Here is a 57,671-nt window from a genome sequence, read left to right on the forward strand (position 1 = left end):
AGCACTCTTGCCTGACTCATTCTCTTTCAGAGCCTTAATAATTTGTGTTTCTGTAAACTTACTTCTTTTCATAATAATTCAAATTTAGTTAATTTTAGATTTGTATTATTTTTTGGTAAGGCTACAATATCACAAAAAGGAGTATAAAAACGGATTTCAAACCCAAAGAAAGACCAGGTAGACATAAGGAGCATAAAAGTCAACTCTTCAAGGTGATCACTGAAGAAAGAGCAAGTTGATTAGAAGGTAGTTTTGGAACAGATAAAGAGTACTATCTTCTGAGTAAAATCAAAGCTCGAAATAAGGAGACAGAAATCTTGTGGATTTTTATAGTCATCCACACATCCAATGCGTTAAATGCTGGTTTTCGAATGGCGAAAGCAACTAAAATTGCAGACCAATCTAAGTTATTAAACTATATCATTTACTCTACAATCCGCCTTGAAAGGAAGGCGTTAAGAAATTGATTCCCGTGCGTAAGCAAAAAGAGCAAATAACTGTCTGACGACCGAAGTGAGGAGTTTTATTTGCCGCGGGAGGCAGAAGCAATTTTAGACTTTCTTTCACAGCGGTGATCTTTTGTTTCTTTTGCATGGCAGGGAAAAGAAAAGCTCATATGCGCGCTACTCCTGAATATCTCTAGATAGTAAAAAGAATTTTAGTTTAATTCTTCGTTAAAACCTTCGTTCTCTGTCTTTTTCTTGTTTCGGTACCAAATTATACCCAAAGATAAAACCAACAAATATGGAAGGCTTAGAATGTATAGTATTCCTCTATTAAGTCCTTTACCCATCGTTCCACCATGCTCTAGATTAGATTCTGCGGACATACGACACATAGGACATTGTGCCATCATATCTGGCAATCCAACAAAAAGAAAAATTAGAACGGTCAATACGAGTAATGCTGTTATTTTCTTCATAAGACAAAGATAATTAATTCCTATTTGCCTAACGAAGAAGTCTTCGTGTTTTGATTCAAATTAGGTTAAAAAAAGATCGCCCCACCTTTGTGGAGCGATAGGGCATAACTTCTATATTTTGCCCAAACCCAAAGAAAAACCTCTAAATTTTTCAGTTATTATAACTACTATTAAGACGCTTATTAGTATAAAAGGTTAAGTTAAGACTAGTTAAATCTTTGTTATCGTAGGTAGTTTATGTATTCAACCTGACAATACAAAGGAAAAGTCAACCGCTAGTGAGGGAGGTTTGATTCTCATGCATCTTATATCTGTTACCTTAATAGTTTTTTCACACCATGATCATAAATATTTAAGGGTTTTCGTAAAGATTGATAAATGAGGTTTGGATTTCTATTTTTGTTGGTATTTCTATGTGCTATAAGTAATGCTCAGGTAATAAGCCCTGATGAAATGTTTTCTAAGTATGATTTGCAAAGTATTAACACTGATCACTTTTATGAACAGTCTAGTATGCGAAGCAATGAAAAAATTTATATAAGCATTGATAAGTGGAATTTAGAACTGGAACATTCAGGTATTCTTTCTGATGATTATAGATTCATTGACGAAAAAGGAAATGAAATAACTTCTAAAGCAGATCGCCCTATTCCCATGCAAGGTTATACAACTAACGGTGGTCGTGTTTCTATTACTGTTGCTAAAGGTTTTCTCTATGGTACTATCGAGGATGGAAAAGAACTTTTCTACATTGAACCATCCAGATATTATTCCAAAACTTCTAATGAAGATGAGGTTATTATTTACAACACTAAAGATGTTAAATCTACTGCTCCTATAAAATGTGGTGTAGAAGTAGCAGCTGAGAAAGGTATTAACCCGAATGAGAAAGATACAGGAAGCAGAGCAGGTTTATGTTATGATGTAGAATATGCGATTGTTAATGATTGGTCCATGTACGATGAATATGGAGCAGGTGGCCTTGAAGCAAGAAATATTGGAATTACCAATGATGTTATTACTAATTACGATGATGAATTTGCTGATGGTATCAACTTTGTTATAACCGGCCAATACAATTCTACTTGTTCTACATGTAACCCTTTCACCGTTACGACAGATTTAGGAAATACTTTAGATAATTTCGTTAGCTGGGGAAATTCACAACTCAGCAATCAAAATAATAGTTTTTATATCAGATACGATGTAGCTTCTTTCTGGTCGGATGTGTTCGCAAATTCTGGGACAGTTGGCTTAGCATACGTAGGACAAATTTGTACCAACTACAGATATAACGTTTTATCTGACTTAACATCACCTAATTCTACAGATGAACAAAACGCTACTAAACTGCGAGTTTTAACAGCACACGAATTGGGTCATAACTTTGGTGCTGGACATGACGGATCTGGCTCAGGTTTTATTATGGCTCCTTCGGTAAATGCAACAGACACGTGGTCTTCAGCTAGTATTTCTGCAATAAATAGTCACATCAGCTCCAGAAATTGCTTAGAAACATGTGCTAATTCTCCAGCTACCGTTTTTTTTAGTGGAAGTGGAGGTACCGTTCTGGAAGGTGATGGTTCAGGAATAGGAGGAAGTTGCCTAGAAGACTACATTGATTATTCGATTCCTGTCTCGATTTCTAAGTATCCCTCCAGCAATGTGGTTGTAAGTGTAAATTCAAATGGTTCTACCGCTACGAATACTTATGATTTTCAACTTTTGACGACTTCATTAACTTTTACGCCCACTGGTGCACTAAGCCAGAATGTAATCGTTAGGGTGTATGATGATGCCATCGTTGAATCCCCAGAAGAAATTCAATTAAATTTATTTCTGATCTCAGGTCCTGCTGAGATTTCTACTACTAATACACAGAGTATTACCATTAACTCAGAGGACTTTATAGAGTCTGCAGGCGGTGAAGGAGGATATTTTCTATACGGACCTTCATTTACCAACATTACAAATGATGGATTTTTCTCTGGGAATAGAACTGATTCTAGGTCTAGATTTATTCTTACGGCTTCTTATCTACAGAGTATAGGTATGTTTGCGGGTGAAATAGATATGTTAGGACTTTATGTCTATATCAAAGGTAGTAATGGTGTTTATAATGACTTTAGAATTGGTATGAAGTCTACATTGAATAGTGACTTGAGTAATGTTTCTTGGGGAGGAACTCAACAAGTATTTATTGGTGATGTGACAACGCTTGAAGGTGAGTTTACGAACATGGAATTCACTACAGCTTATGATTGGGATGGAACGAGTAATATCTACGTTGAAACCTGTTTTAACAATTCCACAATCATTGGATTAGATCAAGTTGCTCTATTCTCTACTGGGGAAAGTAGTGGAGCTCAGAATATGTCTTGGTCTACGAATACTCTAGATAACTGTGGTTTCGTTAGTAGTTGGACTTACTCTTTAGATCTTCAGCCTAATGTTCTTTTGAGAAGAAGGGGATCTACAGAGGCAGAAACGGTTGCATCTTCTGATGCTAATGGACGAATTAGGGCTGGTGAAACAGCTAATATGTTTTCTGATAATGGAAGGATTATAGCAAGTATTAAAAATACGGGCTCAACTAGTCTCCAATGTATCGATGCTTCAATCTCGACTGCAGGTCTTGGTAAGCAAATTCTCCCTTCAGGAGGTGAGTATTCTGATAAAACTTTTCAAATAGAAACTGGAAATAGTGGAACTTACGAGTTAACATTATACTATACGGAGGAGGAATTAGCAACTTGGGGAAGTGAAAATCTTACCCTTGATTTTATAAAATCATCGGTTCCTATTGCAAATTCTAATGCTGGAAATGCTGAAACATTGACGACGAGCACAGTGAATACAGATGTAGGAGCAGATAATATCATTGCATATACCACGACAACCTCAGGGCCTGGATATTTTGCATTGTCTAATGCTACGGTGGAAGCTCAAGTATTCGCCAATGTGACCAGTACATTTGACGCAGGAGATGTAGTGATAGAAGAACTAGGAAAAGGAGTTCTCATTAAGAATGCTGAGGGCACGCAGTACCTTGTTAAGGTAAACAGTTCAGGCGTAATTACCGTTACGGAGAATAATTCTTTAGTGGCTAATTCTTATTTGCCTGCAGGAGATCTTTGTATTATCTCTCCGTCAAAAGCATTGATGATAAAGCGTTCGGCATCATCATATACTAGGATTAATGTCGATAATAATGGAGCCATTGCGGTTTCAAATACTGCCTCTCTTCCAAGTCAAAGAATTACTCAAACGCAAGGGCATTTTGGATTGATGGAAAATGGAGCAGGTATTATCTTTCAGAATAGTGAAAATGAGTGTTATAAGCTATATATTAATGTCAATGGAGAAGTTAGGGTAGGGCAGGTATCATGTCCTAATTGATTGGATCGTTGAGCCCGAAAACTAGTATTTGTGGCAATTTTAAGAATAAAAATGAAGAGATTCTTTTAGGTCAATTTTAGAGTAATTCTTTGAAGGGATCGCCGAGCCGAAATCGGACTCAACTCCGCAATCTTCGCCATCCCACATTTTACATCTTGGATTATAGATATAAATTTCAAAACAGCAAACATTCAGAGGCTCACTAGAGGTGAGTATCTGAAGATTGCCTTCGGCTCTTCAATCGACGCTAACTCACATTGCTTTTTTCGGCTTACAGATCTAAAAAAGCAGAAAATCCTTATCAGATAAATTGAACTCCGATATTCATACTTGGTATGTGATAACTATAACCTTTAGGATAGTCTACACGGTGATTAATAGACTTCATCGATTGCAGTCGTAAAGTTAAATACACAAACTTATAAACCCGAAATTCTATTCCTCCTCCACCTGCGATATAAGAAGTGTACTTTGCTATTACAGGATAAAGGTTAATGTCTTGACCGTAATCTCCTTTGTAAAATGAAGTTTCTATATAAGCTCTAAATTGGTTTATAAATCTATATCAAAATTGAATAAAAATACCTCCCTGCTGAAACTTGAATTTTTCGAAATCTGTAAGAACATGATATTTACTATAGCGTAAGCCCAGTCGAATATTATTGTCGAACATTCCCATTGCTATATTTACATTTGTGTTTTACTGGTCTACATTGTTTTCTAAATCTAAAATACCATAATTAGCACCTCCTGAAATAGAAAACAACTTTTGGGCTGAAAGGGTAAAACTAGAGATGTGTATGGAAAGACCAGAGAGAAGTGCTATGAAAATATTCTTCATTGGTATTGTTCTAAACACTAAGTTATTAAAAGATAGGAAATAAGGTTGTCTATAAAACAAAAAAGTCCCAACCTATGGAAGGTTGAGACTTTATATTTAGTTCTTTTTATCTCTTACTGAAGAAATTTCAAGTAAACCCAGTACCAGAAGCTGATCACTGCTGCTAACCAAATCAAGTATGAAATATACCAAATGAAAGGAATGAAATATCCTAATACCGATATTACGATCGCTGCAAGGAATCCTAAAATTGCATACCACAACCATTTTTGAACTGGATCTTGTAAGTCAATTCCTAATTTCTGAATAAATTTGTTAGCTTTTACAGCTTTTTTAACTACCCATTTTCCAACTTTAGTCTGAGAAAATTTAGCTAATCTTTTAGCCATTTTATTAGCTTTCTTTTCAACTTTTAATGTTTTTTCAAAGTCGATTGCTTCAGGACTAATAGGGTTAGTCGCATAGCTATTGAGCGCAAATCCGACCATTAATAGTAACATTGTAAAAAATCTTAATTTCATTGTTTAAAGTTTTTGTTAATTATCAATTGATTAAACCACTTAAATATATAACTATTTTATAATATTAAGCGAATTTGTAAATTTCTTTATACTTTTTACGAGCATATTCCATGAAGTATTTGAAGTTTAATTGCTCGCCTGTAACGCGTTCGCAAAGTTCCGCAGCTTCATATAATCTTCCGTGCTGATGAATATGTGTTCTTAACCAAGACAACAATTCAGTGCTATCTCCCTTACTCAACTTAGTCATTAAATTTGGAATTTGGTTAACAGCTTCGGCAAAAAACTGCGCTGCATAAAAGCTTCCAAGGGAATAAGTAGGGAAATATCCGAAGCTTCCATGACCCCAGTGAACGTCCTGAAGGATGCCCTGAAGATCATCTGGAATATCAACATTAAGATATTCTTTGTACTTAGCATTCCACGTTTCTTTTAAATCTTTCACCTCTAAGTCCCCACTAATTAGCAGTTTCTCTAGTTCATACCTGACCATTACATGAAAGTGGTAATGTAACTCATCAGCTTCCGTTCTAATAAAGTTCGGTTCAACTCTATTAATACCTTTGTAGAATTCATCGAGGCTTACTGCTGATAAATTTTCAGGAAATAGTTCTTGAAGTTTAGGGTAGTGGAATTCCCAGTATTCTTTCGACCGACCTACATGATTCTCCCATAGTCGCGATTGAGATTCATGAATACCAAGACTTATCGCACTTCCTGTAGGTAGACCATAATCTTCTGCAGATACACCTTGTTCGTAAAGTGCATGTCCACCTTCATGAATACATGACCAGCACATGTTTGCGAAATCATTTTCATCTATTCTGGTCGTAACTCTTACATCTTGTGCAGAAAAAGTGATGGTGAAAGGGTGGGGGGCAATGTCTTGACGACCACTATCGAAATCGTAGCCCATATTCTTCAGAAGATCTATTCCGAAGTCCCACTGTTTATCTTTATTGTAATACAAATGAAGAAAGTCATTCTGCACTTGATTCTTTTTACTTATTTCTCTTATAAATGGTACTAGTTGCTCCCTGACATCTTTGAAAAGTACATCTAAATCTTTCACTTTAAGACCTGGTTCATACAAATCGAGCAGTGCATCGTATGGATGATCTTCATATCCTAAAATTTCAGCTTCCTCGCGCTTTATTGCAACAAGATTACTTAATGCTTCTTCGTAACTCGCAAAGTCATTGTCTTCTCTTGCTTTTAACCAAGCGTGATATGCAGCAGAAACAAGATTAGATTTTCTGATAACAAATTCCTCATCAAACCTTGTAGACTGTTTGTAATCCTTTAGCGTAACTTTTATATTTTTGGCAGCTTTCTGATCTAAAGTTGGATCACTTGAAAGTTCATTTAATAACTTACCGAATGATTCATCTGTAAAAAGTTCATGTGAGATTCCTGAAAGCGTCGCGATTTGTTGGCCTCTATAAGCTGCACCTTTCTTTGGTAAATTGACTTCTTTATCCCAACTTAAAACGGCAATGCTATGGCCGATGTCAGCCAGCTTTTTCATTTTTTTCTCGTACTCCTCGTATTTACTCATTTTCGCTTAATTATGTAATTCCATGCTAATAACAACCAGGAGACTGTAAAAAATAATCCTCCTATCGGTGTTATAGGCCCTAGTATCTTTGTGCTTTCGATTCCAAATAACTCTCTACAGGATAGCAAATAAAGGGATCCCGAGAAAAATAATATTCCTATTATACAAGCCCAAGCTGCATTCTTCAAAAGCTTAGAAGGTCCAAATTTGTATAATATTCCAATAACAATCAAGAGGAGGCTGTGATAAAATTGATAAGTATTCCCTGTTTTGTAACTAGAAAGTTGAGTTTCAGTCAATACTTCTTTGAGTGCATGTGCACCGAAAGCACCCATGATTACTGCTATCATTCCAGAAATAGCTGCTATTCCAATGATGTTTTTGTACGTCATTTTTTAATAATTTGAAGACAATATATAAGTTAGTAATTAGTTTTATATCAAAAACTATTTTCAAGTTTAAAATTTAAAAACGAAAACTTTAGGAGGCAAACAAACATCAATATTATCATCGGAATTCTTTTGGATCTGTGGAATTTGTTAGATCGGTAAGCCGAGATGATGATGTGGAGAAAAGCAAGGATTGCCGAGCTGTACATTGAATGTTGATCATTAGGATCTACAGGAACATGGGTTTTTTAACCAGCGAAGAAAAAATCTCACACTATACTACGAGGTCCTTTGATATTCCAACTTTCAAGTTTTCTTTTCGGAAGAGATATTAGAAGCTTAAAGCCATAGGAGCTCGGGTTTTAACCCGAGAAAAAGTTTCACAATCTCTATACTTAGATCGGTAAGCCGATCGATGGGATAGGGAGGGTAAGGATTGCCGAGTTGTACATTGAATGTTGATCATTAGGATCTACAGGAACTTGGGTTTAAATCAGAGAAGAAAAATTTCGCACTATACTACGAGGTCCAGTAATATTCTAACTTTTCCTAACGATCATTTATCCTAAACTCCAATCGATAGGTGTCTTTCCCAAAGTCTCCAAAATCTCATTGGCCTTAGAAAAATGACCACAGCCCTGAAAAGCATTTCCAGCTAGTGGTGATGGATGAGCGGATTCTAATACAAAATGCTTGTCGGTATTAATGAGCACTTTCTTTCCCTTAGCAAAATTTCCCCAAAGCATAAAAACAACACCTTCCCTTTCGTCTGATATTTTCTTGATCACAGCATCCGTAAAGAGATGCCATCCCGCTTTTTTATGTGATGCTGGTAAACCCGCTTCCACCGTTAAGATCGCGTTCAACATGAAAACACCTTGCTTCGCCCAAGAACTTAAGTTGCCATGATCTGGAATGGCGAAATTGATATCTCTATTCAGTTCTTTATAAATTCGCTTTAAGGATGCCGGAACCTTTATTCCATCATTCACCGAAAAGGAAAGTCCCATCGCTTGATCTGGACCGTGATAAGGATCTTGCCCTAAGACCACGACTTTTACATCAGGGAAAGGAGTTTTATCAAAAGCATTAAATATTAAAGGCCCCGGAGGATAGATAACCTTCCCATTTATAATCTCAGATTTAATAAAATTCCGAAGCTCATTAAAGTAAGATTTACTAAACTCGTCTTCCAATACCGCCTTCCAAGAGGCTTCTATTTTTATTTCTTTTTCGCCCAAAAGTTTAATTTATTTCCGGTGCTTTCCACTTCAGATCACTTACTGGTAAAGACTTTGCTTTGCCTATCGCCTTCCCTGATCTCTTATTATTATGAATCATTGCCCAAGTCATAATTAAACTCGTTCCAATAATAATGAAAAGCAGAATTCCTTCTGAAAAAGATTCACTCTTAATCTCGTCAGGAATTGCATAATATAATAATACGGTAATCAGTCCTCTAGGAGCAACATAAAGTTGAGGTAATATATCCTTTCCTATGATTGATCTTAATAGTACAAATCGAATGATGAAAATGACTGCAAGACACAGCGCTGAAATTCCGATTACTTTCCAGTCAGCTAGGGTAGAGAACACAATCGTAATCCCAAAAATGACAAAAAAGAAAGTTCTTACCACAAATGCAGTTTCTAGTGTCACTAAGTGAAGACCATGATATACTTCCTTGGCTTTATTCTTATCCAGCCATTTCTTAAACGGTCCTCGGAAGAATAAATCCATATTGGCAATCACCAGACCGAAAACCAAAATGATAAATAGTGGTGATAAATGTAGCAACTTTCCAATGCTATAAAGTAAAAGCAAAACTGAAATCAATAAAAATAACTTCGCACTGCTCTTGATTTTTTGAAATACAAATACAATGATGTAACTAAAGATCAGTGATAAAATAACCGTTAAGATCGTCGTTAAGGCAAAGTTCAGTAAACTTCCTCCTCCGCTATCTGCCGCTAATTCAGAATCAACCGCTGGTATCTTACTCAATAAGAAATAGAATACCATAATCCCTAAAATGTCAGAAAAGGTACTTTCATAGATATGAAACTCTTTTTTATCAGTTCGCAAATGCGTTACACTTGGTATAATGATGGCACTAGAAAGAATGGATAACGGTGTAGCATATATCCAAGCTTGGAGACTTGAAATATCTGGGAGGAAATATTGTAGAATTAATGCAGTAACCCAAGTGGATAGGAGAAGGCCTATTAAGGCAATTGCTAGAGCAATTGTTATCGGGATAACTTTATCCTTATCTAATTTCAATTCCAGCGCGGCTTCTAATACGATCATAATCAGACCTACAATCCCCAGAATCTCAAGGATAGGAAAGAAATCAATCTTGGTCTCGCTGAATGCATTTAATCCCAAATTGACCAAAACCCCTAGAATGATGAGCATCAAAACTGACGGAACACTGGTTTTTTTCGAAATTTCACCAAAAAAGAAGGATAAAATCAAAATTACAGAGGCTCCGATTAGCAGCATATATGGAGATGATAAATCCATTGATAAGTAGGTAATCATTGTTGAGTTTTTATTTTTTGTACACTAAAACCAGCATTAGAAATATACTTGATCAAACTGGCAGTATATTTTTCAGAAGTGATGTTAAGAGAAACGATGAAATTATCCTCTTCTTGAAGCACTAAAGTTTCATTATCTGTTACAAGCGGAAAACTAAATAAACATCTATCTATAGCCTTTTTTTGATCTAAAGCAGAAGAATCAGAAGTTGGTTTACAGACTAACTTAATCATATGTTTTTTAGGTGAAAGAAAATTTATTCTTTCTTTCTTTCCTCCTAAGTCCATTAGATTCTTATTCAGGAAATTCTTGTTGACCAAAATGTAGTACAAGATGGCAAATATTCCGAAAGTTAAAAGATGAAAAAGTGGGTTGACTAAAATTAATGCAGTAATCAAAATAACCAATAGAATTCTAGACCACTGGTCTATGCTCCAGGGAGTTTCACGTTCTACTAATAATCTTCCTATTCGAGTTCGATTGCTTATTAACCATACCAGCCCTAATATGAGCCCGATGATTAAAAAAGACATCCACGACATTGTCTTAATTTCTATCATTTTAATCGATTCAAAGCATTTTCTACAAATACGGTTAAAAAAGGATTAATGGAGATGAAGCCCTCGAGCGGTCTCACTAATAATTTTAATTGCACTAAACTTTTAATGCTTTCTTTTATTTTATTTGAGTCAATTTCATTGAACATTTTCCGAATCTCTGGTTCTCTCACCGCCCCATGAATAGTGAGCAATCGAAGTAATTCTTCATGTTGCTCTACCGTTTTCCTAAATTGCACTTGATTTATTTCATCAGTAAAATCTTCGTTCTGATGCATACACCATAATTGCATTCCTTTTCCAACGTTTCCGCTAGCTTTTTTTGCAACTTTACGAGATAAATTCGATAATCGATCAGATTCACTCAGCGCATCTTCACTATTGCTCACAGCATGAGCCCTAGTTAATATGGCAGACTCTATTTGATCCACAGACATGTAGTCTGTATTAACCATTTCAGAGTAAAAATTATTCATATCGAAAAAGTAACAAGCTTTTTCATATAGAAAACTGTGCATAACCGTCGCGAAGTAGATTTTCTTCGAATATTTAGAGATGATCTGATTCAAATTATCGATCAGATTAAAAGTGTCTTCTGGATGATTCGAATAATAATCCAGGTCATCTATGGTCACCATACATGGTTGAGCCCCCTTATATTTAATGATGAAATTCAAGGTCTCTATCAGATCATTACCCATTAGTTTCTTATGACCTTTCACATCTATTTTTTGCCCTGGAACCACATGATAACTAGCAATATCAGGATATTGGATGGGTAACATTTCTAAAATGGTAGATCTACCAGAAAGGTGTCCTCCTGTGATCAATAATCCACCACCATATCCATTCCGCCATAGTTGAAAGTGATTTTCTATCCTACTGATTATTTCTGGTCTTTCCACCGTAAACGAACTACCTAAAAATCCATTTTTCAAAAACAATGCATTCGCATCACTTTCTGAATCAAATGAGATGACATTCTTTATAAAACCTGATGCCGTTACGAGCTCCTTTTTTGAATAGCTATTGAAAATTCTATTTAGAAAGTCAGCTATAATTGTTCTTATTCGATCGGGACTATACCTTCTTTGTAAGTCTGATTTTTCTGCAAATCCTGTTAGTTGCCCGATAGCAGATGATGGAAGAAAGTTATATTCTTCATTGAATAGTTGGCTGATTCGGAGATACTTAGACAGTAATTTCTTTAACTCGTCTAGTTTCTGTAGGCCATTTCGTTCTAGGTCTTCTCTGTATTCACTGATTAAGCGCTGGACTGGAGCAGTTAAGTCGCTTTTAGGAATTTCTATTTCATCATTATTGGAACTTTCGATCCTTGCTTTAATACGATTAGATATTTGAATAAGATTTACGATAACCTTCTCTTTATACCCATTTATTTTAGCATCGATTGTCTTTAAAGGTGAAGCAAGATTAAAAGACGTCCATCCCGAAACTTCGGAAAGGATATCGACTGATTTATAAACTACTTGACCACCGGTGGTTTTCACGGCCAATTTTAATTTATCTACATCTTCTAAAACGATGAATTGATAAGGTGAAAAAATGATCCCATTTTCTAACTCTTGTAATAAATTACCTATTTGCAAATCTAATTTAACGAGTTGGCTTTTGCCTATTTTCTCGTCTTCTTCGTCAATTTTTTCTTTAAGGTTAACCAGTTTGCGCTCGAGCATCGACATACTTTCGATACGTTGGTCCATATGCTCCAAGTAACTTGATCGATAGTCAGAAAATTTTTCAGTTAGTTTATCGAGCTTAAGCTGACTTCGTTGAGTGGATTTAATCTGATTAATTATTTTATTTACCTGCTCAATGATTACCGGCGAAGGGTTAGTCTGATGCTGCCACTCTTTATTTAGGTCATCGTTTCTATCGTAGCAATTCCCATAAGTATCTAATACTTCATTTGTGGCTACGTGAATAACATTATATAGCTCTATCTGGTATTGCTCTAGTTCTTTATCGGTCTTTAAGTTATCCTTGTGTAGTTGTTCAAGTCTTAATAATCTAATTACAGAATCTCGAAATAGTATAGCAATATCTTTTACTTGGAATGACCAAATAAATGAAATCCTAGACGAGAAGTTATCAGTTTTGCCACTCATGTCTTCTTCTAAGAGATCGATCATGCCTTCTAAGTAAGATATGGCCTTGAAGGAAAGTGGTTGGACCAGCAGGTCCGTAAGCTTAAAATGGGAATTTACTTTTGTTTTTACATCTTCCATTAGAGAAGCAATATATTAAATCAATTTCGTAAAGATTGTTTAGTCCCTCTTTTTCTTGTAACGGCACCTATATTTCCGTTCCTAGAGAGCATGATAGCTATAGGTCTGGTATTATCAAATTGTGCAAATATTTTAATTAATATTACAGTGATAGGTACGCATAATAGCATCCCTACAACTCCCCATAACATTCCCCACATAACTAAAGAAAGCACTATGACAAATGGACTGATATTAAGAGAATCACCATAAAACTTAGGTTCTAAGATACCTCCGATAATAATCTGGATGACTCCGACACCTATCAGCACAATAAAGAATGGAGTCAAGGTTTCGAATTGGATCAATGCAAAAATAGTCGGAAAACTAGTGGCTACTATCGATCCGATCGTCGGAATAAAATTGAACAGAAAAATTATGAAAGCCCAAAATAATGCAAACTCAAGTCCAACTGCTTTAATGACGATATAACTGAAAATACCAGTCGCAATAGAAGCAATAAATTTGACTCCAATATAAGTTCTCACACCATTATTAATTCCATCTAGCAATCCATATAGTTTATCTCTTGGTTCTTTATCCATTCGTAATGCTATAATTTTCTTTAGAAAAGTAGATTGCTCTAGCAAAAGAAATAGCGTGTATAATAAGATTAGAAGGAATTGCGAGGCAACCTTACTCGTTGAGTTTAACAAGCCTCTTAAGAAATTATCTATATCAAATTCAGTTGTCAATGTTTTAATGTCGGTAGCCTGAGAATACCCAATGGCTTCGGCAATTTTTCCGATCTGCCGCTCAAAATTCAATCTGTAACTCGGCGCATTAATGATCATCTCATTAATGTTCTGAGTAATTAGAGACCCAATGGAAAACAGGATGAGTAGAACGAAAACCGCTGATAATGAAATAGTAACACCTTTGTGAATATAGTTTTTCACAAAAGGTGCCGCACGCAGCAAAGAGTTTAATGCATTAATAATGTACCATAACACGATAGACAATATCAATGGTACTAAAAAATTCTTCGCATATATGGTAAACAGCGCCGAAATTGCAACGATAATAAATGCAGCCGCTGTTTTCTGTCTTTTCATTGTATTAGTAGATTTCTCATTATAGATACGACGCTATGCTATTTATGTTCGATAGCTTTTTACCTTCAATTTGATTTAGAGTAACATCTCATTAATTAAAATGGTTCGAAACTAGGAATTATTATAAAAGCGATCAAATTAATACTTAATAAGTTGACTACTTTTCATTGATCAAGTTTACGATTTTTAAAGTGGAATATCGCTTTAGCTTTGTTAAACTTTACACTTTATGATCTAAAAAAATAGATTCTAACTTCTCATAGCCATATTTGTCTACCTAAACAAGGATTTATTACCATATTGAGCAGCTTATTACTCTGAAAATCGAAGCGTCTTTTCATCGTAAAGTAGCAATTCTCCTATTACCTCTAATGAACTGCCATCTTGCGCCCAAACATATCTAGCATGAGCCGTCGTTCCTTCCGGAATAGTTACCGTGCTGCCTGCTGGAATAATAACCATGTCGCATTGCTTGGGAATGCTATTTAGATCCCACATTTCAGAATCACCCCAGTTTCCGACTCCTCCATTCCAGGTGTATACTGTTCTTACACAACATGCATTCGGTCCAGAACAATCATCTGTCCAGGCGATATCGAAGTTGGTTAGAATTAAGGATTCTGAAGGTGCCAATGTGTACGTGTCAGCGGTAGAATTGACAGTATAAGAAGTACCATCTACATTCTGATCACCATTATATTTATACCATGTTCCTGTGACATCATATCCAGGACTAAGAGTCGTACTATTCTCTGGATCAAGGTTGGCAATGGAAATGACATAGTGTCCTGATCCATCATTTAATTCCATTCTCCTGCCTACATTGACACCGTCAGAAGACCCTATGTTTCCATAGTCAGGAGCCATAGTATATAAGGGATAGGTATTCCTTAGATGAAATATCATCGCCATTAATCGCCATAATTCCTGTCGATCTTGATCATAGAAATATTCCCAGTGAACCGGCTTTTCTCCTGTTCGCCCATTAAAATCTATGCTGATATCATATCCTAACTCTTCGAATTGCCAAAGCATTCGAGGTCCTGGGAAAAGTAAGTTGAAAACGGCTCCGATCTTTAATCGATCGATAACATCTCCTGTTGTATAATTTTCATTGCCCTTGCCATACGTTTTAACCTCGTATGCCTGTCTTTCTTCATCATGACTTTCCATGTAACTCATCAGATTCGCATAGGTGAAACCTTTCGCATTAAAAATTCCACTATCGTAAATGTTCTGCCCATTGTAGCCAAGCATAAATTCTTTCATATCGCTATGGTGTCCGGCACCACTCCACATTAAGATTCCAGCGTCTGCAAGGACAGCATCTTCACTTGCATTAGCTAAATGTTCAAAAATGGCCACAGATCCTGGATTCCGAGTTTGCATTTCATTTACCATCCGTAGCAAAAGATCTATTCGGTCTTGGTCGTAACTGCTGGCCCATGGATCTCCGCCATCTTGCGCAGTCTGCCCGAATCCTTTCGTGAAATCAAATCTGAAACCATCAAACTGAAATTCCTGAATCCAAAAATCAAGAATACTGTCGACCATTTTCTGTGTGTGTTCGCTCTCATGGTTCCAGTCTACTCCCCACCAGCCTGCAGGCTCTGCAATCATTTTGTGATCAGGGTTAAACCATGGATTGTCATTGGCTGGTTTATTTTCATCCTCGTTCCAATACATCCTCGCCATTACATTAGAATAGAAAGCGTGATTAAGCACAATGTCATTAAAGACTTGAATTTCTCTTTTGTGACACTCGTCTATGAATTGCTTCAGATCTTGTGGCGGCCCGTAATACTTGTCAGAAGCAAAGTAGAAATTTGGATTGTATCCCCAGCTTGAGTTGCCTTCGAACTCCGAAACTGGCATAACATGAATCGCATTAATGCCCATGGCCTCGAGATAATCTAAGCGTTCTATAGCAGCTGCATAAGTACCTTCTTCCGTAAAATCTCTAAAATGTAGTTCATATATATTCAAGTTATTAATAGAAGGTTTGCTGAAAACGGAGGCTTCGAAAGCATACTCGTCTTGATCTGTCTGCAGGATTGATGCTCTGCCATCTGCCTGAGAAGGATAGGGCACAATTTCATCATTCCTTTCACTACTGATGTATACATCATCGAAATCAGAAACTTGCAGTGTATAAGGATCAGCAACTTGAAGGGTACCATCGATCAAATACTGAAAAACGTAGGCTTGCCCAGGAACAAGGTTTTCTAATTCTATCCACCAATAATCTCCTCTGTCTCCATCTGCATCTTGGTCAATTTCATTGACACTGTCCCATCCATCTCTATCTCGAAACATTTTAGAGGACTCATCTGCTGTCCAGTTGTTGAAATCTCCAATAACATGGACAACCTTTTTCTCTGTGCTTCCATATTGCCCTTTTTGAGTCGCAACACCGCTAGGATGTTTGTAATATCTCGTAAATGTAGGAGCATGTAAAACCAAGATAGCTTTCGTAGGATCGTTTTCGTTATAATTTATGCCAATGTTAGCGCCACTAGGTCTAGATGCTTCTACGACCGGATCGTAATATTGAAGTTGGAAAGTTTTGTACTTTGTCCCAGAACCAAAATTTGCTGTGATCTTATAGTGCTTTATGCCGGGTGTACTATTGATGTCTTGTGTGTTAAAAGTGGCTATATTTCCCCCATTGTCAATGTTAGATAAAGTCATTCCCATGGCATCTATTTCATCTAGTACCCAAGAATTAGGTGCTGCATTAGCTTCGAATTGAAGAGGAATATTTGTATTGGTCAATGCGAAATATGGTAGGTCATCAGGAGTCGTAATGGTAAAGTGATCGCCTGGATCGACATCGTTATGGTAGTTGCTTCCGACGTTATCTTCCTTTAAGCTGCCATCGGCGCTTCTAAATAAAAAGTTTAGCCCGAATACATCATCTGTAATATCTACATTAAAGTAAGTTCTCAAGGTGGCCAGATTTATTTCCCACATGTCACTGCCAGTATTCGTCATCTCTCCAATGCCATCATCTTGTCCCCAATTTCCAACTACATTATTAAAGGCATTCGGATCTGAAGCGGATGTAGCCACTCCTACGTGAAGATAAACTTTGCTCTGTCCAGCAAGCGCTGTACTGCTCGCATCAAAGGTTATGGTGACAGGTTCGTTGTCACTAGGCAGGGTAGGAGAGACGGTGACGATCGAAGTACCACCGAGAGAAATATCATTAACATAATTACCTAATGTGGTGCTGGTTTGCCATAATTCTGCAACTTCATCATCTGGACATGCATCGAAAGTGGCATGGTCAGAGCTAACATTTCCAGAAATATATACCTGAAAATCACCTACACTTGGCTGGCCAAGAACCGATTTAGCCAATCTTACTTCTACAAAACCACTTTCTTCAGCAACGAAGTCGGAAGTACTTAGACCATTATCCGCTCCGCTGTTATCTACTCTGCCCCAACTGCCATTTTCCCATTTTCGAACTTCGGCATAAGGTGTACCACCATTACCAAAATGTCCCTTTACTACAAAATCTGGCAATTCTGAATGTCCGTATATAATGGGATATCCCCAGACATCGCTATCACCACCCGCTCCATCTATGGTATTGATGGTAATTCCGAAAGAATGCCAATCGGCAGCGCTATTGATCGAGAAACCTACATAAACGTATGTGGCGTCAGTGGTAACGTAAAGAGAATTGATATTTGCAATGTCCCATCCATTTGCACCATCAGCAATGGCGACTGGACTTCCCCAAGTTGGTTCACCATCGAAAGTGCCATCTATCGTAGGCTGAGCTTGGATCAAGTTAAAAAATATCAAAGTAAGTAGAGTAGTGAAAAATAGATTTAGTTTCATCTTGAACATTAACAGTTATTTAAAAGCAAAAATGATTCTTTGGGTCTTTTGAGCTTTCCAAAACATGATGCTACACTACTGAAAAACTAGAGCTAGCATGCTATTTTGTTGAATTTATGCTAAATATAAGAATTACTTCGTGTAATATTGACACTTTGTTGAAAAAATAAACTGATGACTCCCTGAGATATAGGTTTTTAAGTAATACCTTTGTCCGCTGATGACATGGAATTGCAGGTGTAGTATTTCGTGAACTGTGGAAGAGTTAATGGTTGACTTAAAGACAGAACGAATCTTTATAAACTAAAAATATAGCTCATGTGATGACATCGAAATGCATGGGTGTAATAATTGAAAACGTCAGGACCTAAAAAGAAGAGTTAATATCTGCCCCTATAATTTTAATTCATACCAGTCCGAATCATAAAGTTCCAAGTTTTTACGGCGGCCAGTTTCTTCTGGAGGATAGTACTTTGCTAAATAGTCAAGAATTACGGGTTCAGCCTGTCCTAAATCGGTCAGGTTTTGTGTTTCTTGCATCCATCGAATCATGCCTTCCCACCCAGATCTCGTCGCTCGATTTTGAGTGATTAACTGTGCTGAATGACAAGTCGTGCAAGCTCCTATAACTGTCTGGATATTCGGATCATCTTTAAGGCCAGTCCTCACATGTATACCATCGACTACCTTATTCCAGTCGTCAGTTGGTGCAGGCTCATTATTACATTGAATAAAAAACATTGACAATAAAAAAAAGATAAATAAGTTTTTCATTATACTACTTTTATGGCGATTCTGTGACAGGCGTTGTTTAAGTAACCCTTTGGATTCCATCCCGGTAGGATAATGGGCTGCCTTTCACCATCTGCATCTTCAGCTCGTGCCCATACTTCGTAGTATCCTTTTTCTGGGAATTTGATAGATGCATTGAATGTCTGCCATGCAAACTTATTAGATCCATCTTCGAGTGTACATGATTGCCAATTTTCACCGAAATCGATCGAATATTCTACTTTTTGAATACGGTCAGCAGAGGTCCAGGCTTTTCCGCTGATAGGAAGTTGATCGCTTAACTGGATGGTAGCTCCAGATTTCGGATAAGTGATTAGCGATTTTACAGGCATTTTTTCAATAATGCACATGTCTTTATCTTCCACTTTTGCTCCAGGAGCAACTGGTTTGCAAGGAACTCTATACGACTGTCCGCCCATTTTTGGGCCATCGTGGACTTGATCGCGAACAACGATTTTAGTTAGCCACTTTCCAGAACAAGATGCTGGAACACCGCCGAAAACTAGCCTAACCGGAAAACCATTCATTAACGGAAGTGCTTCTCCATTCATTTGCCATGCAATTAGACTTTCTGATTCCATTGCTTTATCGATTGGTACACCTCTCGAAATTGGAATTTTATTCGCATCTCCAGAAAGGTGTTTGTCATTCCCATAGTAACCGATGTAGACCGCATTAGACTTAACGCCTACATCTTTTAATACATCGGCAAGACGCACACCAGTCCATGCCGCACATCCGACAGCACCAGTCGACCATTGATTTCCTTTAGCAGGTGGGTTAAATTCACTTCTGCCATTCCCACCACATTCAAGTGTTAGGTTGTAGGTATGATGTTCAAATTTTGTCTGTAATTCTTTTAAAGTGTAAGTTTTGCTTGCTTCAGCAGACTCACCTGCAATGGTAATTGTCCATTCTTCTATGTCAATGTTTTCTGGCGGAATCCCGTTATTTCTAACAAAAAACAATTCGTTAGGCGTAAGTGCGTCATTGAGCAAATGTGCAGGCGTTTCAGCGTTAACAGGTCGATCATTAAGAACAGTAAGAAACGGACTTTTGCCGATAATGTCTGCAGGAATGGAACCATCTATGAGGCCTACTGGAGTTAATCTATCTGGAAAATTAGAGGCATATATAATTGGTAATCCTACTGCTGATGCTAAAGACACCATCATGGATGATTTTAAAAAATCTCGTCTATTCGTTTTTAATTTCATCGTGTTTCTTCTTTTTTGGTTTTAATCCAATTAAGTTTTGATTGATAAAGTGGTGTGGGAACTTTTCTATTCCTGGAAAGCCCAATTTAATATCTCTTCCCTTGAATGGAATATGAGCAGTTCCGAAAATGTAATCCCATAAAGATAAAGTTATTCCAAAATTCACACCATATCTCTTGTCTTCTGGTAAATCATAGCTATGATGCCAAATATGCATTTCAGGACTATTAAAAATGTACTTCATAACAGGCCCTAAAAGTATCGCCCCGATTGCTGTAGAACCTGCAATAACCATTACTGAACCAAGCAATCCATCTTGAACTAAAATATTGACATCTAATAACCCTTGCGAAACAACGATCCCGATTAACAATCCTACAATTCCGCCTGTAACTTGACCTTTCACTGAGATATTAGAATGATTATAATGACCCCAAGCTAATGTAAAAATGTGAATAATAAAAAAGTCATAAAGCCCAATTCCTAAGAGGGCGAGTGGAATATACTCTAAAGTTCTATAGACCACATTTTCCATCCAGTGATATCTTAAGTGAGCTGCGAAACCCATTTCTTCTACGGAATGGTGAACTTGGTGGAAATTCCATAGCCAATTCGATTTGTGCAATAGCCGATGAATCCACCATTGAACGAAGTCTCTTACGAAAAAGCCAATGATTAAAATAGACCAAAGCGGGAAGGAATTCAATGGATTATTCGCCTGTAGATTAAAACCAGTTAATGATTTTATACCATCATTAAATAAATTCACGAAAACATCCGAAGCTGCATTATAGATGATCAAAGAAAAAAGGAAGAAATTGAAAAACATGTAGAATGCATCTAACCAGAAGTCCTTCCTGAAAATAGCTTGATTTTTACGCCATGGAATAATAACCTCTAAGATGAAAAAGAAAAGAGATACGGCGATTAGCCAGTAAAAGTAATTTTTCCAATTCGGATTAGTGATTTCGTTAAAGAGGTAAGAGGCGTATCCGCGATAACCTTCGATAAAAATATTAAAGTATTTATCCATGACTCATCATTTCATATTGTCTACATTGATAAACAAAAAGTAGACTAAATGTTTAGTAAAAATAAAACTTTATATGAAGGAATCATCATATAATTGCATTGCTTTTCAAATGATGTGCTAAAATGATAAATGATATGCCCGGCTATCAATGGAGATCGCTTTTCAAAGCGATATATTTATAATGCAATCTTAATAATTACCAGCCCCAGCCCTAAGCCCTTAAGCATTTCAGCAAATACTTTTCTGAACTGCTTAATTTATCCGGATCATTATCATGCTTAGGTTTTTTCCAAGTAATCGACTGGTTAGAAATCAACTCTAGAATATTAGGGTGGATGTAGTATGACTTGCAGACTGTCGGTGTATTTCCTAATTCATCAGCAACCAGCCTAAGCAGAATATTTGTAAACTTCTTCCTGGGCGCCTCCTTTTTAATCCTTACCGCGTCAGGATACAATTCAATCGCGAGCCGAGAAGCTGCCCAAGTTCGAAAGTCTTTACTGGAAAAATCGTCTCCCATATGTTCTCTAATCCATGCGTTGATATCTTCACTATCAATAGTCTGCCATTTCCCATCTGCGTCTTGATATCTGAACAATTCATAACCAGGTAACTCGCTGGATTTCTTGATGAGTTTGATTAAAAAAGGGTCATCAATCTCTACATGTCGTTCTTGATTACTCTTTCCTTTGTAGTTAAAGGTGACCGATTTTTTTACCTCTACTGATCATAGATTTCATTTAAGTATAGATGATTATCGTCCAGCAATTTTTTATTAACCCCAGCTAAATGTAGCTTCGTATAATGTAGAGTTTACCATAATTGTGAATATCCTTTAATAATGTTTGAAATTTTGGAAAACGTGGATCGATTTATCAATATAGAAACAGACTAGTACTGTCTAACGATTGAGTGAAACGTCAGAAAATACCATTTGATTTTCAAACAAATCGACCTCAAGAACAACCTAAAAATGAATTTTGAATAAATGGTGCAAAGAAATTTATTATTTGTCAGAAGAGGATTTGTTTATAGAAATATTGAATTAAAAGAATACTATGAAAATTTAGAATGGTTTATTCCTAATAAGAATTACTTACCAACTATTGAAACCCTTTTGAAGAAAAAAAAAGATTTGAAAGTTATAAATTTAAGTTTTTTTTATTCATGTGCATAGAGCAAAACAGCCTTCAGGTTGCTATAACATGAATTAATTCACCGTTTAGTAATAAGATATGAAAAAGAAGAAAAAAATATTTTTTTTAATAAGTTTATCAGGCATTCTTGCTCTTTTTTACCTATTCAACTTAAAAAGTAATATTCATTTTGTATTTGATAATAATGGACAGGCATATAATTACAAAATTGAAAATCAGAAAGTTTTATTGAATTCATCAGATGTATTAATAAGAGAAATAAATTTAAGAAGACGAAATTCCAGTATCACTAAACGTATTGTCAATAAAATATCAAGACCAAAGTTGTATTATATAGAGTTTAAAGAAAATAAAAACAACTTTAGTGTAGCCTATTATAAGAATGGTAGCACAGCTAAATCTAACGTAAGGGACGAAGCCATGTTCTCAATAAACAGCTCTTTCTACGACTTAAATTTTGACCCAAACGGATTGATAACAGTAAAGGGTGAAGAATATGGAATACCTTCAAAATCTTCCGGTCATTTTAAAGTAATAAACGGCAGAGCCAAAGCAGGCCCAACAAGTATCTTTGACCAAAGTAAGTCAGTTGATTATAGTTGTCAAAGCCACCCATCTGTAATGAAGAATGGTGTGGTGTGGGATTACATTCTAAATGAATCAAAAAACGAAACCTATTGGAAATCTAAAACTTACCGCAGTTTGGTTGGTCAACATTCAAATGGAAATTTGTGTTTCCTGATTTCTGGTAATGGTGGCCTTTTAAGTATTAAAGAGATAACTTTAATAGGAAAAAGTAACAATATTTTAACAGCGACTTGTTTAGATGCAGGTGCTGCGCTTCAATATGCCTTTAGAAATAATGACTATGGGCTTTCATTTTCAAGCCTGAATAACAAGCTTTCTCTTGGAATTAATATTGATAAATTATTTAGTAGGCTATTTGGAAAACGATTTTATAATGAATCTCCAGCATTTATAAATTACAAAAGAAATTCTATCGCAAATAATTGATGATGATGATAATGATGATTACCTGAGCTAGATTGTAAAATTTGGAGAGCATATTCTGGTAAAACCGACTCACACTCATCTGCATAACTAATTGGTTACTCATGGCAATATATGCCCCAGATAGCTGCAAAACAATCCAGATCATTCTGCATGCGGCATATTGAAAGTTAAAGTCTTTCTATAGTTCACTGTTTAGACTTAATTTTTTACTTTTATATGAAGGCGTTTGAGCTTATTACATTGCTTTCATGAATACAAAAAAACACAGATGAAATACATAAGAAGACCAATAATAATTATCCCAATAATAACTTTACTTCTTCTAGGTGGGATAATATTCATGCTTTTCGAAAATGAGTCAGTGGGTTTTATTTTATTAGCGGTATCAATAGGCTTAATGGTGATTTCATTCATAGAGGCACTCATTTCAAAAAAATGGTTGAAGGGGGTTTTATATTTTATTTGCTACTCATTTCTACTGGTACTCACTTGGCTGATTTTTTTTGCTGTTGCAATGTTTATAGGTACAACTACTCCATCAAATGCTACAGTTGAATTTTATAATAAAAAACTAAACTATCATATTGCTTCGGATCAACCCATTCAACTTGATGCACCTTGTAAACAAGAGCAATATTATGAATCTTTTACAGGAGATCTGGATGCTACTTGCATATTTGAATTAAGTAATGCCGACTATGCATTATTGACTTCTCGAATTAAGGCAAATAAATCATTCAAAAAATTGAACCTCAAGAATTTTGAGCATCAAATTGGCTTAAATAAACTTGAATGTTCTAAGAGAATTACATTTAAAAACAGTGGATACCAATCAAATAACGATGGAAATTATGCTAGTATCATATTCGCTTCTGACAATAAATATTGCCTATTTAACATTAGTTACTTCTGACAAAACCTGACAATGATTTCAATATTTATTTCATCATATAGATCAGAGAAGTTAAATTAGCTAGAATGGTACAAAATTTCAAATACTTATGCATTCTTTTAGCACCATTTATATTGATGGTTATAATAAATGAAACATCTAGGCTTTTCATTAAAGATAAACCATTTAAATATCAAAGAATCATTGCCATGAATTCTGGAAATTATGATAGCGAAATTTGTACATGGGCTTGTCATAATTCAACAACTAACCATTGCATCCCAAAACATACAAGAATTATAAAAGAAGGTTTCCCTTTCTATGATCAGATAAATGATTTTTATTGGGGAATTATAAACTTTAATTCAAAAAAAGTAAAAGGTAAAAAAGTATCAAACCCAAGATATTATGCTGCAATGAATATTGTTTTCTTAGTAGTATTATGGCCTCTGGCAATGTTCTTTTTACTTGTGAATTATTTGAAACTAAGGGCGAAATTTAAAACACTAAGTTCATGAAATACATCGAATACATTGCTGGGAATATTTATGCGTATTGCACTGATTTTGTAATTAATTTAGCAAATCTTGTACAGCTATCTTACTATGAAATTAATGCTTTGATATTTTGTATGATTTGGCCGATATTATCACTATTGCTAATCACACTTAATATTTATCAATTCATTCTGAATTTTAAAGCGCGGAAAACATCATGAATTTGCAGATATCTTAATATTGGCTTAAGAAATAATATAAGAAAAGAGATTAACTAGTAAATGCCCGTGAGCAATATAGACGGTCGGGATTCTCATTGTAAAACACCAAAGATAAATACTCCTGAGGTGACTTGCAGGGTGAAAACCATCGAAAGTTCACTTTCAGCTTTTGATAGCTATGTCTATCTTCACCATTTACAGTATACCATTTCTTCCAGTAAAAATATGTGTCTGATAAAACACCATACTTGGCCAAAGTCGTTTTACTCTCATTGACTTAGCTTTATTAATAATATTCAGCTTTACTACTTTGCTGAACTTTTTCGTGCCTTTCTTAGTGATTTTCATTTGCATGTTTACAAATAATATTTCAATTACTATATGGCTTTATTGGGGCTGTTTCACGGAAATTTAAAAGCTGTGATCGTTAAGGTTTCGCAGGAACAACACGAAATAATTGACGCCCAGCAATCTGAAATTTTGCGATTAACAAAATTATTGAATGCAAAGGTTGAGTCTCAAATTGATATGAAATCGGAAGTCGCCGAAAATTAAAGAGTTTCTGAAAAAGGGAAATTTACAGCCGGATATTTAGGATTTTAAGCACTTTAATAAATACTTTTCTGATGAGGATAATTTCATAGGATCATCATTATTGTTGGAATTCGTCCAGGTAATCGATTTGGATGAAATTAAATCAAGAATGCTTGGATGAATGTAGTAGGATCTGCAGACAGTTGGAGTATTTCCTAATTCGTCAGCAACAAGTCTAAGTAGGATATTGGTAAATTTTTTCCTCGGAGCTTCCTTTTTTACACGCATTGCATCTGGGTATAGTTCGATGGCTAGTCGAGAAGCTACCCAAGTTCTAAAATCTTTGCTGGAAAAATCCTCTCCCATATGTTCTCTTATCCATTGATTGATCTCGTCACTATCTACAGATTGCCATTTGTCATTTTTATCCTGGTATCTAAACAATTCATAACCAGGTAATTCACTAGATTTTTTAATAAGTTTGATTAAAAATGGATCGTCAATTTCGACATGACGCTCTTGCTTGCTTTTTCCTTTATAGTCGAATGAAACCGATCTCTTTTCAATATTAATGTGTTTTCTGCGTAAGGTAGTCAGTCCATAGGTGCCGTTCCGATCTGCATATTGTTTGTTCCCAATTCGGACACCAGTTTCATCGAGAATCATAACCACCAATGCAGTTATTTTTTCTCTGCTCCATTCTTTGGATTGGATATGTTTAGCATTTGCTTTTCTGATCTTTGGTAATTCTTTCCCAAAAGACAGCATCTTCTTGAATTTTTCTTCTTGACGGTATTGCTCGTACTTAGAATGGTAGATGTATTGTTTTCTTCCCTTTGCATCTCTACCAGTTGCCTGAATGTGTCCATCTGGCCATTTGCAAATAGAAACATCAGACCACATCGGAGGAATGATCAGTTTCTTAAACCTTCGTAGCAGTTTTTTATCAGTGATTTGCTTTTCTTCCTCATCGAAATAACGATAGCTTTTTCTATATTTCTTTTTGCTAATGCAGAGGCTGTCATCGTCGACTTTTTTGATGTCAATGTTCATGAGCGGAGAGTTTGTTAACTCCATAACATCGAAATTAATAATATTGATCGATGCAGAAATAAAATAGATTTTATTAAAGTATTATATATAAAAACCTCTTAGAACTTAACTAATAGAAAATTACCGATACTAGGAATAATTATATAGTAATAGCCAATATTATTGTTAGAAAGATCTAGCGTAAGGTTTCCAGTGGAATCTGTACTGAAAGTATTAGATCCATTTAGTGAAATCATGTGTCCATATACATCTAAAACCATTATGTTTTTTACACTCAATGGAAGTTTAATATTAACAAGATCCATTGTAGGATTAGGACTTATCTGAATACCTATTAATTCAGTTTCAATCATTCCATCAATTTCGATTTTCGAAGTATCACTAGCTAAGCATCCCGTATCTGTATTTTCACCTGTTAAGTAATAGATACCTGGGCGATCAATTTCAAGTTTATGTAAATCAGACCCATCTGACCAAGTATATTTCACTCCTGCTTCTGATCCATCCAAATTTCCTATTTCTATACTTGTTCCTGGTGTTAAAACGATAAATGAATCTAATGTTACTTTGGGTAGAGGGTAAACTGTGCTAACATTTGTTATTGAACTGTAGCACCCATTAATATTAGTATATGTATTAAGAATTTTGTAAATACCAGGCATTTCAGGATTGAATGTGTAGTTCAGCGTATTTTCCTCATGAAAGAATAAACCATCTTTTGCAATCTCAAATGTTGAATTTTCTTCTATTGTTTGGGTTTGGGAAGTGTCACTGAGCATTAGATCCGTAGGTGGATCTTTTTCACAATATTCTGCGACAAAATTTTCTAGGTGAAGTTTTGGTTTTGAGTGAACAAAATCTACAATCTGAGTTTCGGTATCAGAGCAACCTAATACATTCATAAGAGTATAAGAAATCGGAACACTGGATGCTTTATTAGTAGGTGTAAATAAAGCCGTTCCATCTCCATTGTCAGCAATAAACATTCCTTGATAATGACCTCCGCTATAATTGGCGATAAGTTCTGAAACATCTTGGTCCTCGCAATATTCTTTTTCAAGATTAGAAAAAGAAACGTAAGTAACACTATCTATTTCTAATTGCCATTCTAAACTGTCCGAACAGCCATTCATATTATCTGCAATACCTAATGCTGTATAATAATTATTAGCTAAAGTGTCGGATAAAAAGAAATTGCTTGACTTATCGAAAGTATAAAATTTACTATTTATAAGAAAGCGAAAATTCACATTGTCCGAAGTGTTTTTAGAATTATTTTCAATGGATAAAAATTCATTTTCACAAGTCCTATCTGAAGTGACAAAGTTAGCGTCTGGTTTAAGTTTGTTCTTTACCTGAATAGTATCAATTGTGGCACATAAACCTTGTGAAATTTCAATAAAAACATTTCTTTGATCTCCATTTTCTGGAAGATAGATTGCGTAACTATCCTTTGCCTCGTTAAACGTGGTTAAACCTTCAATTTCTAAAAAAAAGGAGGAATTGCTAGGATCAAATTCAGAATTATTAATAATAATTGTACTGTCACCAAAGCAAACCAGAGAAGGATTAAAACTAGAAATAGGGCTGAAAATTGTTCGTAATGTAATAGTTGTATCTTGTTTAAAATTACATCCAATGACCTCATAACTTGCAAGTATATTTAGACTGTCCCCATTATCTACAAATACTTTTATCAGAGAATCAATGCTTGTCAAGGGCGAGTCGCCTTGCCTATAAGTAACATTCGTGTAATTTCCATAAATCGTTGAAAGGTCTTTAATAATCGTTTCTCCCTCATGAAAGCAACTCAAAGGCGGTATAGCAAATTTAATTTCTGGTTTGAACCTTAAAGAAAAGTATATCGTGTCAATCAAAAGATTTCCGTTTTCACTAATAGGCATGTTGACTAACAAAAGTGAGTCGATGCCATTAATTAAAATGCTATCATCGGCAGAAATGGGAATATCTTCATTGAAAAGAAACCATTCAGAATTATATAGTAAAGAATCATGTATGTTGTTGAAATAAAATGTTTCCGTATAATTGCTACATATTATGGTATCAATCCTATTGAAAGTGGTATCCTGAGCTGAACTTATAGTGCTCAAACTAATACCAATGAGCGCCAATAAAAAGGTTAATAGTTTCATATACAGTTTTCTGAATATTCGTTTATAAAAGTTGCCCCCTCTTCATCGATTCTTGTAAGATGCAAATAATACTTACCATCTCTTTCCACAATTGCAGAGACAAGAACACCTTTGCCTGGCATTTCGATAATATCCAGAACTTTCTCATAGTATTCATCTATATATCTATGGCACCATAATGAGCCAACGGAACCTAGTTCAGATGAGAATTGTGATTGAATTTCCCCCTCAACTTGGATACCAGCCGTCACAAAATTGTTTCGAGATAGGAAAACCGCTTTTAAATCTTTTACTGGATATAAATCAATTTCATTTACAAATGCAGTATTTGATTGGAGGTTGACCTCTATTGTTCTTCCGATGTCATTATGTACTCCAGTAAGAAAAACTGAGTTTCCTGAAGAAAAAACTTGGGAGCCAAAAAATAAGGTATCATTTGTTAAATCAAATTTTGCATAAGAATTACTAGTGACATCGTCTCTGATGAGTTCGGTACCTTCTTCATTGGTATTTAATAAAAGGAAGTTATCGTTTTCTATACTTAATACATTTGAAATGGTACTATTTTCGAAGTAAGTTTTAACCCAAAGAAGGTTTGCAGTTTTATCCATAGACAGTAAGCAAGAATAGGATGTTCCTTGAGAAAATAATTTACCTCCTAATAGCACTTCTTGCTTTTCAGTTGCATAAGAAAAGTTCATGAAGTGGATAGAATCAATATTATTATATGCTGTATCAATAAATGATTCGATGTCATTTATCATATAACTAAGATTAATATTTTCATCAATAACTTGAAGAATATATCCTCTACTTGATGTATATCCTATGAGATATTCATTTTCTAAAGTATTAAAGAAAGCCAGATTGCCTTGACCAACTTCAAGCAAAGTTTGTGACGTTAACAACCAGTTATCATTTAAGAATTCCTGAGTTATTTTTATAATTTGAATATTGTTGTTTTGGTCTTGGATGGCAGTAATAAAGTTATTGTCGTCCAGGGCAATTATGTTTGATTGTGTAGTAGCTGATAGCTCTGTGCTATTTAGTGTTTCTGAATAGTTGGGGATACTTTTGTTAGAAATATCTTCAAGGTTAGTTTTTATACAACTAGCAATGGCTATTAGAACAAAACTTAGGATTACTATAATTCGCTTCATTAAAAATTGGCTTGGAATGAAATAAATTGATCGGGATCCGCGGATATTTCAAATCCTATTGAAATGGTTTCTTCTTTTACTTCTGCATTATTGCTTTTTAAATGCTTATATCCTGCATTTTTAAACCTTTTTAATTGTATAAAATGATTTAGTTGTATATGCGCTGCATTCGTAATGAAAGTTCCTAGTGCGATTCCTCCACTAATTAAGAAACGCTTATTATGTTTGTTAGCATTATAAAGATCAGAATCAGCAATTCTAAAGGTTTCAGCGGAAGCATGTTGGTTATAATATTTGTTAGATTTATATTTGCTATATATAGAATATCCAGCAGAAGTAACAAATAAACCAGAGTAGAAAATTGTTCTTGAAACTCTTGAAGTTTTATATCTCCCATATTTCATATGCCCTATTCCTGGAATCAAGTAATCTTGAGCTAGCGGAGCTTGATATTTTGTACTGTCTTTGACTGAAATTTTATCAATGTAAGCTTGATCGATTTCTATTTTTTCAAATGGTGGAATAGTAGGTAGTAATTTTATTCCTTTCGCTGTTGCAGAATCGACTGCAGCTTTTACAAAATCCTCTGTAGCTTTATCTGACCAATCATATTTACTTTTCTTGATATTTTTTGCTACTCCAGCTAAGTTTAAGTTTCTTTTGTCTTCAATCTTAATATATTCTAAAGACAGTTCATAAGTGTTATTTTTATTTTGGTCGATTCTAAATTCTACACTTTTTAATAGATCATTTTCATAGGCGTTAAAAGAAGGTTTGTTTACTAAGGATGCATCTATGTGTCCTGAAGTAATTAGACCTTCAAGTAGATATTTATAAAATGTATAGACTTTTATAATGCTTTCATCCGAATCTAATTTTTTGGAAATAGTTTTTACTTCACTAAAGTCATCTCCAAATTTAAATTTTTTATAGTAAATAGGAGATTCAGTATCTATTTCTAATATTGCCTGGCTATATTGAGAAGGGTTATAATTTTCAGGTAGATAGGAGTCAATGATGTCGCTTATATATTGTGGACTAATATTGTGAAATAATCCTACTAATACTGATCTAGATCTATATCGATCATCCATTGATATATCTTGATCGAGCATATTTAAGACAGACTCAAAAAACAAGTTGTAAAAATGAAATGCTTCTTCTTGAAAAGCTACAATTTGTGTACTATCGAGAGCGGAGCTATCTAACCTTGTTGCATTATCATTTGTCTGGCCATTGCAATCAAATGAAAAAGCAAATACTAAGAAAATGATAATTATTGCCCTTATTGTTATAGGATCAATTAATCTCATATTCGAAAGTTTTAATTTTACCAGTAGCAGAATCATAGCTAATATTGGTAATGTTAATACTTGAAACCACTGTCTGCCTTGTTCTTTTGACACTTAAGAGTTGATCTTCAAGTTTTTTATAGCTAACATTAAATTTTTCACCGTTTACTTTTTTATTTAGATTAATCGAATTGTTGAGGATGGAATTTTCTAAAAAATCTAAACTAGCTTCTTTCTTTTTTAATATTTCCTCGGTTCGTCCTGTTTTACCAGTATTTCCATACTCTGCTAGAGATTGAAAAACATCGCTAAGGTATTCATTCGAAGTCTTAAAACTTATTAGTTTAGAGGCGCTTGTTTCAAAGCCATCTTTTGAATTTTTAGCTACCACTGTTAGTCTATATTTTCCCACATATTTTGAAAATATTTCTGTTGACATTGAAGACGGTGAACTTAATTGAAGATCACTAGATGACCATGAAAATCGGTCTCCAATAACAGTTCCTTCTAGATCTCCAGTTACGGTATATGTGGTGTTGATCATTGGAGATTTATTAATAAAAATATCAAGCGTTGGACATCCTGTTGGTGAAGTACTTTTTCTTGTGGGGCATTGGTCATCTGCGTTATTGACCCAAGTGCCTCCTTGAGGAGAGTTTTTATTAGATGTAGTTTCTTTAGAAGCCGGATCACCTTTACCGTCGTTGTCGATATCACTATACCAGACAAATAATGTGGATGAAGGAACTCCACGGCAAGAACAATCATCTAGTACAATATCACCCTGGGTGTCCGGGTTTCCATCATCACAACTATCACCGATATTTAGGCTGAGGACACTACAATCAAAAAGCTGTGGGTTTCCATCAGCAACGTCTGTAGTTTCTTTTTCAAGGGGCTTAGTTGGTATGGGTTTATCCACAGGAGGTTCCTCAGTCGGGACTGGTAAAGTATCTAAAGGTAAAGGGGGTTCTAGTTTTTTTCTACCCAGTTCCTTAATTTCATATATTTTTAACTTCCCATCTTTATCTTCCAATAATGTAACTCCCAAAGTAATATCGAATTCTGACCTTTTGCCGTCTTTGAAGAAAACATAGTTAATCGGATACTCAGCATTAACCACCTTTACATAGTCACTCATGACAGGAGGATTACTATCGCCATGAGATATGACTTCGGAATTGCTTTTAATTTTAGCAATGTCAAGCATTGTTTTGCTTGAATCTATAGAATAACTGTAATATTTATCAATAATGCTGGTATATTCTACTTCTGTTAATTCACCAAGTTTATAGTAGCTTGCAATGGGAAATTGCATCTTTGATAGTAATGCTTGTTTGTTCCCTAAGTCAGTGTCATTATGATATTCAGCTATAAACTTCAGCAGATGCTCGTCATCTTGAACGGTGAATGAGCACTGTTTGTATAAAAGTGTAGCCAAGGCTAAGATTATTATCACACCGACTCCAGCAAGAATCTTCCTCCATGGAATACTCGTAGTTGTTGTAGAAACAATAGTGGAAGTAGGAATGCCCGTAGGTGGAATTATTGCCTTTTTTTCTTTCGTATGGACTTTTGTACCAAGGGGTACTTCCTGTTCATATAGGTTTCCATCGACATGATAAAACTCGAAGTTATCATTCATAACGAAATAGCTGTCATCATTCTGCTCTTCGAAATCTTTTTCGCTAAGAAAAGTGAGGTTCGGGGGTATCGTTATATTTAGAGATAGTTCTTCTTCAAAATAAGAAGACTTGATACCTATTGTAAAGGCTTTGTTAGTTCGTTTAAGACCTACTAACTGATTATTAATGGATGGATGAATATCAAAATGGTAACTAGAACCCCCATATTCAAATTTCACTCTTGTGATACCTTTTTCCTGAATTAGATTACCTTTCATCTTATTTGCAGTTATTTAGTTTTTTCAATGGATGTTCGTTGGACATAATATCTTCTTTCTTTTCTTCTAATATTGTAAGGAGAAACGGGTAGTCAATTGCCCAGTTTTTTATTGTTTCTATATCTTTAAGCCTGTATTCTGCAGTACTTAGATACTTTAGGTCTTCAAGTCCCTGTCTGACCCTACAATATACACTTGGGTAATTCTTGATCAATAATGAAAGTTCTGTTGATGCTGATTTTACATTCGCATTTTCATCTTTCGTTAACGAGTCAAGTGAAGTAAGGACTTTCATTACTTGCTCGGACACATAATCTGAATTTATTACTTCCCTTGCATCTGATATCACTTTGGATTTTCTTTTCCAGTCTTCGTAGTTTTCAGAAAGTTCAACGATGAAAGGTGTTGTTCCTTCTGAAGACAACCAGTCAGAAATATCTTCTCCTATTTTTTCGAACTCGTTTGTATTGATGTCGAAGTTGCCACGTGAGATGTAGGTAGTTAGATCAGACTGAAGACCTTCAAGCAGCTTTCTCTTTATAAGAGGGTATTTTGCTAGCTTGTCCTTTTGCTCTGATACCGTCTGTTCTAAGGCTTTCACATTTGCTTCTGCTTGCGATAGCTGCGTTATAGATATCTGTTGTTCAGCAATCATGCTATTTAATTCCTTAATTTTCTGAGATAGTTCTTTATTGCTTTTTTCTTCGGATGAAAGTTGGGTTCTTAGTAGCGCAAGCTCATGTATCAAACTATCTTTTGACTTATGTTGCTTTAGAAGCTGATCATTTAGAATTGCAGTAGAGGCTTCTAGTGCAGATACTCTTTGTTCTAAATAGGGTATTATGGTACTGGTGTCAATTTGACTCCAGCATGATAGACTCATCATAGAAAGTAGTATGATTGAGATATATTTCATTTATTATTTCTATTAGCAATAAAGTGATCATCTAGCATTTTTAATAAGTTCTGCTCTTTAGACTTAGTAGCGACACTGTTTCTAAGTAAGTCGTTTTCGCTATAGTCTTTAACTTCTTCTTGCAAAGAAGCAGTGATTTTTCGATCGAATTCCTTAGTGTCTATGTAGTCTCGTACTTTGCCATAAATTGTATTATAGTACTGTGTGTCGAGTCTTTTTCTATTTTTTGAAACTGCTTCTTGAACCATCTCACAATTTTCAATCGAAGGATTACTTGCATAGCTATCCAGCGAATCACGGTACATTATGGTCTTTGTAATATCAAAAAAGTCTCCTTCAGTATATCTAAGTATTTCACCATCTAGTCCCTGCCTACGCGAAGATCTTGATGTGGTGTATCCAGCAACCATGTATATATCAGTCATCCACTTTTTGACATCAGTCACTAATTCCCGCTGACGCGCATCTATATTTTGATTCCTGTATCGTTTAAGTTCTCCATTGAGCTTGACCATCAGAGAGCGGTCATTGCAAGCATATCGTATGAAATTCTTAGTAGCTTGTACTAGGGTAGCAATATATTCGTAGTCAAGTAGTTCTTGTAGACTTTTTTTATTGCCCGCATTAATATTATTCATGGAGTATGCTGCTTGTATTGCAGTCGCAATATTGTCATAAGTTGTTTTATTCCATTGTTGAGTAGATAGTTGAGTAATATCTGCTTTTATCTGCTTAACTATCTCAGAATCATTAGCCCCCGATGATTGATCAGCTTTAGACGTTGAGTCAAGAAGGGAAGGGATAAAGAGTAAACCGCACGCAATAGAAATCACTCCAAGAAAAATTAGTAATCGTTTCATTTTATGTAAGATTGTAACTCTTTATTTTTTTAGATAAGCTTGTATTTCGCTATTTTGCCGTTTCGATAATTTGTTTGCTTGGAAGATTTCATTAAATTTTTTGTTTTTTTCACCTCCCGTTGCACTACCCTTAATTATCTTATCTATGTTCTCCATTACCGTTAATCTCTTCAATAAACCGTCATAATCATTAGATGAATAGTGTTTAGAATTCATTTTTGTGAAGTCTAACTTTTTATCTTTCAATGATATTAGATTATTAATATTCGAAGATGCAGATGACCACTTAATTGTCTCGGAAAAATCTATGATTTTTTCAAGTTCTAGTTGGTACTTTAGTGCTGATGGCTGATCAGTAAGGGGCTTTGTTTTCTTTTTCAACACCTTTGCTTCAGAATTTTTAGCAGAGTCAATTTCTACATTTGAATCGTCCTTTTTATCAGTATTATCTTTAGTTAAATTATTCTGTAATGAATCAGCTAAAGGCAAATTCATCGCTGAATCATTAGCTATGCTTGTGTGATCTTTTGCAGACGAGTCCTCCTTGTTGTCATTAGATGGATAAGTAGAAAGCCATCTAATCATCAAAAGACTGATAACCAATAAGATAAGGACGATCAGTACAGGAACTATGTAAGGTTTGATATTTTCAAACTTAGAGGTTGAAGACTCGTTAGTGCGAGCGTCACGTTTCTTATGTGTTACAAGTGGTTGTAACTTAACTTCGATGTTAGTTTTGTCAGCTAGAATTTCTGATTTTTCTTTATATCCTTTTACCGAGAAAGTGATTTGTTCTTTATCTAATGGTTGGACATTCTCAAGTTTAAGCGGATTTGTTGATTTTAGTTTTTGGTTGTTTCTAGTATACTTAAATTTCTTTATATTGTTTCTTCCATCAATACTTAAGAGAGTAATCATGTAAGTTTTTTTGATTGGCTCGATCTTTTCTGTGAGCTTGATGGTCTTTTCGTCAGCACAGTGTTCTTTCGAATCTGCTAAATCTCCTATTTTATAATTCTTAGTTAACTTTTCGTATCGTTCTTTTTGAAATAAAATCTCAATTTGATCCTGATAACTAAGAGGAAAAATAGATAGCTTATTAGCTACATTCCATTCATCGTAGGAGTTTTTATTTATAGAGACCTTTAAGCCTTCGGGCGACAAGTATTCCTCCTTATGTCCTTTCAAGGTAATCTCTAAATTATATTCTCTTTTCGAATTTCCATTCAAAGGAGTAAGACTTTGGTAGTCTTTTCGTAAGCTTTCAGGTAGAAATAAAACTTCTTGATAGTCGAAATATTCTTTTCGAATCGGATCAGTAAAGAAGTGTTCTAGCTCTTCATCTGATTTAAAATACTCAGCTCCGTACTTTCTATTTTGCGGAGAGGGGGAGAGATCGTAATTTGCTGGTTGAGTCCTAAATGAAGAAACAATTTCGTCAAAATATGATTTTCGTTCTCGTTCTTCTGTGATTTTATAATTAGCTCCAATATATTTCTCTCTGTAAGTCGTAAACAGCTTCTGTAATGAACTTACAGGTGAAACTAGCTGAACATTCGTGGGCACATAAATAGTTACAGCCATGAATCCAGGTCTGTTACCCCAGTCATAGAGGGTGTAGTACAAGGTGTAAACAACTTGTTGTTGCGTATACTCGATAGCATAGTAATTTTCTCCTCCAACATCTGTTGATCGATAATAAGTACTAACATCTTTTAAGGTATCTTGAATCTCCTTATTGTTTGGATTGATTCCATCAGAATTAAAAAATACTTTGACTCCTCTCTTTGTGCCCCAAAATATGAATTCAATATCATTTACCATGGCTTCCAGCTTTTCTTATGTTGAGTCGATGCAGTAGAGTTAAGTATAGAAAGTATGACATTATCTGAACATGTAGGATCAAAATCATATACTTTACCCAAATAGAACTTACCTAGACTGTAAGGATGCACAATAACTTCATGATCTTGATTTTTGTTAATTCCATATTTTTTGTTGAACCTTTTGATCTGATTAATCAGACTTAAGAAATTTGAATTCAAAAAATCTCTGATGTGTTCTTCTTTCGAATCAGATGCAATGAGATCAGTTTTAGTAACAATAATGTGTATAGAATCCGTTTTTGCAAGAGTCCCATCTTTGTCTAAAAGATTTAGAACAAAATTCAGCTTGGCTTTTTGTTGTTCTCTCTTTGAATTAACATACTCATGATAGTCAATAACCAAATAAATTACCTTCCTATTGGAATTCTGCAGGTATGGTATGCCTTCAACATTGTTTAATGATTCTAAGTGTTTTTCATTATATGCATTTGTAAAAAATTCACCACTCATTTCGATAATTGACAATGGGTGCTCCCTATTATTTTCTAGGTCTATCAATGCACATGAAATATAGTTTACAGTATCCACCTGGGTCCGTGGAAAAACATGGCCTTTTTCTACACTTTCAATTAACAAATCTTTATAGTGAGTACCTCTATCGTTAGCTATATCGTCTGATAATATTCCTAATTCATCAGCTCTGTAAAAAAGTCCTGCAAGCATACTGGATTTCCCTGAAGTTGCAACACCAAATAAATAGACATCCGTCTTACCCTTGGGAAGCGGAGCCAAATCACTCCAATCATAACTGTCAGGCATTGGCGGGGGATTAAAGAATAAATCAAGTTTTGCAGCTGGCAGCAAGCCGTAATCTACTAAGTCTTGTTTTGAAAAATGGTCTTGGTCAATAAGATCCTTGATGTATTTTTCTGTAAAATCTTCAGGATTTTCTTTTAGTTTTCTCATCCATTCCTCACGCTCTTGTTTTCCTGCATTTTTGAGTGCTTCAATTTTTTCCTTCGCCTCAGGAATATGCAAACTATGTGGGAAGTGAATAATAAAAACTTCATAGGCACCTCGAGTATTCTTCGCTTTTGATTCAGCCCACGCTTGATTTTCTGCTGCATTTTTGATTCTACTCCTAGCTTCTTCTGAATATTTGCCTTCAGGGTATTTATCCAAATAATTCCTAAATGCTGATTCAGTAGCAATTGATTTTGCTTCATTCCACAGATGTTGTTCTGCTATTGTTTTGTGAAGGTAGGCTTTAATTTCTTTTTGCTTTCCAGATTGTAGGTTACCTGTCTTTTGCATTTCTTCAAAGCTGACTGTCCCTTCCTCGATGTATTTGATACATTGTTCAGCAGATAATCTACTTATATTTTTCAGTATTTTTTCTTTATCAGTTGGCATAGCTATTCTTTTATCATTAAATGTTGGTGTTTACATTCGAAAACCAGTTTCTCTACCTCCTTGACTATCGACTAAGGTATTTGCTGCTCTATTTTCAAATATATAAGACGAAAGCAACATGAAGTGCAAAAGTCCTATAGCAAGAATTGTATAAAGCCAATCGGTTAAAGGGAAAAGCGCCCTCGGATCTGAAATATCTCCTAAGTTATTGTCTTTCTCCATGTAAACGAACGGACTTTCATTGCCTCTGATGGTGGACTTTGAAAGTCGTGTCAATTCATCTCGTAGTTGAGCACTTTTAATCTGCATATCGTGATAAAGAGATGGGACAGCAAGTGGATTGAAAGAATCTGCAGCTTTCTTTAGAGCTAAGGTTTGATCATCGTATACTGATCTTACAGAAGCTAATTCAGATAACAATTTTGTTTTCATGCTATTCACAAATACGTCGATAGAACTTTCTTTGATTCCATTTAGTTTGTATTTTTTAATAAATGCCTTTTTATCAGATGGACTCCTCTGTAATGCTACTTTGATTTCGGTGTCAAATTGCTCGCCAAGATCTTCAACATGTACTTCATAAGCGGAGACCATATTTTTTAAGTACGTGCCCCCATCAATAAGTGCATTCTTGATTTCATTTCTTGCACCGATATTCACATTTAGGAAATGAAGTACAATAGGAAATGTCAATAAAAAGGCAACTCCATAAGCACCTAGAAGCACAATGTACTCTTTCAATCGCTTTTTATCTTGAAATTCATTGGCTGTCTTGAGACTTTTGAGCCATTCGACTAATCCTACGAAGACAGCAGAAATTAATACTCCTCCACCAATGCTCATGGCCAAATTACCTTTGGTTATAAATAAAAGGCCAATCGTGATGGCAATAAAGAGAAGAATTACTCCTAGATAATGGACTATGTCCCATAATTTTATTCCATTGTTCATTATTGGTTTTTTACTTTAATTAATGTGAATTCAAATTTATTTACACTGTGAATTTTATTTTGTGCAAAACAAATTGCATATCCTTTTGCACCCTGCTTACACGAGAATTTGTATGGATTATAAGAGACACCATTTGTGCATATAGCAGGACCTAGTTGGTCAATATCAATCGTATTGTTCAATGGGCCGATGCTTAAGCTCGCGCTACAAGTCGTACCATCAGGTTCGACTGGTGTAATTGTACCTGTACCATCTGAATAAAAGTCAAAGTATAGGGTTACATTTTTATCTTCATAATTTACAAGTGGGCTAGTGCTTTTCCACCTTCCTTCCGTAAAGTCAAGATCATCGAATGTATCTGGAATCACCATGGTATCTTGATCCATGGAGAAATCAGGACATTGCCGTTTTAGTTCTTCAATCTGATCAAGTAGATTTTGTATTTCTTCAGTTACAGCAGTGCACTCATCTTCTGGAGAAGCCGGAATAATTCCTGTTTTGGCTGCTTTTAAAGCTAAATCTAGCTGAATAAGGTTCCCAATTTCTGATGGTCCAGGAATTGGCTTACCTGTGTTTTGTAAAATTTTAATAATCTCCTCTGTTGAAAGAGACTTATTAATACTTTTTATTAATCCTACAGCACCGGCCACAATAGGTGATGCCATACTAGTTCCTTGCATGTATTCAAACTGACCATTAGGCGTGGAAGAATACACATCCACACCTGGAGCAGATACGGTTGAGTAGCTTCCAAAGTTGCTAAAATTAGCCTTCTGTATATTTTTATCTATTGCATTTACTTTTATTCCTCTTGGGTCTCTTAATAATGGATCTAGTCCTACCAGGACGTTAGAATTACCAGCGGCCAAGACTATCTGAACATTTGCTTCTTCAGCTATAGAAAAGATCTCGTTCCAGAATGCCTCCTGTTCCTTATAATGATTTCGAATGATGTCCTTTTGAATGAATAGTGGAAGTTCCTCAGCAGTTGGATGAATAAATAAACCAAGTGACATATTAATGACATCAGCACCTTCATTAATTGCATATAATATTGCGTCTATAATGGCAGTGTTGGTCATAACATCATTCCTATCAGACACCTGAATCGGCATTAGTTTGCTGCTGGGAGCAATCCCGCAAATTCCTGAACCATTATCTTTTTCACCCAATGCTGTACCAGCAACATGAGTACCGTGAGTTGATGTTCTGTTAGTAAAGACGTTTGTAGATCTTTCACAAACGTTATATGGTTTAACAATCCTTGATTTAAGTTCTGGATGAGTGATATCAAACCCATCATCTATAATAGCAATTACAATATCCTCACTTCCATAAGTATAATCCCATGCAGCTTGAGCCTTGATTACTTTAAAATACCATGATTTTGCATTAACCATAAAATCTGGATCTGATGGCTGTTTGTTTTTCTTAAAAACCTGTTCAGTCCAGATTAACATATCAAAGGTAGGCATCTTAGTTGGTAGATCCTTTTTGATTTGATCTCTTTCGGCAGTTGGGATTTTGAGTTGAATCCTGGCCGTTTTGTCGTCATAATAGATAATGGAATACAAATCATCTGGGTACAAAGCTTTGAAACTCTGTGCCCATTTTTTGATATGCTTATTTTCACCTTTCAAAACTACATTTAGTCTATCTCCTACAATGAAGACGGTACTATCCTTATCTGGAACAACATCAACTGGGTCTACTGGCTGAATAACTGCTGGGTCAGCGGGAAGATAAGATGGTCCATCACATTGATTGAATAACCAGGATAAAAGTAGAATCAATAATATAAGTAGCAATAGAGTGCCTAAGCAAGACTTCCAGTTTCCAAACCATATTTGAAGTCTTTTCCACCAAGGAGGAGGTGGTGGATCGGATAGTGGTGGATCAGTCTCTTCGGGATTCTCATTTTCATCAGGAGTCGTTTCAGTTCCCGTAACTGATAAAATAGGAGTTTCCTCAACATTTTTCTCTTCATTTCTAGGAGGTTCTTCTGGAGTAACATCTATGTCCGGAGGAGTGTCGACTTGAGGCTTTCTTATCATCGAGAATCCTCCAAAAGTGAATCCTTCTTTTGACTCAAAGCCCCACGCGGTAACGGCAACATTGTCATTGCCGCAATAAATATGGTCTTCACTGGGAAAAACAATTGATTTGCTAAGTAATTCTTTCCATTCTGCATCTTTGGTTTGGAGATCATCGATGTATGATAAAAGTTCAGCTTGTTTCTTTTTGAATATATCTTGGTATTTGACTCTATCTTCCTTAGACAATTCAGTGATAGGAGTTGGATCCAGACCTAAGTTATTTGCAGAATATTTTATTGACTTCCCTAGATCATTAGGTTGTGCTAAGAATGAAGCAGCGTCTGGGCCGAATTTCTTTGAAAGATAAGTTAGTACTTTTGCTTGCTCTATGTAGAGCTGTTTCTTTCCCCAAAGTAGAGGGTTGTATTCTTTTATTTTTATTTTCCTTAAGTCTGCCATTCAAGAAGTGAATTGTTTAAAAAACGTATTTCAAATTTATATGAGTTTTTATCTGAAGCTATATTCAATCTATTACTGATGTAAGTTTCAATGTTAGTTATGCCTCATCCGTTAAATTTTCTATTAATTGACCTATTTCATTATTAGCCAAAATATCATATTGTGGTATGTCACAATTAGCGACAAAGGCTGTTTTCATTTTTGATTTCCACTTGCTATATTGACTAAATCCAGGCAAATTTTGAAGAGCATCTTTGTTTATCGGATGACTATTAAGTATTTTAGGTAAATCGTCCATTGTCTCAAATAGGGAAACTAGATATTCAGGACTCACATTAAGTGACTGGGGTTCGTTGTGATCAAAGTTTAATCCCAATTGATTGTCTTCGTTGGTTTGCTTGATATTGTCCATTTCACTATCAGGTAAGAAGTCTACTCCCATACTATTTATAAAATTATTAAGAGTAGCTGCACTTATATCTGCAAGCATATTCTCAGCCGCATCAATTTTATCAATCCGATCTACATATGCTCTCATTTCGCTTGCCATCTTATCAGCCACATCATGCTTGTCCATTATTAGCTTCATATTGGATAGGAGATCGTCTAATGAAGTAGGAGAAAGACCATTACTGGCAAACCATTCAAATTTCTCAGGATTGAGAAATAATTTCTTCCAATAATCGATTAAACTAGTTGCTAGGAACTGGGAATTGGATTTTAGTTGGTTGATACCTCCATTAAATAGCTCGTGTAAGTTGATATTTTTTTCTTTAAAGTATAGCAATACTTCTTCCCTTGTCATGTTGTAGTTATTAACTAAAATTTCTACGTTTTCATCAAAAGTGTTCTTGGGTGAGAGAGTAGGATTAGACAGTCTTATTGCTGCGTGTTCTGATATGTCTGTTTTGTTTTCCTCTTGTATATTAGCAAGTAATCTCTTGTAATAATTGAAAACTTCTCCTTCATTTATGAGGAATTTTTTCATCAACTTCCCAAAGAAATAGGGGTCACGTCCAAAGGTGGTATCCAAGTCTAATTGAATTTTGGAAGCGCTAGTCACTGCCATTATAATGTGCTTATCACCTTCATCACTGTGATGGTGTTTTTCCAATTCAAGAATTGCGTCCTTATGCAGTTTGTCAAGAATTTTTTGAAATCTTACTATACGCGCATTGCCTTCAGTCGAGATGGTTAGATTTTTGATAATGGGTTCACTACCGTCATTATTCTTTGTGGCAGATTCATCCCATACCTTCTGTGGATGATCAAAGTGATTTCTCACGAAAGGGTAATTTACAAAAGTATTTTCAAGATCATTCCAATAATTTGGATACTTAGTGGGATTCTGTCTTTCTACCTCCTCACCATATTTTTCATAACCAGAATAAATGTTGCTCAATTCTTCGGATTTGTGAAAGTCTCTAAGCATATACATATTTTTAAAGAACGGTTGAGATGAACTCCAGTTCTTATGCCAATCGTACTTTTCAGATACTATATCCTCTACAAATATTCGATCAAATCTCTTGGTCCATTTCATCGAAAGGCTATTCTTATCTCGATCTACAAATGAACTATAAGCCAGATCAGAATTAAACCACGTGTATACTATGAAAAGCGGTGGAACAGTAGAAGATTTCATGAAGTCTTCTCTAGCTTCAGGATTTTCACCTATGTATTTGGAAATCCAATTATTCAGAAGCCTCGGAATAAAAGTGACATCACTTTGCTGACTACTGTTACAAAAAATTAAATTACTGATTAAGTACTCTGACGAGTATTTGTTAAACATATATGCTACTTTTCCTCTTAATAGCACACTACCCATATCATTCCTAATAGTATCTTCATTTAACTCTACTCGGCCTCTTGCACCTGGAAAATCCAGTAAATCAAGTTTTTTTAAAAATGGCTTATGATCTTCAAGGTCTGGATTTACTTTAAATACTACTTCTGAGGCTAGGGCGCAGAGGTAGGACTTTTCAATACTTAATTTTCGATGGCCGTCAGCTACTTCTACAAACAAATCTACAGAGGGCTTGAAACCATCTGTAGCGTCAGGAGCGGAAGAATTACCTGTAAGCTGTTTTAACCTATTGACATCTAGAATTGTTCCGTATTTTCTCAAAACAGCTTCGAAGTTGCAATAAACTTTTGATGAAAATCGAAGATTTGACAGCTCCTTTATCAGGGTATTGAAAATGTTGTTAAAGCTTTCATTGTTGGACCAGACGATCGAAAATACCTTATACCAATTGCTTTCATCAAGTTGCGCTATAAGTTTAGGAACCTTTCTCCAATAGTGAGAATCTTTTAGGTTATTCACTGCAATATGGCTAGACATAAACTCATTGAGGTAGTCTCTCATATCATAAATATCATCCTCTGTTAATACGGATTGAGATGACGTACAAAATCTTTCCAAGTCAATAAGTTGCTGATTGATTTCTTCAACACTTAGAGGGACTATACTATCTTTTAATTCGTTAAAGCAGCTATCAATTAAAAACAATCCGATGTCCTTTACACTTAGAAGTTTTACTAAAATCGGAAAAGCAGAATTTGGAATATTGACCTTTGTTGAAAACCTTGTTACTACACTTGTGGCTTCTACTCCACCACCTTTAGGATTTATGTCTGCTAAAAAATCGTATTCTTGCGAACTTGAATTGTCCAAAATTGTAAACGTCCCGCCTTTGGTACTTAGTAGGTTCTTGATAAGATAGGACTTTCCTACTTGACTTTCTCCATATACCGCTGATGCTGGATTTTCCGAAAGGGCTATTTTTATTTTGTTGATTTGCCTTCTTATGCCCACCAGACGATCGTAGCTTTTCTCTTTTTTCCCATTAGACAACCAAGTATTTACCCAATCAGTGGATTTAGTAACAATTGGTTGGAGTTTTTCAGCCTTAATTATCAATTTTTCCATCTTAATTATCTTGGATTAATACTTAATACAAATGCACCATTATCTAACCAATAGCCATTATTAGCAGCTATTGTTTTTAACTTTAATGTGATTAGTTTGGCAGGCAGCTCGTCACCGTTTGCATTAGTAATTGATTCGATTTTTATGTTTTCTTTATTCAGTCTATAGTCCCTAGTAATAGAGAGTTTCAATGGCATACCACTTTTAATTCTCGATTTATATAACTCGACTTCAGAGCTACTGGCATCACCAGTCCCGTTGCGACGTTCGATAAGTTCTCGTATTGCTTTGTCATCGAAGTCAATTTCGAAGATCACTCTAGACGGATAGGAAATAGTGTCTAATTGCTTGGCTCCAATAAATGCAGGAACGCCAGCAATATTCAAATTACTTTTATGTTGTATAGGTGTAAGACTTGATTTAGGCACATTCTTCATTCTAAGATCGTATGCACCGATATAATTTGCAGTGGAAACTAATTTGTCTTTCAGTATGGATAGATCAAATCCAAAGCCGATGAATTTATCTAATCTATCTCCTAATAGCGCTACCATCGCACCTACTGCAACTAATGATTTTTGATCTTGAAAGTAGCCATTTCCATCAGCAAAAGGATACCAAGTTCCTACTCTATATTTATTCAGTGATATGATTCGATCAGGGGAAACAGGGAAAAATTTCAAGAATAAATCTTCTATTTTATGCAGTGATGTTGGCTTTCCAGCTAGTAGTACAAAATCGCAATCATGAGCGAAAAATAGAGTAGCTATCTTTTTTAACATGGGTTCAAATACCTTTTCGATGATACTATCTATTCTAGTTCTGCTAAATTTCCATCTTATATCTTTAAATGATGTGCCAAAGTGCTGTTCAAATGCCTCAAGAATGCGTTCATTTGGTTGAAGCTTCGGATTGTCAAATATGTCTTCAAATCTCATTACAAAATCCCTAGACTTTTGCTGAGTAAGCTCGATATATTTGAGTGCTATAGGAATTGAAATTTGTACATTGAAGTCTCTTCGTATGCTTTTAGCTTCATCATTAATCAGATTACTATCTGGGCCGAAGAAGGTATTAAGACGCTCTTGTACGTTAGAAATTCCTTTTTCTAGTAGATGGTTTTGAATGACACCAATACTACCCCTTAGTTCTTCATCAAATATGTGCCCTTCTAATATGACATCCTTAACGATGGTTTTAAGTAGTTCATCACCCGCTAGATTGAAACTTTCCCAATAGATTGGTTTTGGCTTCAAGATCGTTTTGCCTTCAGATTCATAGGTATAATTACAAATCATAAGATCGGTTGTTCCACCTCCAATATCAAGAGAGGCTATTGTAATACTCTTCTTATTTGATTCTTCATCTGCATATCTTTTTTTGCCATACAAATTGAAAAATTTATCTGCATCATTTAGATATCTGTTTGAAACTTCACCATACATAAATACCATTTGATTGCAAGTCGCTTCATCGTATGGCCAATCTACTTTTATAGGAACATCACCACCTCGAGTGGGCATGAAATCTCTCAGGGAAGGTACGATTTGAACATTATGTGTAAAGGTATCTTCATCAAAAGAACTCTTGTAGCTATCATCGATGTACCTCTGCAAAACAATACTTGCTTCTTTTGCGGCTGTCCTCAATATTCTTTGTTCCTCTCGGACCATTGCCGTGGGGCAGGTAACTACTATCCGATGTAATTTTCTAGGTATGGCTATACTTCCGTGATCTTTCCTAAATTGATAACTGTTGATTTGAACGGTGGCATGTGCTAAAATCTCTAAGAAGACAAAAGTCATCAATGATCGTTTACTGTAACTTGTCCGTAATCCGAAATCAGAATCCTTGCTGAAAGTGCCATCGCTATTGAATTGATCGGAAACCCCCTCAATGAATATAGATCTGTTGTCAGCATCTGGATCTGTCAAACAATACTCCCATTCTACATCTGACATTTTATCGTCCCACAAGTACCTTTTTGGGCTTGAGTGATTTGTAATAGTATTCTTTCCAATATCAATCCCAGTTGTGGAATTATATATAAGGGATTGTGCCTCAGAACCGACGCGTAATATACTAGGCCATGTAAATTGCCCTGTACTCGGGCCAAAGCCACCGAAATCGGCTTTGCTGAAAGCTAACCTCATAGAAAAAGGATCGTCAGACTTTTTGATGGGATTGGTGAGATTTTGTATCTCTAGTTTTTTGACTTTGCTAAAAGGTTTTTCAGCCGTCTCGTTATCATATAGTAGTCCACATGTTCTAGAATTTCCTATATCCAAGACTAAATCAATATTAATCGATTCACCCCTGTTTGGATATAAAATGACTTCAGGGAAATTACCAAGTTTTTGCAAATAATGCAATAGATAAATGTACTCTCCCAGATACTTCATGGCAGGGAAATCCTGCGGAATATTGTCTTCACTTCCAAGAGTTTCTCTCAAAATGTAGTCATGTACCCATTCACAGTCTTTTTGTTCACTGCAAAAATCCAAGAGCATTTCTTGTCGTCCACAAAGTTCAAACTTCTTGAATTGATCTTCTACCTCAAAGTATGGCTTGAAATGGTCTTTGGTGGTTGGGGCATGAATTGATGTAGTATCTATTGCCAATGTTACAGAGTATCTTTTATCAACTGCATTTTGTGACTTCTTAGATAAAAGTATTCTTGCCCAATTTGAAGGTCCGAATATTGATATGCCACTATTATCCTTTTCGAACAAAGGTACTGGTATCCATTTGTCGACCAAAGATGAAATTGTATTCTCAATGTCTACAATGGAAAAAACTTCTGTCTCAGGATTAATCTCTTTAAGATCATTGATGTCAGGTTCCTTATCTACGTTGCCTTCTGTATCAATGTAGCCATTTATGAAAAGACTTTGTCGGCTGACGTATTTGTCTAATTCTGGGAAATAATGTGCAAATTCTAAGTTTACTTTTAATTCATCTGTATCAAAGTATTCGTAAAATTTAAGACCTCTTGTTATATCAGCATTAGGGTCAATGTCAATCTCAAAGTTTATTATTTGTATACCAGTATTAGCTATTATATTCATTTGGTTTATTTCATTTTATCAAAATGCTTCTTCTTCATTACTTGGTTTAGTCTGTAGATTCCCGTTCTCTTGAAGGATCAATTCATAGCTTAGGATGTTATTTGATAAAATTTGTATTTTATCTTTACTTATACTTTCTCCACTAACAAATGCTCCTTTCAATGTTCCACATACTGAACTATTTTTTGATTTGTTTGGATTCCATCCATTTCCATAATAAAAGAAAGGCTGGTAAGAACCATCTGGAATCTCAAAAGTAAATGAACTTCGTTTATGGATATATGCATGTCGAACCACGCTACCATTTTGTTTTAATGTTACTATTACATCAGAACTATATGGTGTTTTCACAGATATCTGAGAACAGGAATTAGAATTACAATAATTTGTTTTGCCATAGCAGTTACTCCAAGGAGTAGCACCTGTTAATAATGAATTGGATTTCCATTTCTCAATTTCGGCTAGTTCTTTATTTCTTTTCTTTTCAAGAGCTTTTCTTCGTTCAGCTTCTTCTATTTTTTGCTTTTCTCTTTTTATTCGTTCCTCTTGTTCAATTCTTTCGTTTCTTTCCTTTTCAATTAGCTCATGTGCTTCAGTTTCTGCAATTAACTTAGCTTCTGATTTTTTAATTTCTATTTCTAATTTTATTCTTACGTACCTCTGCTCATCTGTCTCGCAAGAGGAGATCATTAGTATTAACCCTAATGCACAGATAATATTTAACCATGGGAACTTATATTTCATATCCCCACTTCTATTTCAATCGACAAATGATCACTATAACTCGTCCGTTTCCAAGTAACATCTTCACAATCTCCCTTACTTACAAAATCTAATACTTTTCCACCTTTATAGTTAAGTGTAGATAAATTATATAATACATTATCCTCAGCTCTGCTGAGGTAATTTCCTTCTGTACATTTCATTTTTAAAGAAGTCTTTTGCCCACTTAAGACTGATGTGTATCCTGAAGATAATATCTTCTCAAAGGCGATATCATCTATGACAAGATTCATGTCTCCACACCATATTACGTTATGAAATGTCTGATTCAATAGCCAATTTGAAATCGCTTTTATCTCAGCCCTTTCGGGATAGAACTTTGTATGAGTGCAGGAGTGATAGTTTAAAAGAGTAATGACTTCTTTAGACTTCGTTTTAAATTGAATTAGAAAAGGTTCTCTTTCCACTATACTAGATAATGAAGATATTAGTTTAGGTGCCCCGCCTGTAATGGTGACTTTAGAAGTTTTCCAGAGGAAAGCATATCGTTCGCTTTTATATGGCGATGAACTTTGAGTAGGATCACTTATTCTGTAGTCCCATTTAGCCCCCGTGCGATTGAGTTGGTCAGCTAATCTTGCAACAGCTTGAGCACCACCTGGATGTTTGGCTACCACTTCTTGAATGGCAACTATATCAGCATTCCGAATTTCTTTTGCGATAAGTTCTATTTCTACGTCATCTCTACTTTGCCCAAAATCTTTAAGATTCCAAGATACAATCTTTAGGGACTGCCCAAAAATGGATATGGATAAAGATACAAAGACAATTAAGCATGATAACCTTTGAAATATATGCATAAAGAAACGTGGTGTGTGTTGTTATTACAATCGAAAGTAATAAAATATTAAGTTATTCGATCAGCGAATAGAATATTTAACACTTTTTGCAAAATAGTAGTTGTATTGAGGTGAGGAACTGAAGCATAAAGGCTTACATTATGTGAAGATGTAAAAGTTTTCAAAACTTAAGCTTTAACTTGTCAATCAAGATAGCTTTATTTTGTTACACTTGTCTAGTATAAGGCTTTATGGAGGTGATACTATAATGAAACCCACTTCTTCCAACTGATTCACTCTATATTGATCTTCCACACGTCGCAGATATTACAGGATCAGTTAGCAAGCTCAAACGCGTTAAAAGATAAAATATAGTCAATGAAAAAGCAAAAACTATGTATGGTTGCATTGTGTGTAATTCGTTGATATACAGTTTCTTATTGTGTGTAAGTGTTTGTTTTTATTACTATAAAACAATTATATGAAAATATTATGTTTATTTTTGGTTGTAATTTTATAAAAAAAACATAAATTTGCAGCCGCTTAAGAAATTAAGTATGAAGGTTCCGTAGCTCAGCTGGATAGAGCAGCTCACTTCTAATGAGCAGGTCACAGGTTCGAACCCTGTCGGGATCACTAGAAAGACAGTTAAGAGATGTTTTTCGATAAAAATCCTCCAAGTTTTACTTGTGAGGATTTTTTTTATACCTAATATCCAGATTCATCTTTTGTATTCTTTTGCAAGATGATATGATGAATGTAACTTCTGATGGACGGAATAAGCTGACCTTTCTCCATGAGCAAGCAAGATTATTAACCTACTTTTCAATTTTTTTATCGGTTTAATTCATTTAGATTGGCATTTTCTGGATAAGATTGTAGAAATTGCGCTTCTATAGTTAAGAGGTCTCCGTGACGCAAGAATAAACCAATCTTAAAGTTTCATGTTTAAGATTTATAATTAGATGTTGATGAAAGAAGAAAGTATAAAACCATACAGTGATTCCCAAGAAGGAAAAAAATCACAAGTGACTCAGATGTTTGATAATATCTCGGGAAATTATGACGTGATGAACAGAGTAATTACTTTTGGTATGGATCAAGGATGGCGAAGAAAAGTTCATCAATTGGTAGTCGAAGATAATCCGAAAGATATCTTAGATGTGGCCACTGGAACGGGCGATATGGCTTTAATGTATGCTGGAAAATCTGATGCTAATATTATCGGTCAGGATATCTCCACTGGAATGCTTGAAATAGCATCTGTAAAAGCTAAGAAATTAAATCTTGAAGATAAAGTATCCTTCCAAAGTGGAGATGCTGAAAATATGCCTTTTGATTCTGATTCTTTCGATGTCGTTTCTGTGTCTTATGGCATTAGAAATTTCGAAGATTTAGAAAAAGGATTGACAGAAATCCTTAGAGTTTTAAGATCAGGAGGGAAATTAGTAATTTTGGAAACATCTGTTCCGAAGTCTGCTTTTATGCGTTTTGGTTATGGTATTCATACAAAGTTTTTTATTCCATTAGTAGGTAGGTTGTTTTCGAAAGATAAAAAGGCATATGCCTACTTATCTAACTCGGCACATAAATTTCCATACGGTGAAGCACTCAAAAAGATTTTATTATCTGTGGGTTATTCTACAGTTGATGTCTATCCGCAAGCTGGTGGAATTTCAACGATCTACAGAGCGGTAAAGTAAAAAATCGAGCTTGGCATCATGTTCTTCTTTCGGTAAGTCTTTTACGACCTGAAATGGATAACAAAGACCTACTTTATAAGCTAAAGGATGGTCTTCAAGGAAATTGTCGTAGTATCCACCTCCGTAACCTAGACGATATCTTTGCTCACCAAATGCTACTCCAGGAATGATAATCAAGTCATAGGTTTCTTCCTCGAAATATGTATTCCCATGCGGGTAAAGTGTTCCAAAAAGTCCTGTCTCTAATTTTTCAACATCGCTTAAAATAAAATGTTCTAATTTTCTAGCGGCCAATGTTTTAGGTGAGATAATGGTGTAATTTTCATCTATCAATTTTTCAATGAGTGGCAGAATGTCAATTTCTGACCTAATAGGCAAGTAAGTGTGAATAACCCTAAATTGCTTCGCCTTAATCAGTTTATACAATTCGTCGCAGATCCACTGATCATATTCATTTTTATAGCTAGCGTCAAGGGAATCTCTCTCTTTCAAGATGATTTTTCTTAATGCTGATTTCTGGGCGGTTATTTCGTTTTTCATGTTATAACTAATCAACTGATTTTTACTCAAAATAGTTTACTCTGACGGTAACTTCTCCATCTTCGTTATACCATTTTAACCAAGCAATCTTTCCAGATGACCCTTTAACTTGAATCCAATCTTCTTGCACACTGAGCACTTTCAATAGATCATCGTCTAGCATCTTTTGTGGGTCGGCATAAGTTAGCGGTCTATGATAGAGGGTCACATCATCGCTTATTAGATCGATGCTGTTCCCGGAAAGCAAATAAGAGGTCCAATTTTCAAATTTGCCATCATCCAGACTCAGAAAGCTAGTCTGTCCATTGATTTTATTGACGACAACTTCTGCGTAATTATGATGAAGAGACTTTACATTAAATTGTAGAACTTGGTAGTCTGTTTTAGAATAGTAGGGCATGAAATAAGGAGGAGCATATGCTAAGTCCATGCTGTTTTCATTAATTGCAAAACTGTCAATTTTCCGAAAAGTTTGTTGATCATCCTTATAATTCACACTGTAGAAGGGAATGACTTTGTTATTTTCGAAATGAATAGAATAGATGCCAAGATACTTCGGCGCATGCACTGCGATTCGTTCTAGCCTCATACTCTTTACCTTTCTCATTTCAGCTCTGACGAAGACAACACCGATCATCAATACATTTAAAATGAGGACGATGAGGATAGAAAGTTTCAGCTTTTCTTCTGGTATCCATTTCAAGGAATAGATTCCTCCGACTAGTCCGAGAACAGCACCAACCATTAATCCTCCGAGTACTGCGGCGATACCATCCCAGCCATTATCATAGTGGAATAGGATAGCTTTTAGATTCATTGTGGTCACGGCTGTGAGGAAGGTGACAAGTATGACGTAAAGTGTTTTTAATAGAGTATTCATTTGGTTCTAAGGTTATTTTCCAGCACCATTAATGTAATATAGGGTTAATAATTAGACCAATGTTTGTCCTGAGTCTTTAGTTGAAGCCTGCGATATTGACATTTTAGATGATTGGGTTAACTAATCAGGTAAACCGAAAAGTCATTTTTCAAGACTGAAAATCACTTTATGAACAATCAATACTTAGATGTCGAATGATGTGCAGCTATGGCTGCAATGATCATCGATACATTGCAATTGTGCTTTCTGGATTACCTTTCCAAAAATAATGATTATTGTTCAAAAATTTCATTACTTATTCGGGTAATTTTTTTACAACCTAATGGTATCGGACGGTAGTGGTTCTAGTACGAAATTTCCCTTTATGATTTCAATGCCACTGCTCAAGGAATCCAAAGTAATCCCTGTATGAAAACCATATACTTTCTTTAGCTGAGGCAGACTTGATAAACTAGAAATTCCAGCATCGCTTACTTGAGTTCCATTGACATTCAGATAGTTAAGATACGGTATATCCTTTAGTAGACTTATTCCCTGATCAGTGATTTTTGTATTATCTAAGTACAATTTGACTAAATTCTTCATTCGACTAATAGATTTCATATGTTCATCTGTAACGTCTTGGTCACTTAGTTGCAATCGGGTAATATGATTTAGTATTGGATCCAGTTGACTAAAAAGCTCAGCATCCAAATTTTCTACATTCACAAAATTCAATTCTACGAAATTGCTCTCTTCACCTGCTGGCAATGCCACAATATTGGACGCCTTAATTTTGATAAGTGCTTCTTCATCTATCGGACCGGGGTCTTCTTCTGGCAGAAATGCAGCGATATTCGCTTCATGAGATTGTGCCGATGAAGTTCTGATCATTTTCTCGATTTGCATGATGAAATCTGGACTGGCATTTATTTCATTGACTTTTGAGTCAAAACTCCCACCATTAGCTAACCACCAAGAAATAATGATATTCTCATCCTCTGTCAATTGTGTTTTGTTTTTTGGTGGCATGTGTTTGTCATTACTAATAGGCAGGTCGATCCTAGTTTGAATTGCACCATTCTGTCCCATTAAGTCATCACCAGATTTGCCCCCAGCAAGAATGAAGTCTGGGCTATCCATTCTGAGTTTTCCTTTGATTTTATTCGGTCCATGGCAGCTAATACATTTGGCATCAAGAACAGGAAATATAATGTCATCGAAAACTTGAGCATTAGGAATATCCTCTACATCAAAAACGGGAGTACTACTTTTCTCTTCTGCCATAGTTGCTGGATTTAGGAATCCTTCTCCATGTGTTAAACTTCCACCGAGGTGTCCAGTTACGGCAACCGATATAGCTAGTCCAAGTGCTAGCCATTTTTGATATGGACTTTGAGTCCAAACATTGACCATGAAAATAGAAGTGGCAAGAACGGCAGTCACGATTCCAGCCCAGAAATGATTATATGTTTCTTCATCAGTATAATTATAGCCTTCAGATAAAAAATATCCAGAAAGACAAGCGAAAATTGCTGACAATGCACCGATGAAATAAGCCAGTGATAATGCGCTTTTAGAAATCGTGATCCACTTGAAATGCCTCGCCCATTCAATGGTGAACCCTAGCAATAATATCCCTATAGGCAAGTGTAATAATAATAGATGGGTTCTTCCTAAAAAATCAATCATATCGCTTTCTCCACATTTTCATCATTTGCACATTAACATCCCACACATTCGCCAGAGGTTCTTTACTATAAGGTTGTGTCCACATGTAGGGTGGAGGACCGAATTCCGTTGTCATCGTCAGTGTTTCTTGCTTTTCTGCTTTGATTCTGACTACTTCATCCCACCAAGCAAAATGTGCTTCGATGGCAGCTTTGTATTGATCATCGTCTGGATTAGGAATCTGGGGTGCTTCTTGAAAACCTATCCTAGAATGTATATGTCCTGTTCTAGATAGTGCTTTTTGTACAGCTTTTGCTTGATTCGCTAGTAGAGACTCATGAACTACAGTCCAGTGGGAAATGTCTAGAGTAAGCGTTAACGCCTCATAAGCTGAAATGAATTTTTCAGCGATAGGAACATTATATAAAATGCGCCCACGATGTGTTTCATGATGTATCGGAATGCCAGACTTATTAGACTCTCCGATTGTATATTCTATAAATTGTTTATTCTGATCATAAGTGAAAAAGTCCTTTCCGGAATGGCAATTGATAAATGCTGGTTTGCATGAAATCGCATTCTGTATGGCAGATTTGAAACTAGAGATATTTTCTGCTGGCGTGGCACCTGAATTACCAGCAAGTAGACCTAATTTTAACTGATACTTTTCGGTAAGAGCAAGCATTTCTTTTCGATCCGCTTCGTCTCGTGGACACCAAAGTTCGATTCCGTCATAGCCTTCTGCCTTGGACTTAGCGCAAAATTCCTCTGTGCTGCCACTGAATCCCCAGTTGGTATTGTATATTTCTATATTGGCCTTTTGGTTCAACTTGAAACTAGGCAGTAAATCTAAGGAACCTAAAAAAGGAATCCCACCGGTAACAATGGCTGATTTTTTTATAAAATTTCGTCTATTACTCATTCTTTAAGTTATGATACTTTTAATGACCCTTCCTTCCACATCTGTAAGTCTGAATCTTCTTCCTTGAAATTCATGGGTGAACTGCTCATGATCGAATCCTAATTGATTTAATATCGTCGCATGAATATCATGAATAGATTTTTTATCTCGAGTTGGTTCATATCCTATTTCATCTGTTTCACCATGAGACTCACCTTGTTTGATACCACCGCCAGCCATCCACATCGTGAAGGCGTTCGGATGATGATCTCTTCCAGCATATACTTGAGAAACGCCATTCCTGTTTTCTTGCATAGGCGTTCGTCCGAATTCTCCACCCCAGATCACTAACGTTTCGTCCAACAATCCTCTTTGTTTTAAATCTAAGAGTAAGGCTGCAACAGGCTTGTCTGTTTCTCTACATTTGTTTTTTAGTCCGATACCGAGTGAGGTATCTCTGGAAACTCCATGTGCATCCCAGCCCCAGTCAAAGAGTTGGACAAATCTTACGCCTTTTTCTACCAGTTTTCTTGCTAGAAGCGCGTTGTTTGCGAAAGATTCTTTTCCTGGTTCTGTTCCGTATAATTTGTGGATAGACTCAGGTTCTGAAGAAATATCCATCACTTCAGGTACAGACATTTGCATTCTAAATGCCATTTCATATTGCGATATCCGAGAAACCGTTTCTGGATCTTTGAACTCGTCATATGTTAGTTTATTCACATCATTAATCGCGTTAATCGATAACTTACGAATATCACGTGTCGTGTTTTCTGGATTATTTAGAAAGAGTACTGGATCTCCACTGGATCGGCATTGAACTCCTTGATATACCGATGGCAGAAAGCCACTTCCCCATACTTGCTTCCCTGCGTCAGGATTAACTCCACCAGATGTAAGCACTACGAATCCAGGTAGATTTTGATTTTCAGAACCTAGTCCATAAGTTGCCCAACTTCCCAAGCTCGGTCGACCTATAATCGCACTTCCAGAATGCATCATGATCTGCGCTGGTGCGTGGTTAAATTGGTCTGTATGAATTCCTCTTAAAAAGGAAACTTCGTCAACCACTTTCTTAAAGTGGGGCAAATTCTCAGAAACCCAGGCTCCTGAGTCACCTACTTGTTCGAATTGTGCTTGATTACCTAACATTTTAGGAATACCTCTAATGAAGGCGAATTTCTTTCCTGCTAATAAAGATGGAGGGCAATCCATTCCATTTAACTTATTTAATTCTGGTTTGAAATCGAACAGTTCGAATTGGGAGGGCGCTCCTGCCATGTGGATATAGATTACAGATTTTGCTTTAGCCGCAAAATGAGGACTCTTAGGCATGAGTGGATTGAGGTCGAGCGCTTTTTCTTGCATTCCAGGAGTTTTGCATCCGGGTAGGAAAGAACCAAGTGCAAGTGCACCTAGGCTTATTCCAGCATTCTTGAGAAATACTCGTCTTGAATTTAATTCAGCATTCTTTAAGCTATGCTCTCGCCACAATTTTTCGATGTTGTATTTCATGATTTATTTATTGAGCAGGTCATCTAAGTTTATGATCGCATTTGCAACAGTACTCATTGCAATTAAGTCTCGGTCTTCCATCTCTCCTAATTCATTTTTAGTTTCTTCGTACAACCCTTTGAGAATATCAGATTTTTCTTTTGATATTTTCTTGGACATGGCTTTCTCATATATCGTATTGATCCGAGCATCTATATCATCAGGATATTTCTGAATAGCATTTGCTGCAATTTTGTCAGAAAGGTCGATATATACAGGGTCGTTCAGTGTTACGAGTGCTTGCAATGGTGTATTAGACATGATTCTTCGAGAAGTACAAACTTGTCTTTGCGCCATATCGAAAGTTTCCATCGAAGGATAAATGGCTGTCCGTTTGAGCATAGTATATATTGCTCTTCTATAGCGATCTTCACCTTCACTCATCTTCCATTGCTCGCTGCTATATGGTGACTGCCATATGTTGTCTGGTTGATAAGGCATTACTGGTTCGCCAAACATTTTAGAACTTAACTGATCGGAGACAAAAAGTGCTTGATCACGAATTTGCTCTGCGGTTAATCTATTTCTAGGGCCTCTAGAAAGGTAAATGTTATAAGGGTCTTTTTCTTTGTTTTCTGGCGTGAATGAAGATGATTGCTGATAGGTAGCGGTCATTACAATCGTTTTGATCAATGTCTTGCTACTCCATCCCATTTGATGCATGAAGTCATAGGAAAGTCGATTTAAAACCTCAGGATGAGAAGGTACATCACCTTGTGAACCGAGATCTTCTACCGTTGTTACAATTCCTCTCCCGAAGAGTTGCTCCCATATTCTATTGACATATGTTCGGGATGTTAAAGGATTTTGTGGATTGACGATCCATTGAGCAAAACCAAGCCGGTCAGTCCTAGCACCTTCTTCCATAGGAGGAAGAATCTCTGGTGTTCCTGGATTGATTTTTTGTTTTAGAGATTGCCAGTTTCCTCTGTCAAATAAGCGCGTTTCTCTAATTCTGCCGCCTTCATTTTCATGCATGATTAGTGTAGAAGGATAATTTCTCTGAATTAGGCTATAAAAAAGTTGCTTTTTATTTTCATATTCAGGCTCATTTTTTCCTGGAAATCCATCGGAAAGATACAGCCATCCCATTCTGAAACCGCCTCTATCTCTATCTTTCAAGCTTTGATTTTTATAAACAAAGTAGAGATCATGAATTCCTGTGATATCAGATATAGAAGTTTCTATAAGCTGATCCCTCTTAGTTTCTTGTGTTAAGTTAATTCTACCAATCTCTTTACCGTTCAGGGAGTCTATCCTCAACGAGATTTCGCTGTCTTGGATGTAGTAAATTGCGTTAATTAGCAGAGTGTTTTTCCCTGTGAAATCTACATGAGCGAATCTTGCTTTGCCGTCTTTTCTAAATACAAGATGTTTCGTGTCATACAATGCAGCATTGACATGTTTATCGGATTCTAAACTATAAATAATAGGCTGCTTAATTTTAACAAAAGTTTCTATTTCTTCTGCCTTCTCATTATTTGACACTTTTTCTATCCACGAAGTTAATTCACCTAATTCAGCCTTACTTAATGAATCTAAGAAATTCAATCTTGGATAATCTTCTTGTGTA

40 protein-coding genes, 1 tRNA gene and 1 pseudogene (1 of these 42 running past the window's edge) are annotated in these 57,671 nt (G+C 35.6%); 6 read left to right on the forward strand and 36 right to left on the reverse strand.

Annotated features, from left to right (window positions below; translation table 11 throughout):
- Positions 1 to 658: 658 nt before the first annotated feature.
- The gene (locus tag L2586_RS18910) at positions 659 to 922 is read right to left on the reverse strand and encodes a hypothetical protein (RefSeq protein ID WP_235294512.1); all 264 of its coding nucleotides are present in this window, start codon (positions 920 to 922) and stop codon (positions 659 to 661) included.
- A gap of 378 nt (positions 923 to 1,300) precedes the next feature.
- On the opposite strand from L2586_RS18910, the gene L2586_RS18915 reads away from it, so the two are divergent.
- A complete protein-coding gene (locus tag L2586_RS18915) occupies positions 1,301 to 4,321 on the forward strand; it encodes a M12 family metallo-peptidase (RefSeq protein ID WP_235294513.1) in 3,021 nt (1,006 codons plus the stop codon).
- 700 nt (positions 4,322 to 5,021) lie between these two features.
- Here L2586_RS18915 and L2586_RS18920 read toward each other — a convergent pair.
- The 14 genes and pseudogenes from L2586_RS18920 to L2586_RS18985 all read right to left on the reverse strand — a co-directional run.
- Positions 5,022 to 5,162: a hypothetical protein gene (locus L2586_RS18920; RefSeq protein WP_235294514.1), complete on the reverse strand. Its 141-nt coding sequence runs from the start codon at positions 5,160 to 5,162 to the stop codon at positions 5,022 to 5,024.
- A gap of 113 nt (positions 5,163 to 5,275) precedes the next feature.
- Positions 5,276 to 5,683 (reverse strand): hypothetical protein, encoded by a 408-nt coding sequence (locus L2586_RS18925; RefSeq protein ID WP_235294515.1) that lies wholly within the window; start codon positions 5,681 to 5,683, stop codon positions 5,276 to 5,278.
- 64 nt (positions 5,684 to 5,747) lie between these two features.
- Positions 5,748 to 7,241: a carboxypeptidase M32 gene (locus L2586_RS18930; protein WP_235294516.1), complete on the reverse strand. Its 1,494-nt coding sequence runs from the start codon at positions 7,239 to 7,241 to the stop codon at positions 5,748 to 5,750.
- Entirely contained in the window at positions 7,238 to 7,633 is a 396-nt protein-coding gene (locus tag L2586_RS18935) for a DUF423 domain-containing protein (RefSeq protein WP_235294517.1), read from the reverse strand. Before L2586_RS18935 ends, L2586_RS18930 begins: the two co-directional genes overlap by 4 nt.
- A 557-nt stretch (positions 7,634 to 8,190) precedes the next feature.
- On the reverse strand, positions 8,191 to 8,871 hold the full coding sequence (gene ung / locus L2586_RS18940; RefSeq protein ID WP_235294518.1) for a uracil-DNA glycosylase: 681 nt from the start codon (positions 8,869 to 8,871) through the stop codon (positions 8,191 to 8,193).
- Between the two features lie 4 nt (positions 8,872 to 8,875).
- Positions 8,876 to 10,174 carry a cation:proton antiporter domain-containing protein gene (locus L2586_RS18945; RefSeq protein ID WP_235294519.1) on the reverse strand — a complete coding sequence of 433 codons (1,299 nt, stop codon included), beginning with the start codon at positions 10,172 to 10,174 and terminating at the stop codon, positions 8,876 to 8,878.
- On the reverse strand, positions 10,171 to 10,734 hold the full coding sequence (locus L2586_RS18950; RefSeq protein WP_235294520.1) for a hypothetical protein: 564 nt from the start codon (positions 10,732 to 10,734) through the stop codon (positions 10,171 to 10,173). The genes L2586_RS18945 and L2586_RS18950 overlap by 4 nt, the downstream gene beginning before the upstream one ends.
- On the reverse strand, positions 10,731 to 12,980 hold the full coding sequence (locus tag L2586_RS18955) for a hypothetical protein (protein WP_235294521.1): 2,250 nt from the start codon (positions 12,978 to 12,980) through the stop codon (positions 10,731 to 10,733). Before L2586_RS18955 ends, L2586_RS18950 begins: the two co-directional genes overlap by 4 nt.
- 20 nt (positions 12,981 to 13,000) lie before the next feature.
- The gene (locus tag L2586_RS18960; RefSeq protein WP_235294522.1) at positions 13,001 to 14,074 is read right to left on the reverse strand and encodes an AI-2E family transporter; all 1,074 of its coding nucleotides are present in this window, start codon (positions 14,072 to 14,074) and stop codon (positions 13,001 to 13,003) included.
- Between the two features lie 312 nt (positions 14,075 to 14,386).
- Positions 14,387 to 17,926, reverse strand: a complete 3,540-nt coding sequence (locus tag L2586_RS18965; RefSeq protein ID WP_235294523.1) for an alpha-amylase family glycosyl hydrolase — start codon at positions 17,924 to 17,926, stop codon at positions 14,387 to 14,389.
- Positions 17,927 to 18,319: 393 nt separating this feature from the next.
- On the reverse strand, positions 18,320 to 18,700 hold the full coding sequence (locus L2586_RS18970) for a hypothetical protein (RefSeq protein ID WP_235294524.1): 381 nt from the start codon (positions 18,698 to 18,700) through the stop codon (positions 18,320 to 18,322).
- Complete coding sequence (locus tag L2586_RS18975) at positions 18,700 to 19,935, reverse strand: sulfite oxidase (RefSeq protein WP_235294525.1); 1,236 nt, start codon at positions 19,933 to 19,935, stop codon at positions 18,700 to 18,702. The genes L2586_RS18970 and L2586_RS18975 overlap by 1 nt, the downstream gene beginning before the upstream one ends.
- Positions 19,916 to 20,968, reverse strand: a complete 1,053-nt coding sequence (locus tag L2586_RS18980) for a sterol desaturase family protein (protein ID WP_235294526.1) — start codon at positions 20,966 to 20,968, stop codon at positions 19,916 to 19,918. Before L2586_RS18980 ends, L2586_RS18975 begins: the two co-directional genes overlap by 20 nt.
- A 211-nt stretch (positions 20,969 to 21,179) precedes the next feature.
- Positions 21,180 to 21,671 (reverse strand): annotated as a pseudogene (locus L2586_RS18985) (DNA topoisomerase IB); the annotation flags it as partial.
- Positions 21,672 to 22,203: 532 nt separating this feature from the next.
- Here L2586_RS18985 and L2586_RS18990 point away from each other — a divergent pair.
- The 3 genes from L2586_RS18990 to L2586_RS19000 all read left to right on the forward strand — a co-directional run bounded on the left by L2586_RS18990 (position 22,204) and on the right by L2586_RS19000 (position 24,549).
- Positions 22,204 to 23,139: a hypothetical protein gene (locus L2586_RS18990; RefSeq protein ID WP_235294527.1), complete on the forward strand. Its 936-nt coding sequence runs from the start codon at positions 22,204 to 22,206 to the stop codon at positions 23,137 to 23,139.
- 268 nt (positions 23,140 to 23,407) lie between these two features.
- Positions 23,408 to 24,052: an energy-coupling factor transporter transmembrane protein EcfT gene (locus L2586_RS18995; protein WP_235294528.1), complete on the forward strand. Its 645-nt coding sequence runs from the start codon at positions 23,408 to 23,410 to the stop codon at positions 24,050 to 24,052.
- A gap of 65 nt (positions 24,053 to 24,117) precedes the next feature.
- On the forward strand, positions 24,118 to 24,549 hold the full coding sequence (locus tag L2586_RS19000; protein WP_235294529.1) for a hypothetical protein: 432 nt from the start codon (positions 24,118 to 24,120) through the stop codon (positions 24,547 to 24,549).
- Between the two features lie 791 nt (positions 24,550 to 25,340).
- Here the strand turns inward: L2586_RS19000 and L2586_RS19005 are convergent.
- The 15 genes from L2586_RS19005 to L2586_RS19075 form a co-directional block, all read right to left on the reverse strand.
- Positions 25,341 to 26,360 carry a DNA topoisomerase IB gene (locus L2586_RS19005; protein ID WP_235294530.1) on the reverse strand — a complete coding sequence of 340 codons (1,020 nt, stop codon included), beginning with the start codon at positions 26,358 to 26,360 and terminating at the stop codon, positions 25,341 to 25,343.
- 74 nt (positions 26,361 to 26,434) lie between these two features.
- Positions 26,435 to 28,489 carry a T9SS type A sorting domain-containing protein gene (locus L2586_RS19010; RefSeq protein ID WP_235294531.1) on the reverse strand — a complete coding sequence of 685 codons (2,055 nt, stop codon included), beginning with the start codon at positions 28,487 to 28,489 and terminating at the stop codon, positions 26,435 to 26,437.
- The gene (locus tag L2586_RS19015) at positions 28,486 to 29,649 is read right to left on the reverse strand and encodes a hypothetical protein (RefSeq protein ID WP_235294532.1); all 1,164 of its coding nucleotides are present in this window, start codon (positions 29,647 to 29,649) and stop codon (positions 28,486 to 28,488) included. The genes L2586_RS19010 and L2586_RS19015 overlap by 4 nt, the downstream gene beginning before the upstream one ends.
- Positions 29,649 to 30,962, reverse strand: a complete 1,314-nt coding sequence (locus tag L2586_RS19020; protein WP_235294533.1) for a hypothetical protein — start codon at positions 30,960 to 30,962, stop codon at positions 29,649 to 29,651. Before L2586_RS19020 ends, L2586_RS19015 begins: the two co-directional genes overlap by 1 nt.
- Positions 30,949 to 32,844 carry a hypothetical protein gene (locus L2586_RS19025; protein WP_235294534.1) on the reverse strand — a complete coding sequence of 632 codons (1,896 nt, stop codon included), beginning with the start codon at positions 32,842 to 32,844 and terminating at the stop codon, positions 30,949 to 30,951. The genes L2586_RS19020 and L2586_RS19025 overlap by 14 nt, the downstream gene beginning before the upstream one ends.
- Position 32,845: 1 nt before the next feature.
- Positions 32,846 to 33,760 carry a hypothetical protein gene (locus L2586_RS19030; protein WP_235294535.1) on the reverse strand — a complete coding sequence of 305 codons (915 nt, stop codon included), beginning with the start codon at positions 33,758 to 33,760 and terminating at the stop codon, positions 32,846 to 32,848.
- On the reverse strand, positions 33,757 to 34,620 hold the full coding sequence (locus tag L2586_RS19035) for a hypothetical protein (protein WP_235294536.1): 864 nt from the start codon (positions 34,618 to 34,620) through the stop codon (positions 33,757 to 33,759). The genes L2586_RS19030 and L2586_RS19035 overlap by 4 nt, the downstream gene beginning before the upstream one ends.
- Positions 34,621 to 34,641: 21 nt before the next feature.
- Positions 34,642 to 36,444 (reverse strand): hypothetical protein, encoded by a 1,803-nt coding sequence (locus tag L2586_RS19040; RefSeq protein WP_235294537.1) that lies wholly within the window; start codon positions 36,442 to 36,444, stop codon positions 34,642 to 34,644.
- Positions 36,438 to 37,859, reverse strand: a complete 1,422-nt coding sequence (locus L2586_RS19045) for a TRAFAC clade GTPase domain-containing protein (protein WP_235294538.1) — start codon at positions 37,857 to 37,859, stop codon at positions 36,438 to 36,440. Before L2586_RS19045 ends, L2586_RS19040 begins: the two co-directional genes overlap by 7 nt.
- Positions 37,860 to 37,889: 30 nt before the next feature.
- Positions 37,890 to 38,810 (reverse strand): hypothetical protein, encoded by a 921-nt coding sequence (locus tag L2586_RS19050; RefSeq protein ID WP_235294539.1) that lies wholly within the window; start codon positions 38,808 to 38,810, stop codon positions 37,890 to 37,892.
- Positions 38,810 to 41,305 (reverse strand): S8 family serine peptidase, encoded by a 2,496-nt coding sequence (locus L2586_RS19055; RefSeq protein WP_235294540.1) that lies wholly within the window; start codon positions 41,303 to 41,305, stop codon positions 38,810 to 38,812. Before L2586_RS19055 ends, L2586_RS19050 begins: the two co-directional genes overlap by 1 nt.
- Before the next feature lie 97 nt (positions 41,306 to 41,402).
- Positions 41,403 to 44,240 (reverse strand): virulence factor SrfC family protein, encoded by a 2,838-nt coding sequence (locus tag L2586_RS19060; RefSeq protein ID WP_235294541.1) that lies wholly within the window; start codon positions 44,238 to 44,240, stop codon positions 41,403 to 41,405.
- 5 nt (positions 44,241 to 44,245) lie between these two features.
- A complete protein-coding gene (locus tag L2586_RS19065; RefSeq protein WP_235294542.1) occupies positions 44,246 to 47,308 on the reverse strand; it encodes a virulence factor SrfB in 3,063 nt (1,020 codons plus the stop codon).
- Positions 47,309 to 47,326: 18 nt separating this feature from the next.
- Entirely contained in the window at positions 47,327 to 48,052 is a 726-nt protein-coding gene (locus L2586_RS19070) for a hypothetical protein (RefSeq protein WP_235294543.1), read from the reverse strand.
- Positions 48,049 to 48,891: an endonuclease/exonuclease/phosphatase family protein gene (locus tag L2586_RS19075; protein WP_235294544.1), complete on the reverse strand. Its 843-nt coding sequence runs from the start codon at positions 48,889 to 48,891 to the stop codon at positions 48,049 to 48,051. The genes L2586_RS19070 and L2586_RS19075 overlap by 4 nt, the downstream gene beginning before the upstream one ends.
- Before the next feature lie 541 nt (positions 48,892 to 49,432).
- Between L2586_RS19075 and L2586_RS19080 the strand changes: the two genes are divergently transcribed.
- Positions 49,433 to 49,506 (forward strand) — tRNA-Arg (locus L2586_RS19080).
- A gap of 335 nt (positions 49,507 to 49,841) precedes the next feature.
- On the forward strand, positions 49,842 to 50,573 hold the full coding sequence (gene ubiE / locus L2586_RS19085; RefSeq protein WP_235294545.1) for a bifunctional demethylmenaquinone methyltransferase/2-methoxy-6-polyprenyl-1,4-benzoquinol methylase UbiE: 732 nt from the start codon (positions 49,842 to 49,844) through the stop codon (positions 50,571 to 50,573).
- Here the strand turns inward: ubiE and L2586_RS19090 are convergent.
- From L2586_RS19090 to L2586_RS19115, 6 genes are all read right to left on the reverse strand, one after another.
- Entirely contained in the window at positions 50,547 to 51,113 is a 567-nt protein-coding gene (locus L2586_RS19090) for a 5-formyltetrahydrofolate cyclo-ligase (RefSeq protein ID WP_235294546.1), read from the reverse strand. The two genes, ubiE and L2586_RS19090, sit on opposite strands and share 27 nt — an antisense overlap.
- Positions 51,114 to 51,135: 22 nt before the next feature.
- Positions 51,136 to 51,993 carry a hypothetical protein gene (locus tag L2586_RS19095; protein WP_235294547.1) on the reverse strand — a complete coding sequence of 286 codons (858 nt, stop codon included), beginning with the start codon at positions 51,991 to 51,993 and terminating at the stop codon, positions 51,136 to 51,138.
- Between the two features lie 312 nt (positions 51,994 to 52,305).
- Positions 52,306 to 53,664: a c-type cytochrome domain-containing protein gene (locus L2586_RS19100; protein WP_235294548.1), complete on the reverse strand. Its 1,359-nt coding sequence runs from the start codon at positions 53,662 to 53,664 to the stop codon at positions 52,306 to 52,308.
- On the reverse strand, positions 53,657 to 54,565 hold the full coding sequence (locus L2586_RS19105) for a sugar phosphate isomerase/epimerase family protein (protein WP_235294549.1): 909 nt from the start codon (positions 54,563 to 54,565) through the stop codon (positions 53,657 to 53,659). Before L2586_RS19105 ends, L2586_RS19100 begins: the two co-directional genes overlap by 8 nt.
- 3 nt (positions 54,566 to 54,568) lie before the next feature.
- A complete protein-coding gene (locus L2586_RS19110; RefSeq protein ID WP_235294550.1) occupies positions 54,569 to 56,059 on the reverse strand; it encodes a DUF1501 domain-containing protein in 1,491 nt (496 codons plus the stop codon).
- 3 nt (positions 56,060 to 56,062) lie between these two features.
- On the reverse strand, positions 56,063 to 57,671 hold the 3' portion of the coding sequence (locus tag L2586_RS19115) for a DUF1553 domain-containing protein (protein ID WP_235294551.1). It continues 1,076 nt past the right edge of the window; the window shows 1,609 of its 2,685 coding nt (coding positions 1,077-2,685); the start codon falls outside the window, past its right edge; it ends in the stop codon at positions 56,063 to 56,065.

Source organism: Portibacter lacus (assembly GCF_021533215.1).
In the GTDB taxonomy this organism is placed as follows: Bacteria; Bacteroidota; Bacteroidia; order Chitinophagales; family Saprospiraceae; genus Portibacter; species Portibacter lacus.

Coding starts and splice junctions, on each gene's coding strand:
- L2586_RS18910 (WP_235294512.1), bottom strand. CDS start 922: ATGAAGAAAATAACAGCATTACTCGTATTGACCGTTCTAATTTTTCTT.
- L2586_RS18915 (WP_235294513.1), top strand. CDS start 1,301: ATGAGGTTTGGATTTCTATTTTTGTTGGTATTTCTATGTGCTATAAGT.
- L2586_RS18920 (WP_235294514.1), bottom strand. CDS start 5,162: ATGAAGAATATTTTCATAGCACTTCTCTCTGGTCTTTCCATACACATC.
- L2586_RS18925 (WP_235294515.1), bottom strand. CDS start 5,683: ATGAAATTAAGATTTTTTACAATGTTACTATTAATGGTCGGATTTGCG.
- L2586_RS18930 (WP_235294516.1), bottom strand. CDS start 7,241: ATGAGTAAATACGAGGAGTACGAGAAAAAAATGAAAAAGCTGGCTGAC.
- L2586_RS18935 (WP_235294517.1), bottom strand. CDS start 7,633: ATGACGTACAAAAACATCATTGGAATAGCAGCTATTTCTGGAATGATA.
- L2586_RS18945 (WP_235294519.1), bottom strand. CDS start 10,174: ATGATTACCTACTTATCAATGGATTTATCATCTCCATATATGCTGCTA.
- L2586_RS18950 (WP_235294520.1), bottom strand. CDS start 10,734: ATGATAGAAATTAAGACAATGTCGTGGATGTCTTTTTTAATCATCGGG.
- L2586_RS18955 (WP_235294521.1), bottom strand. CDS start 12,980: ATGGAAGATGTAAAAACAAAAGTAAATTCCCATTTTAAGCTTACGGAC.
- L2586_RS18960 (WP_235294522.1), bottom strand. CDS start 14,074: ATGAAAAGACAGAAAACAGCGGCTGCATTTATTATCGTTGCAATTTCG.
- L2586_RS18965 (WP_235294523.1), bottom strand. CDS start 17,926: ATGAAACTAAATCTATTTTTCACTACTCTACTTACTTTGATATTTTTT.
- L2586_RS18970 (WP_235294524.1), bottom strand. CDS start 18,700: ATGAAAAACTTATTTATCTTTTTTTTATTGTCAATGTTTTTTATTCAA.
- L2586_RS18975 (WP_235294525.1), bottom strand. CDS start 19,935: ATGAAATTAAAAACGAATAGACGAGATTTTTTAAAATCATCCATGATG.
- L2586_RS18980 (WP_235294526.1), bottom strand. CDS start 20,968: ATGGATAAATACTTTAATATTTTTATCGAAGGTTATCGCGGATACGCC.
- L2586_RS18990 (WP_235294527.1), top strand. CDS start 22,204: ATGAAAAAGAAGAAAAAAATATTTTTTTTAATAAGTTTATCAGGCATT.
- L2586_RS18995 (WP_235294528.1), top strand. CDS start 23,408: ATGAAATACATAAGAAGACCAATAATAATTATCCCAATAATAACTTTA.
- L2586_RS19000 (WP_235294529.1), top strand. CDS start 24,118: ATGGTACAAAATTTCAAATACTTATGCATTCTTTTAGCACCATTTATA.
- L2586_RS19005 (WP_235294530.1), bottom strand. CDS start 26,360: ATGGAGTTAACAAACTCTCCGCTCATGAACATTGACATCAAAAAAGTC.
- L2586_RS19010 (WP_235294531.1), bottom strand. CDS start 28,489: ATGAAACTATTAACCTTTTTATTGGCGCTCATTGGTATTAGTTTGAGC.
- L2586_RS19015 (WP_235294532.1), bottom strand. CDS start 29,649: ATGAAGCGAATTATAGTAATCCTAAGTTTTGTTCTAATAGCCATTGCT.
- L2586_RS19020 (WP_235294533.1), bottom strand. CDS start 30,962: ATGAGATTAATTGATCCTATAACAATAAGGGCAATAATTATCATTTTC.
- L2586_RS19025 (WP_235294534.1), bottom strand. CDS start 32,844: ATGAAAGGTAATCTAATTCAGGAAAAAGGTATCACAAGAGTGAAATTT.
- L2586_RS19030 (WP_235294535.1), bottom strand. CDS start 33,760: ATGAAATATATCTCAATCATACTACTTTCTATGATGAGTCTATCATGC.
- L2586_RS19035 (WP_235294536.1), bottom strand. CDS start 34,620: ATGAAACGATTACTAATTTTTCTTGGAGTGATTTCTATTGCGTGCGGT.
- L2586_RS19040 (WP_235294537.1), bottom strand. CDS start 36,444: ATGGTAAATGATATTGAATTCATATTTTGGGGCACAAAGAGAGGAGTC.
- L2586_RS19045 (WP_235294538.1), bottom strand. CDS start 37,859: ATGCCAACTGATAAAGAAAAAATACTGAAAAATATAAGTAGATTATCT.
- L2586_RS19050 (WP_235294539.1), bottom strand. CDS start 38,810: ATGAACAATGGAATAAAATTATGGGACATAGTCCATTATCTAGGAGTA.
- L2586_RS19055 (WP_235294540.1), bottom strand. CDS start 41,305: ATGGCAGACTTAAGGAAAATAAAAATAAAAGAATACAACCCTCTACTT.
- L2586_RS19060 (WP_235294541.1), bottom strand. CDS start 44,240: ATGGAAAAATTGATAATTAAGGCTGAAAAACTCCAACCAATTGTTACT.
- L2586_RS19065 (WP_235294542.1), bottom strand. CDS start 47,308: ATGAATATAATAGCTAATACTGGTATACAAATAATAAACTTTGAGATT.
- L2586_RS19070 (WP_235294543.1), bottom strand. CDS start 48,052: ATGAAATATAAGTTCCCATGGTTAAATATTATCTGTGCATTAGGGTTA.
- L2586_RS19075 (WP_235294544.1), bottom strand. CDS start 48,891: ATGCATATATTTCAAAGGTTATCATGCTTAATTGTCTTTGTATCTTTA.
- ubiE (WP_235294545.1), top strand. CDS start 49,842: ATGAAAGAAGAAAGTATAAAACCATACAGTGATTCCCAAGAAGGAAAA.
- L2586_RS19090 (WP_235294546.1), bottom strand. CDS start 51,113: ATGAAAAACGAAATAACCGCCCAGAAATCAGCATTAAGAAAAATCATC.
- L2586_RS19095 (WP_235294547.1), bottom strand. CDS start 51,993: ATGAATACTCTATTAAAAACACTTTACGTCATACTTGTCACCTTCCTC.
- L2586_RS19100 (WP_235294548.1), bottom strand. CDS start 53,664: ATGATTGATTTTTTAGGAAGAACCCATCTATTATTATTACACTTGCCT.
- L2586_RS19105 (WP_235294549.1), bottom strand. CDS start 54,565: ATGAGTAATAGACGAAATTTTATAAAAAAATCAGCCATTGTTACCGGT.
- L2586_RS19110 (WP_235294550.1), bottom strand. CDS start 56,059: ATGAAATACAACATCGAAAAATTGTGGCGAGAGCATAGCTTAAAGAAT.